The organism is Olivibacter sp. EAT-5 (assembly GCF_044784325.1).
GTDB classification, from domain to species: Bacteria; Bacteroidota; Bacteroidia; order Sphingobacteriales; family Sphingobacteriaceae; genus Olivibacter; species Olivibacter oleidegradans.
In genome coordinates this window covers 4,440,026-4,497,696 of the sequence record NZ_CP173028.1, presented here as the reverse complement: position 1 = coordinate 4,497,696, position 57,671 = coordinate 4,440,026, and the positions used below count along the sequence as shown (strand labels likewise).

Annotated in this window: 53 protein-coding genes and 1 other RNA gene (2 of these 54 running past the window's edge); 30 read left to right on the top strand and 24 right to left on the bottom strand. The window is 40.3% G+C overall.

Annotated elements, in window-relative coordinates; translation table 11 throughout:
• Both kdsA and recQ read right to left on the bottom strand, forming a co-directional pair.
• On the bottom strand, nucleotides 1–337 hold the 5' portion of the coding sequence (gene kdsA, locus ACH11B_RS18670; RefSeq protein WP_377609079.1) for a 3-deoxy-8-phosphooctulonate synthase. It extends 479 nt beyond the left edge of the window; the window shows 337 of its 816 coding nt (coding positions 1–337); it begins with the start codon at nucleotides 335–337; the stop codon falls past the left edge of the window.
• Nucleotides 338–479: 142 nt separating this feature from the next.
• On the bottom strand, nucleotides 480–2,669 hold the full coding sequence (gene recQ / locus ACH11B_RS18665; RefSeq protein WP_130857785.1) for a DNA helicase RecQ: 2,190 nt from the start codon (nucleotides 2,667–2,669) through the stop codon (nucleotides 480–482).
• A 96-nt stretch (nucleotides 2,670–2,765) separates the two neighbouring features.
• Here recQ and ACH11B_RS18660 point away from each other — a divergent pair, with 96 nt between their 5' ends.
• The gene (locus ACH11B_RS18660) at nucleotides 2,766–3,731 is read left to right on the top strand and encodes an SIS domain-containing protein (RefSeq protein ID WP_013666623.1); all 966 of its coding nucleotides are present in this window, start codon (nucleotides 2,766–2,768) and stop codon (nucleotides 3,729–3,731) included.
• Nucleotides 3,732–3,912: 181 nt separating this feature from the next.
• Here ACH11B_RS18660 and ACH11B_RS18655 read toward each other — a convergent pair whose 3' ends face one another.
• The 5 genes from ACH11B_RS18655 to ACH11B_RS18635 all read right to left on the bottom strand — a co-directional run bounded on the left by ACH11B_RS18655 (nucleotide 3,913) and on the right by ACH11B_RS18635 (nucleotide 10,820).
• Entirely contained in the window at nucleotides 3,913–5,100 is a 1,188-nt protein-coding gene (locus ACH11B_RS18655; RefSeq protein ID WP_130857786.1) for a lipopolysaccharide assembly protein LapB, read from the bottom strand.
• A gap of 97 nt (nucleotides 5,101–5,197) precedes the next feature.
• Nucleotides 5,198–6,319, bottom strand: a complete 1,122-nt coding sequence (locus ACH11B_RS18650; RefSeq protein WP_165447047.1) for a lipopolysaccharide assembly protein LapB — start codon at nucleotides 6,317–6,319, stop codon at nucleotides 5,198–5,200.
• Between the two features lie 170 nt (nucleotides 6,320–6,489).
• Entirely contained in the window at nucleotides 6,490–9,078 is a 2,589-nt protein-coding gene (gene gyrA / locus ACH11B_RS18645; RefSeq protein WP_377609082.1) for a DNA gyrase subunit A, read from the bottom strand.
• Nucleotides 9,079–9,255: 177 nt separating this feature from the next.
• On the bottom strand, nucleotides 9,256–10,161 hold the full coding sequence (gene hemF, locus ACH11B_RS18640) for an oxygen-dependent coproporphyrinogen oxidase (protein ID WP_149105697.1): 906 nt from the start codon (nucleotides 10,159–10,161) through the stop codon (nucleotides 9,256–9,258).
• A 17-nt stretch (nucleotides 10,162–10,178) separates the two neighbouring features.
• Entirely contained in the window at nucleotides 10,179–10,820 is a 642-nt protein-coding gene (locus ACH11B_RS18635; protein WP_130857790.1) for a DUF6266 family protein, read from the bottom strand.
• A gap of 897 nt (nucleotides 10,821–11,717) precedes the next feature.
• Between ACH11B_RS18635 and ACH11B_RS18630 the strand changes: the two genes are divergently transcribed.
• From ACH11B_RS18630 to ACH11B_RS18605, 6 genes are all read left to right on the top strand, one after another.
• Nucleotides 11,718–12,398 (top strand): response regulator transcription factor, encoded by a 681-nt coding sequence (locus ACH11B_RS18630; protein WP_013666616.1) that lies wholly within the window; start codon nucleotides 11,718–11,720, stop codon nucleotides 12,396–12,398.
• Between the two features lie 8 nt (nucleotides 12,399–12,406).
• The gene (locus tag ACH11B_RS18625; RefSeq protein ID WP_377609084.1) at nucleotides 12,407–13,774 is read left to right on the top strand and encodes an ATP-binding protein; all 1,368 of its coding nucleotides are present in this window, start codon (nucleotides 12,407–12,409) and stop codon (nucleotides 13,772–13,774) included.
• Between the two features lie 272 nt (nucleotides 13,775–14,046).
• Nucleotides 14,047–15,297 carry a TolC family protein gene (locus tag ACH11B_RS18620; protein WP_130857792.1) on the top strand — a complete coding sequence of 417 codons (1,251 nt, stop codon included), beginning with the start codon at nucleotides 14,047–14,049 and terminating at the stop codon, nucleotides 15,295–15,297.
• A gap of 58 nt (nucleotides 15,298–15,355) precedes the next feature.
• The gene (locus ACH11B_RS18615) at nucleotides 15,356–16,363 is read left to right on the top strand and encodes an efflux RND transporter periplasmic adaptor subunit (RefSeq protein WP_377609086.1); all 1,008 of its coding nucleotides are present in this window, start codon (nucleotides 15,356–15,358) and stop codon (nucleotides 16,361–16,363) included.
• 46 nt (nucleotides 16,364–16,409) lie between these two features.
• Nucleotides 16,410–16,715 (top strand): DUF190 domain-containing protein, encoded by a 306-nt coding sequence (locus ACH11B_RS18610; RefSeq protein WP_377609088.1) that lies wholly within the window; start codon nucleotides 16,410–16,412, stop codon nucleotides 16,713–16,715.
• 79 nt (nucleotides 16,716–16,794) lie between these two features.
• Entirely contained in the window at nucleotides 16,795–19,953 is a 3,159-nt protein-coding gene (locus tag ACH11B_RS18605; protein ID WP_377609090.1) for an efflux RND transporter permease subunit, read from the top strand.
• A 149-nt stretch (nucleotides 19,954–20,102) separates the two neighbouring features.
• On the opposite strand, the gene ACH11B_RS18600 is transcribed toward ACH11B_RS18605, so the two are convergent.
• Entirely contained in the window at nucleotides 20,103–21,335 is a 1,233-nt protein-coding gene (locus tag ACH11B_RS18600) for an MFS transporter (RefSeq protein ID WP_013666611.1), read from the bottom strand.
• Nucleotides 21,336–21,566: 231 nt separating this feature from the next.
• Here ACH11B_RS18600 and ACH11B_RS18595 point away from each other — a divergent pair, with 231 nt between their 5' ends.
• The 7 genes from ACH11B_RS18595 to ACH11B_RS18565 all read left to right on the top strand — a co-directional run bounded on the left by ACH11B_RS18595 (nucleotide 21,567) and on the right by ACH11B_RS18565 (nucleotide 26,381).
• Nucleotides 21,567–22,055, top strand: a complete 489-nt coding sequence (locus tag ACH11B_RS18595) for a DUF4442 domain-containing protein (RefSeq protein WP_377609092.1) — start codon at nucleotides 21,567–21,569, stop codon at nucleotides 22,053–22,055.
• Nucleotides 22,056–22,129: 74 nt separating this feature from the next.
• Nucleotides 22,130–22,759: a helix-turn-helix domain-containing protein gene (locus ACH11B_RS18590; protein WP_130857797.1), complete on the top strand. Its 630-nt coding sequence runs from the start codon at nucleotides 22,130–22,132 to the stop codon at nucleotides 22,757–22,759.
• A 48-nt stretch (nucleotides 22,760–22,807) separates the two neighbouring features.
• Nucleotides 22,808–23,248, top strand: a complete 441-nt coding sequence (locus ACH11B_RS18585) for a hypothetical protein (RefSeq protein WP_130857798.1) — start codon at nucleotides 22,808–22,810, stop codon at nucleotides 23,246–23,248.
• Between the two features lie 68 nt (nucleotides 23,249–23,316).
• A complete protein-coding gene (locus tag ACH11B_RS18580; protein WP_013666607.1) occupies nucleotides 23,317–23,964 on the top strand; it encodes an SCO family protein in 648 nt (215 codons plus the stop codon).
• The gene (locus tag ACH11B_RS18575; RefSeq protein ID WP_149105693.1) at nucleotides 23,954–24,388 is read left to right on the top strand and encodes a cytochrome c; all 435 of its coding nucleotides are present in this window, start codon (nucleotides 23,954–23,956) and stop codon (nucleotides 24,386–24,388) included. The genes ACH11B_RS18580 and ACH11B_RS18575 overlap by 11 nt, the downstream gene beginning before the upstream one ends.
• A gap of 127 nt (nucleotides 24,389–24,515) precedes the next feature.
• Nucleotides 24,516–24,897: RNase P RNA component class A (rnpB, locus tag ACH11B_RS18570), an RNA gene on the top strand.
• A gap of 47 nt (nucleotides 24,898–24,944) precedes the next feature.
• Entirely contained in the window at nucleotides 24,945–26,381 is a 1,437-nt protein-coding gene (locus tag ACH11B_RS18565) for a sigma-54 dependent transcriptional regulator (protein WP_013666605.1), read from the top strand.
• A 129-nt stretch (nucleotides 26,382–26,510) separates the two neighbouring features.
• Here the strand turns inward: ACH11B_RS18565 and ACH11B_RS18560 are convergent, their stop codons facing one another.
• Entirely contained in the window at nucleotides 26,511–27,077 is a 567-nt protein-coding gene (locus tag ACH11B_RS18560; RefSeq protein ID WP_013666604.1) for a YqgE/AlgH family protein, read from the bottom strand.
• 309 nt (nucleotides 27,078–27,386) lie between these two features.
• Between ACH11B_RS18560 and pdxH the strand changes: the two genes are divergently transcribed.
• The 7 genes from pdxH to ACH11B_RS18525 all read left to right on the top strand — a co-directional run bounded on the left by pdxH (nucleotide 27,387) and on the right by ACH11B_RS18525 (nucleotide 34,841).
• Complete coding sequence (gene pdxH, locus ACH11B_RS18555; protein ID WP_149105692.1) at nucleotides 27,387–28,040, top strand: pyridoxamine 5'-phosphate oxidase; 654 nt, start codon at nucleotides 27,387–27,389, stop codon at nucleotides 28,038–28,040.
• A 7-nt stretch (nucleotides 28,041–28,047) separates the two neighbouring features.
• The gene (locus tag ACH11B_RS18550; protein WP_377609095.1) at nucleotides 28,048–28,542 is read left to right on the top strand and encodes an NADH-quinone oxidoreductase subunit C; all 495 of its coding nucleotides are present in this window, start codon (nucleotides 28,048–28,050) and stop codon (nucleotides 28,540–28,542) included.
• Nucleotides 28,543–28,627: 85 nt separating this feature from the next.
• The gene (locus tag ACH11B_RS18545) at nucleotides 28,628–29,776 is read left to right on the top strand and encodes an NADH-quinone oxidoreductase subunit D (RefSeq protein WP_013666601.1); all 1,149 of its coding nucleotides are present in this window, start codon (nucleotides 28,628–28,630) and stop codon (nucleotides 29,774–29,776) included.
• Between the two features lie 223 nt (nucleotides 29,777–29,999).
• Entirely contained in the window at nucleotides 30,000–30,848 is an 849-nt protein-coding gene (locus tag ACH11B_RS18540) for an HD domain-containing protein (protein ID WP_242627366.1), read from the top strand.
• Nucleotides 30,849–31,172: 324 nt separating this feature from the next.
• Complete coding sequence (gene sucC, locus ACH11B_RS18535; protein WP_013666599.1) at nucleotides 31,173–32,363, top strand: ADP-forming succinate--CoA ligase subunit beta; 1,191 nt, start codon at nucleotides 31,173–31,175, stop codon at nucleotides 32,361–32,363.
• Between the two features lie 93 nt (nucleotides 32,364–32,456).
• Nucleotides 32,457–33,902: an asparagine--tRNA ligase gene (gene asnS, locus ACH11B_RS18530; RefSeq protein ID WP_130857803.1), complete on the top strand. Its 1,446-nt coding sequence runs from the start codon at nucleotides 32,457–32,459 to the stop codon at nucleotides 33,900–33,902.
• Between the two features lie 318 nt (nucleotides 33,903–34,220).
• A complete protein-coding gene (locus ACH11B_RS18525; RefSeq protein ID WP_041388377.1) occupies nucleotides 34,221–34,841 on the top strand; it encodes an L-threonylcarbamoyladenylate synthase in 621 nt (206 codons plus the stop codon).
• 33 nt (nucleotides 34,842–34,874) lie between these two features.
• Here the strand turns inward: ACH11B_RS18525 and ACH11B_RS18520 are convergent, their stop codons facing one another.
• The 3 genes from ACH11B_RS18520 to ACH11B_RS18510 form a co-directional block, all read right to left on the bottom strand.
• Nucleotides 34,875–35,882 carry an alpha/beta fold hydrolase gene (locus ACH11B_RS18520; RefSeq protein ID WP_130857804.1) on the bottom strand — a complete coding sequence of 336 codons (1,008 nt, stop codon included), beginning with the start codon at nucleotides 35,880–35,882 and terminating at the stop codon, nucleotides 34,875–34,877.
• Nucleotides 35,879–36,514: a DUF1684 domain-containing protein gene (locus tag ACH11B_RS18515; protein WP_130857805.1), complete on the bottom strand. Its 636-nt coding sequence runs from the start codon at nucleotides 36,512–36,514 to the stop codon at nucleotides 35,879–35,881. The genes ACH11B_RS18520 and ACH11B_RS18515 overlap by 4 nt, the downstream gene beginning before the upstream one ends.
• 236 nt (nucleotides 36,515–36,750) lie before the next feature.
• The gene (locus ACH11B_RS18510) at nucleotides 36,751–37,578 is read right to left on the bottom strand and encodes an energy transducer TonB (protein ID WP_130857806.1); all 828 of its coding nucleotides are present in this window, start codon (nucleotides 37,576–37,578) and stop codon (nucleotides 36,751–36,753) included.
• A 246-nt stretch (nucleotides 37,579–37,824) separates the two neighbouring features.
• Between ACH11B_RS18510 and ACH11B_RS18505 the strand changes: the two genes are divergently transcribed.
• A complete protein-coding gene (locus ACH11B_RS18505; RefSeq protein ID WP_013666593.1) occupies nucleotides 37,825–39,138 on the top strand; it encodes a GDSL-type esterase/lipase family protein in 1,314 nt (437 codons plus the stop codon).
• Here ACH11B_RS18505 and ACH11B_RS18500 read toward each other — a convergent pair.
• The 3 genes from ACH11B_RS18500 to ACH11B_RS18490 are packed head-to-tail and all read right to left on the bottom strand — an operon-like array spanning nucleotide 39,119 to nucleotide 42,753.
• Complete coding sequence (locus ACH11B_RS18500) at nucleotides 39,119–40,792, bottom strand: MBOAT family O-acyltransferase (RefSeq protein WP_377609097.1); 1,674 nt, start codon at nucleotides 40,790–40,792, stop codon at nucleotides 39,119–39,121. The genes ACH11B_RS18505 and ACH11B_RS18500 overlap by 20 nt on opposite strands.
• Entirely contained in the window at nucleotides 40,779–42,245 is a 1,467-nt protein-coding gene (locus tag ACH11B_RS18495; protein ID WP_130857807.1) for a hypothetical protein, read from the bottom strand. The genes ACH11B_RS18500 and ACH11B_RS18495 overlap by 14 nt, the downstream gene beginning before the upstream one ends.
• A 16-nt stretch (nucleotides 42,246–42,261) precedes the next feature.
• Nucleotides 42,262–42,753: a glucosaminidase domain-containing protein gene (locus tag ACH11B_RS18490; protein ID WP_013666590.1), complete on the bottom strand. Its 492-nt coding sequence runs from the start codon at nucleotides 42,751–42,753 to the stop codon at nucleotides 42,262–42,264.
• Nucleotides 42,754–43,119: 366 nt separating this feature from the next.
• Here ACH11B_RS18490 and ACH11B_RS18485 point away from each other — a divergent pair, with 366 nt between their 5' ends.
• From ACH11B_RS18485 to ACH11B_RS18470, 4 genes are all read left to right on the top strand, one after another.
• Nucleotides 43,120–43,395 carry a SelT/SelW/SelH family protein gene (locus tag ACH11B_RS18485; RefSeq protein ID WP_013666589.1) on the top strand — a complete coding sequence of 92 codons (276 nt, stop codon included), beginning with the start codon at nucleotides 43,120–43,122 and terminating at the stop codon, nucleotides 43,393–43,395.
• Nucleotides 43,396–43,628: 233 nt separating this feature from the next.
• Nucleotides 43,629–44,453 carry an SMP-30/gluconolactonase/LRE family protein gene (locus ACH11B_RS18480; RefSeq protein WP_130857808.1) on the top strand — a complete coding sequence of 275 codons (825 nt, stop codon included), beginning with the start codon at nucleotides 43,629–43,631 and terminating at the stop codon, nucleotides 44,451–44,453.
• 88 nt (nucleotides 44,454–44,541) lie between these two features.
• Nucleotides 44,542–45,381 (top strand): S1 RNA-binding domain-containing protein, encoded by an 840-nt coding sequence (locus ACH11B_RS18475; protein ID WP_013666587.1) that lies wholly within the window; start codon nucleotides 44,542–44,544, stop codon nucleotides 45,379–45,381.
• The gene (locus ACH11B_RS18470; protein WP_130857809.1) at nucleotides 45,381–46,508 is read left to right on the top strand and encodes a peptidoglycan bridge formation glycyltransferase FemA/FemB family protein; all 1,128 of its coding nucleotides are present in this window, start codon (nucleotides 45,381–45,383) and stop codon (nucleotides 46,506–46,508) included. The genes ACH11B_RS18475 and ACH11B_RS18470 overlap by 1 nt, the downstream gene beginning before the upstream one ends.
• A gap of 8 nt (nucleotides 46,509–46,516) precedes the next feature.
• Here ACH11B_RS18470 and ACH11B_RS18465 read toward each other — a convergent pair whose 3' ends face one another.
• A complete protein-coding gene (locus tag ACH11B_RS18465; protein WP_130857810.1) occupies nucleotides 46,517–47,434 on the bottom strand; it encodes an AraC family transcriptional regulator in 918 nt (305 codons plus the stop codon).
• A 287-nt stretch (nucleotides 47,435–47,721) separates the two neighbouring features.
• On the opposite strand from ACH11B_RS18465, the gene ACH11B_RS18460 reads away from it, so the two are divergent.
• Nucleotides 47,722–48,000, top strand: coding sequence for a hypothetical protein (locus ACH11B_RS18460; RefSeq protein ID WP_013666584.1), 279 nt, complete (start codon nucleotides 47,722–47,724; stop codon nucleotides 47,998–48,000).
• A 9-nt stretch (nucleotides 48,001–48,009) separates the two neighbouring features.
• On the opposite strand, the gene ACH11B_RS18455 is transcribed toward ACH11B_RS18460, so the two are convergent.
• Complete coding sequence (locus ACH11B_RS18455; protein WP_149105686.1) at nucleotides 48,010–48,906, bottom strand: diacylglycerol kinase family protein; 897 nt, start codon at nucleotides 48,904–48,906, stop codon at nucleotides 48,010–48,012.
• A gap of 83 nt (nucleotides 48,907–48,989) precedes the next feature.
• Between ACH11B_RS18455 and surE the strand changes: the two genes are divergently transcribed.
• On the top strand, nucleotides 48,990–49,742 hold the full coding sequence (gene surE / locus ACH11B_RS18450) for a 5'/3'-nucleotidase SurE (protein ID WP_013666582.1): 753 nt from the start codon (nucleotides 48,990–48,992) through the stop codon (nucleotides 49,740–49,742).
• 263 nt (nucleotides 49,743–50,005) lie between these two features.
• Here the strand turns inward: surE and ACH11B_RS18445 are convergent, their stop codons facing one another.
• Nucleotides 50,006–50,752 (bottom strand): EcsC family protein, encoded by a 747-nt coding sequence (locus ACH11B_RS18445; protein ID WP_377609100.1) that lies wholly within the window; start codon nucleotides 50,750–50,752, stop codon nucleotides 50,006–50,008.
• 143 nt (nucleotides 50,753–50,895) lie between these two features.
• Between ACH11B_RS18445 and ACH11B_RS18440 the strand changes: the two genes are divergently transcribed.
• Nucleotides 50,896–51,159, top strand: coding sequence for a hypothetical protein (locus tag ACH11B_RS18440; RefSeq protein ID WP_013666579.1), 264 nt, complete (start codon nucleotides 50,896–50,898; stop codon nucleotides 51,157–51,159).
• Nucleotides 51,160–51,251: 92 nt separating this feature from the next.
• Here the strand turns inward: ACH11B_RS18440 and ACH11B_RS18435 are convergent, their stop codons facing one another.
• The 6 genes from ACH11B_RS18435 to ACH11B_RS18410 all read right to left on the bottom strand — a co-directional run bounded on the left by ACH11B_RS18435 (nucleotide 51,252) and on the right by ACH11B_RS18410 (nucleotide 56,600).
• Nucleotides 51,252–51,848, bottom strand: a complete 597-nt coding sequence (locus ACH11B_RS18435) for an AraC family transcriptional regulator (RefSeq protein ID WP_341273594.1) — start codon at nucleotides 51,846–51,848, stop codon at nucleotides 51,252–51,254.
• A gap of 69 nt (nucleotides 51,849–51,917) precedes the next feature.
• Nucleotides 51,918–53,198, bottom strand: a complete 1,281-nt coding sequence (bioA, locus tag ACH11B_RS18430) for an adenosylmethionine--8-amino-7-oxononanoate transaminase (protein WP_130857813.1) — start codon at nucleotides 53,196–53,198, stop codon at nucleotides 51,918–51,920.
• A 3-nt stretch (nucleotides 53,199–53,201) separates the two neighbouring features.
• Nucleotides 53,202–54,197: a biotin synthase BioB gene (gene bioB, locus ACH11B_RS18425; RefSeq protein ID WP_130857814.1), complete on the bottom strand. Its 996-nt coding sequence runs from the start codon at nucleotides 54,195–54,197 to the stop codon at nucleotides 53,202–53,204.
• Nucleotides 54,181–54,861: a dethiobiotin synthase gene (gene bioD, locus ACH11B_RS18420; protein ID WP_377609103.1), complete on the bottom strand. Its 681-nt coding sequence runs from the start codon at nucleotides 54,859–54,861 to the stop codon at nucleotides 54,181–54,183. The genes bioB and bioD overlap by 17 nt, the downstream gene beginning before the upstream one ends.
• A gap of 22 nt (nucleotides 54,862–54,883) precedes the next feature.
• Nucleotides 54,884–56,005 (bottom strand): aminotransferase class I/II-fold pyridoxal phosphate-dependent enzyme, encoded by a 1,122-nt coding sequence (locus ACH11B_RS18415; RefSeq protein ID WP_377609105.1) that lies wholly within the window; start codon nucleotides 56,003–56,005, stop codon nucleotides 54,884–54,886.
• Nucleotides 55,977–56,600: a hypothetical protein gene (locus ACH11B_RS18410; RefSeq protein WP_130857817.1), complete on the bottom strand. Its 624-nt coding sequence runs from the start codon at nucleotides 56,598–56,600 to the stop codon at nucleotides 55,977–55,979. The genes ACH11B_RS18415 and ACH11B_RS18410 overlap by 29 nt, the downstream gene beginning before the upstream one ends.
• A gap of 104 nt (nucleotides 56,601–56,704) precedes the next feature.
• Here ACH11B_RS18410 and ACH11B_RS18405 point away from each other — a divergent pair, with 104 nt between their 5' ends.
• Nucleotides 56,705–57,671, top strand: partial view of a PLP-dependent aminotransferase family protein gene (locus ACH11B_RS18405; RefSeq protein WP_404273981.1) — the 5' portion only. Its footprint extends 482 nt past the window's final position; only the first 967 of its 1,449 coding nucleotides appear in the window; it begins with the start codon at nucleotides 56,705–56,707; the stop codon falls past the right edge of the window.

The window sequence follows — 57,671 nt, the reverse complement described above, 5'->3', positions numbered from 1 at the left end:
GAATTTGCAAGACATCCACATACTCGGCGGCCATCGCGGCCTCATGTGTTTCATGAATATCAGTAACAACCGGAACGCCAAACGTATCCCGTACCTTTTTTAGGATTTTTAATGCCTTTTCATCACCTATTCCTGTGAAAGAATCAGATTTGGAACGGTTTGCCTTTCTATAGGAACCTTTGAAAATATAAGGAATTTTCAGTTTGTCAGTAATGCCTACAATTTTGTCTGCTATCGACAAAGCCATGTCTTCTCCTTCGATGGCGCATGGGCCTGCCATTAGAAAAAAATTGCCGGAATCCGTATGCTTGATCCCAGCTATTGTGTTTATTGTCATTTCTTTCGTTTTAAGTTTTAAGTTGTCAGTTGCACAAGACGCAAGCTAGCTGTAGGCTATAAGCTGTAAGCTCGCACGAGGCTAATCCTTACTCGCTAACTATATCAATCTACTATTCAACCACTCGACTTTTAACTATCGGCTAATTCCCCAACTCAGACATAAATTTAATTCGCATGAGTTGTATTTCCTCAAAAGTATAGTCTTCGGTTCCCAAATCCTTTAGTGCCACGTCAATAGAGTCGACTTCAGCTGTACGGAAATAGTCGAAAACCTCATCTTGACGGTCAAGATCAATCATTTCATCGATAAAGTAGTTTAAATTCAATTTGGTACCCGAATTAACAATGGATTCCACCTCCTTTAATACATCTTCGTATGACAGCCCTTTAGCAGAAGCAATATCATCCAAACCGATCTTTCTATCAATATTTTGAATAATTGAAACCTTTAAAGCCGACTTATTAGCCGTTCCTTTAATAACCAGGTCTACCGGACGATCAATATCATTCTCCTCAACATAGCTTTTGATTAGCGAAACAAACTGACTCCCGAATTTAGCAGCCTTTCCCGCCCCTACTCCATGGATCTGTTTCAATTCGTCTAAAGTTATCGGATAATGCGTACACATTTCTTCCAGCGATGGATCTTGAAAAATAACGAATGGAGGAAGTCCCTTACTTTTTGCAATTTTCTTTCGCAGGTCCTTAAGCATCTGCAAGAGCTGTGTATCCAAAGCACCTCCACTCTGTGCCGGTGTCTCATCCCCTTCTTCGTCTGCTTTCTCCATTGGATTATTCAAGTAAAACTTAACACTATAGGGGTTTTCAATATAGTCTGCCCCCGTTTTGGTTAACTTTAGCAATCCATAATTGTCAATATCCTTGTATAAATAGTTATTCAATACCGCCTGCCTAAGCAAAGACTTCCAATAGATCACCCCTTGCTCTTTTCCGGTACCAAAAAAAGGATGAATATCATGTTTGTAAGAAGACACAGGCTGGTTATTTTGACCGATCATCACATTCGTAATATGAAAGTCATCAAATTTTTCTCCCTGTTCTTTGATAAAGGATAAAGTCTTATGCAACGATTCTTCAGCATCAAATTGCGTACGATGGCTATTACAATTATCGCACATGTTATTGCAGCCGGCCTCATTGAAGTTCTCGCCAAAGTAATGTAATATCTGCTTTCTCCTACACACAGAGGATTCGGAGTAATCGATCACCTCCTTCAATATTTGGGTACCGATTTCCCTTTCAGAAACCGGTTTATCCTTCATGAATTTAGTTAATTTTTCGATATCCTTTTCCGAATAAAAGGCAATACAAACGCCTTCCCCTCCGTCGCGTCCGGCACGGCCTGTCTCTTGGTAATAACCTTCCATGCTTTTTGGAATATCATGGTGAATAACATAACGGACATCCGGCTTGTCAATTCCCATACCAAAAGCAATGGTTGCTACAATAACTTCGACATCCTCCATCAGGAATTTATCTTGTGTCTCAGCTCTTGTCTTTGCATCCAAACCCGCGTGATAAGGAAGAGCGGAAATACCATTAATATTAAGCACTTCGGCGATCTCTTCCACCTTTTTGCGACTTAAACAATAGATGATACCGGATTTGGAAGGGTTATTTTTTATAAATTTTACAATTTCCTTAACGACATTTTTCTTAGGTCGTACCTCGTAATATAAATTAGGCCGATTGAATGAGGACTTGAATAAGGTCGCATCATTCATTTGCAAATTTTTCCGTATATCAGATTGTACCTTTGGGGTGGCTGTAGCCGTCAAAGCAATAATCGGGATATTCTCCCCTATCCCGTTGATTACCTGCCTTATCTTGCGATACTCAGGTCTGAAATCATGTCCCCACTCCGAAATACAGTGTGCCTCGTCGACAGCAACAAACGAAACGGTAATTAATTTCAGGAATTCAATATTGTCTGTTTTTGCGAGGGATTCAGGTGCTACGTATAGAAGTTTTGTCTTCCCATCCAGTACATCCTGTTTAACCCTTGTAATTTCACTTTTATTGAGCGATGAATTTAGAAAATGAGCAATGCTATCTGCACCTCCAAATGCCCTTAATTGATCTACTTGATTCTTCATCAGTGCAATCAATGGGGATATAACAACAGCGGTTCCCTCACTCATTAACGCCGGTAACTGATAACATATTGATTTTCCGCCACCGGTTGGCATTATTACAAACGTGTCCTTCTTTTGCAGAATATTGGTTATTATCGCCTCTTGATCTCCCTTGAAAGTATCAAAACCAAAAAAATTCTGCAAATTGTCAAATAATGTTTTTTCTATCTCCATTGTCCTTCCGAAAAATTAAAGAAAGGCTTATGTCTATTAATGTTTAAAATAACATAAATTTGCCTTAATTCTTACTAAAATTAATAAAAAATATCCGTGAAAACCAAATCCGACATTGAAAATATTGCCATTTCCGCACTTACATTAGAAGCCGAAGCGATCAGTAAACTGACAAAAAATATCAACGAAGATTTTATCAACACTGTACATGCCATACTCGATATAAAGGGCCGCGTAATTATTACAGGAATAGGTAAAAGTGCTATCATCGCACAGAAAATTGTTGCCACCATGAACTCTACAGGAACACCGGCAATTTTCATGCATGCGGCAGACGCCATTCACGGAGATTTAGGGATGCTACAACAAGAAGATATTGTAATAGCCATCTCTAAGAGCGGAAATACTCCGGAAATTAAAGTGCTTGTACCACTGCTTAAAAATTCCAACGCAAAGATAATCGCAATGGTTGGAAATACAAAATCATATTTGGCTGAACAAGCCGATTTTATACTGGACACGACCGTGTCCAGAGAGGCTTGTCCCTTGAACCTGGCACCAACTACCAGCACAACGGCCCAGCTGGCTATGGGCGATGCGCTCGCTATTTGTCTTCTGGAATGTCGATCTTTCACAAATGACGACTTTGCTAAGTATCATCCGGGGGGTGCGCTAGGGAAACGCTTATATCTCAAAGTAACCGATTTAGCGCGCCAGAATGCAAAGCCCGAGGTGAAAAGTGATACGCCTATTAAAGCTGTCCTGGTGGAAATAACCAAAAATCGATTAGGTGCTGTTGCCGTCGTGAACGATAAAAAAATAAGTGGGATTATCACCGATGGCGATATCCGTAGAATGCTCGAGTCGAATCAGGATATCGGGAAATTAAAGGCCGAAGATATCATGGGCAATAACCCCAAGGTGATTCAATACGATGAGCTGGCCGTTCATGCACTCAATATGATGCGAAACAATCATATCACCCAATTACTGGTAGTCCGCAATAATCAATATGATGGTATTGTCCATTTACATGATCTTTTGAATGAGGGGATTATTTAGTTTGTAGATGAGTGATGAATTACGCGATGTTAGACATCGGACGTAAAACATAAGATAGGAAGTCCTGATACCTGATACTTACCTGCCCGCCGGTAGGCAGGTGTCCTGATACTTGATACTTTAATCACAAAAAAAGCTGTTCCTGATGGGGAACAGCTTTTTTTGTGATTAATGCAGCTTCTTAAAGCGCATTTAATTTATCCGTAATTTCCTTCGTTTTAGCCTCATCACCTTTTAACTGGTAATAAAAACGCATATTTTCCCAATAACCTTTCGTTTTTGGATCTAGCGTAGTAGCCTTTTCCAAATAAGGTACCGCTGTATCAGCTAAAGTATAGGCTTCTTGTAATTTGGCTTTGTATTCCGCCTCTTTATTTGTTGGAATGCTGCTGGCTGCGTTGTATATATCACGTGCCTTATTTAAAATAATAGCTGCCGCTGCACCATAGTTACGCGCGTCATCCGGTTTCGCTTCAATACCTTTCTTATACGCTTCCAATGCTTTATCAGGCTGTTTTGTGGATTCGTATGCATAACCTAAGAAGAAAGGAAGCTCCCCATTGGACGGATCCGCAGCCATTTGAGATTCAATATCCTTAATTACTTTCTCGCTATTGCCGGTAGTGATATTCAACACAATTTTCTGATTGATAATCTTTGCACTATCCGGAAACTTCGTAGCTGCCTCATCGATGTATTTAACCGCCGATGCTGTATCGCCTTTCTTTAGGTATGCATCTGATAAATTGAGGTAAGCATCCGAGCTTTTTGGAATTAACGTCTTAAATTTACTGATCGCATCATCGTATTGTTGATTATTTTGAGCAGCAATACCGGCATATAAAGTTAAAATAGAATCCCCCGGCATATATTTCAATCCATTGTTAAAGGCTGTGTAAGCAGAAGCAAAATCATTTGTTTCAAATGCTTTTACACCGTTACCTATTTCGTAATTGGCCAATAAGCTTCCAGCTCTGTCCATATTTCCCTTCAATTCCTTATCATCACTTCCTTCGTTTAAACTCTTTGCTTTTAAGAAAGCATCACCCGCTGCCTTATAAGAGGCCTCCCCTTCTGCCGCCTTTCCTGACTTTTGATTGATCATGGCATACTCTGAGTTGATCAAAGCCAAGTAAGTCCATGTTTCCGGCAAATCCTTCGTCTTTTCATGCGTGGCGGCTTTATCAATAGCTTCCTTAGCTTCACCCAGTTCTTTCATTGCCAATTCCGGCACATTCTCCACAGCACCACCGGTAAGGGTAGCAAATGAACTGTATTTACTTTTTGCTTTATTAAGCTCTCCTTTCTGCGCAAAGGCAACGGTTGAGCCCAATAAAAGTGTAGCTAATAAAATTGATTTAATTTTCATTTTTCTATAATTTGTGTTCTTAGTGATTATTATTTGTTAAGCTTCAAAGCCTCTTCCCAGGTCAGCTTATTTTAGGCGCTTCATTAGGCAATAAGCTTTAGTTCATATTCATTTGATTCAACTGACTGTTCACCCGTTCGAGCTGAACACTGTTTCCTGATTTATCAAATAGCACAGCTAAAGACTTTAAAGCATTAACAGCATTCGGGTCTATTTCGTTTGCTTTTAATAAATATTGTTGCGCTTCATACTGCTTTTCCAAATCGGAGGGGTCTTTTACAAAATCTCTTAAATACAGCAAACCGAGCTCATAATTGCTATTATAATCATCGGGGTCAAGCTCTAAAGTCCGCTTATAATAACTTTCGGCCTTCTCGCGGTCGCCCGTAATTTCATAAGCATACCCGATCAGATAGTTCAGATTAACGCTTTCGGGCTCCATAGCAATCGCCTCATCGGCTAATACTACAATGGCATCATAAGCACCGTTACCGGCATAAAGATTCAATAAAGCAAAAAGAATATCCTTATTGGTAGGAAAATATTCCCGTCCTTTCAGTAATACATTTTGTGCGGCATTATTATCGCCTTTATTTAGATGTATTTTAGCCAAAGTCAGAATATAGCTAGGTTTAGCAGATGACTTATTCTCAATAAAATCACTGTATAACTTAACAGCGTCATCCGGCCGATCCAAACGCTCACTTAATAAAGCCAAATTATGTCTTGTATTCGGCGTACTGTTATAGGCATTGACCTTTTCAAAAAGATCATAAGCCTCTTCGTAATTATTATTCGTCAGCGCACGGTTGGCTCGGATCAAATAAGCCGCCGCCAACCGTTTTTTCAAATAATTGATCTGTGCCTCATTTTCGTAATTCAGCTGTTCATCATTCAACCTGCTTAGCATGAACTCGGCTTCTTCAATGGGGTCTTTCACATACTTCTGTGTTCGGTTTGAATCAGCTACCGCCAAGCTGCTGTAAACAAGGCCCCTTAGCAAGGTGTTATTATAAGAAGCAGAATCTCTACGTTCTTTATAAGCAAGATCAGCAAACTTTCTGGCCTCTAACAAATCCTTAATATCGCCCGATTTCGTATACCGGGCAAAATTATTGTTCCCCTCTTTAAGGTTAGACTGAGCCCAGCTCAGTTGCGTACAGAAGAGAACAAGTAGCACAGTACTAGTGATGATATGTTTATATAGATCACTTTTCATTAATATGTTCTTTTTTAAGGCTCGCATCGCTTGTCAATCAGGATGTTTGCCGCTACTCAAATTTAAGGTTTACATTTGCCTTGGTTATCCTTTCTCACTTATCCGTCACTAAACACTTCAATTTCAGGCAATATGTTATTCCATATTACCTGAAACCTCGCTAAACAGGCCTATTCGTTTGTCTCGTCTTGGCCTTTATCGCTTGTAGAATTATCGACTTCTCCCTCGTTTTCTGTCGACGCATCATTCCCTACACTAGTTTCTGTGACATCAAGACCTTCTACTTCATCGTGGTCAACTTTTGTAATGGATGCAATCTGATCATTCTCTTTCAAATTAATCAAGCGAACACCTTGCGTAGCTCTTCCCATCACGCGAAGCTGACTAACTGCAATACGAATTACAATTCCAGACCGATTAATAATCATTAAGTCGTCATTATCGGTCACATCCTTGATCGCCACCAGCAGCCCTGTCTTTTCAGTTACATTAAGGGTCTTAACCCCCTTACCGCCTCTATTTGTTACGCGATAATCGTCAATATCCGTCCGCTTTCCGTAACCCTTTTCAGAAACAACCAATATCGTCGCATCATTTGTATTAACACTAATCATGCCAACAACTTCATCATCCAGCCCCGCAAGCGTTACGCCACGCACGCCCGTAGCTGTTCTTCCCATTGGACGCACCGTCGACTCATTAAAGCGAATAGCTCGGCCTGATTTTAACGCCATTACGATTTCACTGTTACCGTTTGTCAAACATGCCTCCAAAAGTTGATCACCCTCATTAATATTGATAGCGTTAATACCATTTGCTCTTGGCCGCGAGTACGCTTCTAATGATGTCTTTTTAATAGTGCCGCCTTTTGTACACATAATGATGAAATTATTCTCCAGATAATCCTGATCTTTCAAATTTTTCACCTTGATATAGGCTTTAATTTTCTCTTCTTTCGGGATATTGATGATATTCTGTATCGCTCTTCCTCTAGACGTACGGGTACCTTCCGGGATTTCGAATGCCCGCAACCAGAAACAACGACCTGCCTCAGTAAAAAAGAGCATGTAGTTATGGGCAGAAGCAGTAATGATATGCTCCGTAAAATCCTCTTCCTTCGTTGTAGACCCCAAAGAGCCCTTTCCTCCCCTCGCCTGCAAGCGGTATTCCGTTAATGGTGTACGCTTCACGTACCCCTCATGTGATATGGTGATCACGATTTCCTCATCATCGATAAAATCTTCCATCCGCATATCTTCTGCGGAGTGTACAATCTGCGAACGACGTTCGTCACCAAATTTCTCTTTGACTTCCAGCAATTCGTCCTTGATGATTTTCATTCTCAGTCCTTCATCCGCCAGTACGGATTTCAAATACTCAATGGTTTTCATCAATTCAGCATATTCCTCTTTGATTTTGTCACGTTCCAGTCCGGTTAACCTTCTGAGCGTCATATCAAGGATTGCTCGCGCTTGGATATCAGATAAACCGAATTTTTCCATTAAACCAACGCGTGCATCTTCCGGTGTTTCGGAAGAACGTATCAATTGGATAACTTCGTCCAAATGGTCAAGAGCAATCAATAAACCCTCTAATATATGTGCCCGTTTCTCGGCTTCAGCCAGCTCGAATTTGGTACGCCGTATAATCACTTCATGACGATGCTCCACGAAATGATGAATCATATCTTTAAGATTCAACAACATCGGTCGCCCGTGCACCAGTGCTATATTGTTTACACTAAAGGAAGTCTGTAAGGCAGTATATTTGAAAAGATTATTTAATACAATAGAGGCATTTGCATCTCTTTTTATATCATACACGATGCGCATACCATCTCTATCCGATTCATCCCGGATAGCAGATATTCCTTCAATTTTTTTCTCGTTAACAAGATCTGCGGTCCGTTTAATCATTTCCGCTTTGTTAACCTGGTAAGGAATTTCGGTTACGATAATGGTTTCTTTATCGTTCTTGGAAACCTCTATCTCCGCCTTAGCGCGCATGACAACTCGTCCTCTCCCCGTTTCGAAGGCATCTTGTACTCCTGCATAGCCGTATATAACGCCTCCCGTAGGAAAATCAGGCGCTTTAATATGCTGCATAAGCTCGGCAACGGTAATGTCACGATTGTCAATGTAAGCGACTGTCCCATCAATTACCTCGCTCAGATTGTGAGGTGCCATATTGGTTGCCATACCAACGGCAATACCTGATGCACCATTCACCAATAGATTCGGAATTTTGGTCGGCAGAACCGTTGGTTCCTGAAGCGAATCGTCAAAGTTTAATTGGTAATCAATGGTATCTTTATTTATATCAGCCAGCATTTCCTCGGCAATCCGCTTTAACTTGGCTTCCGTATAACGCATCGCTGCGGGGCTATCTCCGTCAATGGATCCAAAGTTTCCCTGGCCGTCTACCAGTGGATAACGGAGACTCCACTCCTGGGCCATCCGTACCATTGTATCATAAACAGACGAGTCGCCATGTGGGTGATACTTACCCAATACATCCCCTACAATACGAGCTGATTTTTTATAAGGTTTTCCACTGGTAACCCCTAAGTCCAACATCCCATATAAAACCCTTCTATGGACGGGCTTCAAGCCGTCCCGAACATCTGGTAGGGCTCTTGAAACAATAACCGACATCGAGTAATCGATGTAGGCAGATTTCATTTCCTCTTCTATACTAATAGGTATGATCCGGTCGTTAGCCGGCACCAAATTATCGTCATTTTCTGTTTCGTCAGCCATACTTGTTTAGTCCGTTAAAAAAAAGTTTCGCTTTAGTGCTTGCGAAAATAATAAAAATCTTTGAGAATTGACCACCGTGACACGGGGGTGTCAATAACGAAGATTGCCGTTTTTCCGTTTATTCCGTCTCGCCTTGTATTGGTAAGTGGCATTCCTTTCTTTCCTATTGCCATGCTACTAATGGCTTCCTACCCAGTCAATATCCTTTTTTAAAAGCCGTAGTGTTTTCTCCTCTTCGGAACCTGTCTTTGGCTGGAAATTGTAAACCCAATTTGCCTGAGGCGGTAAACTCATAAGAATAGATTCAATCCGTCCATTGGTCTCCAAACCAAACTTGGTACCGGAATCATACACTAAGTTAAACTCAACATACCTGCTTCTCCGGATAAACTGCCAATCTTTTTCGTTTGGGGTAAAGGCTTTGTTTTGATTTCGTTTGATCAGTTCCGCATAAATAGGTACGAAACCTTCGCCGAGTCTTTTGGAAAATTCGAAGAGTTGGTCATAGCTTAGCTTGCTATTATCGGGTTGCAAACGATCATAGAAAATGCCGCCAATACCACGTGTTTCATTGCGGTGCTTTATAAAGAAATAATCATCTGCCCATTTTTTGAACCGAGCATAAAAATCCGTTTGAAATTGATCACAGATATCTTTTAATCGTTTATGAAAAAACGCAGCATCTTCGGAAATCACATAATGCGGTGTTAGGTCTATCCCCCCTCCAAACCACCTTGTTTGCTCATTTAGTTCGAAGTAACGGATATTCATATGGATAATAGGAACCCAAGGATTTTTGGGATGAATGACAATAGAAACACCCGTTGCAAAAAAATCGTCTTCCTGCACATCAAAAGCAGCCTTTATTTTCTCCGGCAACTTACCGTGCACCGCGGAGAAATTCACTCCTCCCCGTTCGATTACGTTTCCATCCTGTATGATGCGGGTGCGTCCGCCACCCCCACCCTCTCGTGTCCAACGTTCTTCTTCAAAAAACGCTTTCCCATCCGCTTCCTCTAAGCCCTTACAGATAGTATCTTGAATCTGTTGGTAGGAAGCGACAATTTCTTCTTTACTAAACATGCGGCAAAGATAAGGATTTAGCTTTCTATTACGCCACAATAAACGCTATTGGATATGGCATCGTTCATCACATTTATAAATGCGATATACGAATGAATTCTTACCGCATTCGGATAATTTGATTCAGATAAGTCAAACTCCAACAAGTCTTCTCCTGAATCGCCATAAACAAGACCATAGCTGGCATTCATATATTCCCGATCTTCTGTGAAGGCAAATAAAAGTGTACGTACTTTAGTAGGCGCAGCCACCGCATCCCACTTAAAATGAAGCGTACCTTCGACGTAGGCAACGGATGGATTGGTTGGGGTAATTAATAGACCCTTTGAAACAAGAAGTTTCTCATAATCGATCTTGAGATCAGGATAGCTACCTGTTATTGCGTACTTTTTATTATAACTCATCGCGGCATTAAATGCAGACATATTCCTTGCTTTCGCTTCAAGTTGAAAACCTAAATCAATAAAATTTTTGCTATCCTGAAGGAATTTCTGCATGATACGCATGCGCTCACGATTCGCTAATTCCTTTTCTGAGGGAGGCGATGTACGCTTTTTGGGCAAACCTCGCATTACGGGTATCCCTCTCCATTCGTAACCAATAACACTGCCTACTTTACCAAAAAAAGAACCGTTTATGCCATTTTTTATAATCGCCATAATCATTTGATTTATAGTTGTTCCTACGAATATACCTGTTTTTACCCAGTGTTTATCATAAAAAAATAAATAGCTATTATTTCATAGGTATATTTTAAGGAATTTTCCCTATAAAGTCCCTATTATGTCCCTATTATTTTCTTATTATGTTATAGTTAATATGGATTCAAAATTTACCCCTTAAGATCCCCTTGTGGAGTCGTTAAAGAATGATTTCACTATACATTGATATTACGTTTATCATTTCCAGTCAAAGTTTATCACCGATATGTAGCAAATGACTGAAAATCAAGATATAACTAATTCAAGAAACAAAAGACGATCGGCACGACTTGTAATTCATTATGAATCAGTTTACCTTTGTGTCATCATAATTTAGGTTTATAATTGGTTAGTAAAAGTCCCTCAATCTCCCCGATTGAGGGCTTTTTTGTTAATAAGCAGTAAGTCATAGACCCTGAGCTTTTAGCTCCCACGACATTATTATTTACTCTCTGTTTATTTCGGAGGTATTCTGAACTCTCTTTGTTCGGTTATCAAATTGGCTAATTGTCAAGCTATAAGCCATAGGCAATAAGCCTTAAGCTGTCAGCAATCAGCTTTCGGATATCAGCTTTGGTTAGTGCCAACGCAAAACTACTGTTATTAATATGGCCGTACACTATAAGCAGCGGGCATTAGGTCGCGCCAGCCCATCATCACATCGGTTCGTCATCACATTGGCTAATTGATAACTCCCCTACTCAACTACTCCTCTACTCGCCCATTTAACCAATCTCACAGACACAACCCAAAATTCATCATTCAACACGAATAAAACCTACTCAACGATTCAGCAACTCAACTATTCACAAATCCAAATTTTAGTTAAGTTTGTAACGAATAAACCCCGGGATAATGCATATTCTTATCATTGAAGACGAATCGCGTATTGCTCAATTACTTCAACGCGGGTTGGAGGAACTGGGATACAAAACTACCGTGGCCTATGATGGTATACTGGGTAAAAAGCTGGTATGGCAACAGGCTTATGACCTGATTATTATGGACATTATCCTTCCTAAAATCAACGGCATAGATCTATGCCGCGAGATTAAAGAAAGCTACCCGGATTTGCCTATTATTATGCTCACAGCCTTAGGAACAACAGACGATAAATTGGAAGGTTTTGATGCAGGGGCTGACGATTACCTGGTTAAGCCGTTTGATTTTAGAGAATTGGAGGCCAGAATCAGGGTTTTGCTTAAAAGGGGCTCCGCTAGCAATTCAGCAAGTACTGCTATATTAAAGGCGGGCGAACTGGAAATGAATTTACATACGCGGATCGTAAAACGGGGCAACGTTGAGATCAATCTCACGCCGAAAGAGTTCAAACTGTTAGAGTATATGATCCGCAACAAAGGAAGAGTTCTCCCGCGCGTTGAAATAGCAGAAAAAGTATGGGATACCACTTTTGACACGGGGACTAATTTTATTGATGTATACATCAACTATTTGCGTAACAAAATTGACAAAGCTTTTGAAGAAAAATATATACATACCAAACCGGGAATGGGGTTTATTTTCAAGACTGAATAAGCATCGAGATGAAAATCAGGAATAAATTAACCCTCTTATATTCGCTTCTGTCGGCCGGCGTCCTTTTAGTCTTCGCTTTGTTCTTTTACCTTTCCTTTGCAAATGATCAAAAAGACGAGTTTTACAATCAGATCAAACAGCACGCCATTACAAAAGTTTATTTTCTGTTCGATCTGAATATCAAACCGGAAGTGCTGCAAACGATATATGCTAATAATACCCGAAGGGTAATTAACGAAGAGGTGGCTATTTATGATGAATCGTATCGACTCATCTATCACGATGCCGAGAACAAAGACATTGTAAAAGAAACACCCCAATTGCTCGACTCAATTGTTAAAAATAGCGAAATCAGGTACAAATACAATAACTACTATGTTACGGCTTTTACACTTAAACACAGCAATAAAACCTATATCATTACAGCGGCCGCAATCGATCGTTATGGCGAAGAAAAGCTGAACACGATACTGGAATATTTAGCTATTGCCTTCTGCCTCTCCCTGTTGTTGATCGTCGTTGCCGGTCGCTTTTCAGCAGAACAAGCGTTAAAACCCGTTTCAGATATGGTGGAGAATGTGGAGGAAATTACAGCCAGCAATTTAGATTCCAGAATCAACGTTGGCAGCGGCAAAGATGAATTGGCAGAATTAGCGATCACTTTTAACGAAATGCTTAATCGATTGGAGAAATCCTTCAACGCCCAGAAAGAGTTTGTATCCAATATTGCTCATGAAGTGAGAACGCCCTTATCAACGATCATCACAGAACTGGAACTATCCTCCAACAAACCAAGAAGCATTGAACAATATCAACAGACTATTCGACTAACTCTTAAAGATGCACAAACACTAGCTAAGCTGACAACAAGCTTACTGGATCTTGCAAAAGCAAGTTACGATCCCACCCAAATATCCTTCAAAGCCCTTCGGATCGACGAGATTCTATTGGACGCAAAGCATCAATTGGAAAAACAGGCTCCTTCCTATCATATTACAATTGATTTCACGGAGATTCCGGACGGCGAAGACGAAATCACCATTAGTGGAAACAACTATCTTCTACAGGTCGCTTTTACGAATGTCATGGAAAATGCATGTAAATTTTCGGAAGATCAAAGTTGCGAGGTGAAGATCTCCTACCAAAATAATCATGCAATCATTGATTTTATTGATCACGGCACCGGTATTTCCGACGAAGACCTGCATAAAATTTTTATCCCTTTTTATAGAGGGCAGAATAAAAATCACTCCAGCGGTCATGGTATTGGCATGGCGCTCTCTCAACGGATTATTAATCTTCACCATGGAGAAATAAGTGTATTTTCAATCTTAGGTAGCGGCACTCGGTTCGAGGTTAGGTTACCGCATGTTTAATAGGCTATAGGCTTTAAGCAGTACGCTTGAGGCATGAGCCAGTGCCACTACAACTTTTTAGCCATCGGAAATCAAAATCAGCTTTCGACTTTATAGTAAGCATTAAGCTATACGCAGTATGCTTTAAGCCCGCACGGGACTTTTCCTATTCAACTACTCAACTATTTGACTGCTTAACCCCTTCTAATATTTTTCTAATAAAAATATAAAAGCTTTCTAACCGCTCGTCAGACACACGTTTTCCAACTTTGCATGGAAATAATATCATGATTATGCAAAGATTTTTTTGGATGATTGGAGTTTTGTGCTTTTATGGTTTAGGTGCGGCCAATGCGCAAAGCATTAGCTTAAGGGAGGCACTTTATATTGCGAAAACGCAAAACCCAAATTTAAAAACCGAGCTTTATCAAATTAAGGCAGCGCAGGCAGACAGCACCACTGCCGCATTACGGCCTAATCCATCCTTTCACAATGAAACCATTCAGCTCACGCAAGGCAAAAACTTTGCACCCCGTACCTCGTGGTCTGATCCGTTGAATCGTCAATCGCTTTTTACACTTACCAAACCCTTTCAGTTGGCAGGTCAGCGCCAAAAAAAAATTGATTTAGCAAAAGAGCAAATTGATTTATCGAATAAGAATTATCAGGAAACAGAACGAGGGGTATTTGCGGAGGTTGCTTCCAAATGGATGGAAGTTTACACCGCTCATAAGCAATTAGATATTCTGAAAATAGCCAAAAGTAATATCGATTCGCTCAGTGATATTAACAAGGTGCGACTTAAAAACCAGGTGATAACGCAAACCGATTTTATGCGTACGCAACTCTTGGCAAAAGAATATGAACTAAAGGTTAAAAGCGCTGAACAGGACCTGAGCAACCGACTGATGGAACTCAGTTATTTAATCGGATCGCAAGTTAATGATATCGATATTTCAGATCAATTTGCTTTAAAGGGCGATCTAGGCTTGGACTCACTACTGCAAGAGGCACTTGCTAATCGATCCGACATAAGAGCCGCGCAGTCATTGATTAATGTGTCTAATAAGAACATTTCCCTGCAACGAAGCCTCGCGGTACCCGTTCCTGAATTTGGATTTATGTGGAACCCACAAAACACGATTAATTATGCAGGCTTTACCGTAACCTTTGACCTTCCCTTGTTTTCCCGAAATCAGGGTGAAATCAAAAAGGCATATATCCTTAAGGATCAGTCAGAACAACAATATGCAGCGATAAAAAGTAAAGCGCAAACAGAATTGATGACAGCCTATGCCAGTTATCAAACACAACGACAAAACACGCATAAATTTACGGATGGACTGCTTAAACAAGCAGAGCATATATTAGCCAACGTTAAATATGCCTATCTCCGAGGAGGTACCACGCTGATCGACTTTTTAGAAGCACAACGTAGCTGGCTCGAAACACAACAACAATATTATGATGCCTTGCAACTCTACAGGCAAAGTTACATTCAATTACTGTATGCAAGTGGCTTAATCGGTCAGTTGGCTGGCTGATTTGATCATTCAACGAAAAAACAAGCCGAAATAAAATAAACAAACGAATTATTTAGCGATGAAACCGATTTTATATGTAATAGTATCCACCTTCTTGTGGACAGCATGCGCTTCGCATGAAGACAGTAAACAGGAACGTATTGAAGCACCCATTTTAAGTAATAATGGGCAAACGATCAGCTTTAAGGATAGTACAATGAGGCACTTCTTTCAAACAGAGCCGGTTTATGATGGTTCTGTAACCGCCTCTTATACTGCTCCGGGAAAAATTGCCGCCACCGTCGTAGCTTCTGTAGCCGGTGCATCCCAAAATGTGGTACTTTTTGACAATCCCGACTTAGCCGCCAGTTATACGGCGTTAGCACAACACCAAACCAATATTCATCAGATTCAGCAAATTAATCTGAAACAGAAAGAAATCGAATTGGACCGAGCTTCAGATTTATTGAACCACGGGGCAGCAACGGGCCGTGATGTATTGGAAGCGCAGACAGCACTTTCCCTCGAAAAAAGCAACCTTGCTAATGAAAAAGCATCACTCATTCAGTATGAAGCAAACTTGAAACAAGGCGGTTTTGATCCGACTGCGCTTCGAAAAGCACCGGCCGGTAAAGCATACGTGATATGCGATATCCCGGAAAATCAAATTAGCAATATTCATGAGGGAGCCGCTTGCGAGGTGTTGTTTTCTGCCTATCCGGATAAAACTTTCAAAGGACAGGTAGAAGACATTGCAGATGTGGTTGATAACGCCACGCGAATGGTTAAGCTGCGCATAAGCTTGCTTGATAATAGTAGCTTACTGAAAGCTGGCATGTTTGCACAGGTGCTGTTCGATCTGAAGAATGTTGGAAACCATATGACCGTCAGCAAAGAATCCTTAGTAACAGTAGATGGCAAAGATTATGTTTTTATCGCTACAGGTAATGGTGTATTCAAAAGGCAAACTATAACTACAGGACAACAGATAGGCGAACGCCTGGTCGTCTTGCAAGGCTTAGAAAAAAATGACCAGGTAGTAACAAAAGGAGCGATCCAACTTAAGGGGCTTTCCTTCGGATATTAATGGTTATTCCTGACAACCGTAACAATGAATAACTAATAACAAAAGCATGGTACAGGCACAGATTTTCATTAACAAAAACGAATTTTTAGGAGGTCAACCTCTTTATGAATTCATTATGCAATTTCTAATCAAACATCAGGTAAAAAGCGCTACTGCTTTTAACGGAAGTTTGGGTTATCTACAGGGCAGTCACCTAAGTAGGCCTAACGATCTTTTCAGTTTTGACGAGGTGCCCTTGCTCATCACTTTTATTGACAGAGAAGAAAAGATTAAAGAAGTACTTAAGTCATTGCGCACCGTTACTCAATCGGGCTATGTGATCATTCATGATGTGAAAGAATGGTCAGAATAATAGTTTATGATCTAGCTATCAACACCATGAAAGTAATTGAGCAATCAGGTTGCAACTAAAGGCCAACAAAGACAGAAAAATGATCAGGAATTTATTAATATTCTCATTAAAAAACCGTTGGACCGTAGTCGCCATCGGTATCATACTCATGGCAGTAGGATACTACTGCTTTACGCAACTTAAAATAGAAGCGTACCCAGATATTGCTGATACCAACGTAATTGTGGTTGCCCCATTCCCGGGAAGAGCGGCGGAGGAGGTAGAACAGCAAGTAACCGTTCCAATTGAACGCGCTTTGCAAAACACTCCCAATGTGCTGGATCGGAGAAGTAGAACTATCTTCGGATTGAGTGTAGTACAGCTCACCTTTAAAGATGGTACGGACGACTACTTCGCCCGTCAACAGGTGATGGAACGCTTGGGTTCTATTGAGTTACCTGATGGCGTCACCCCCGAGCTGGCACCACTCTCCACTGCCGTTGGTGAGATCATGCGCTACGTTGTAGAAGCGCCGCCGAGTTTTACGCCAACGCAACTACGCGACTTACAGGATTGGGTTATTAAACCGGCTTTATTACAAACGCCAGGCATTGCTGATGTCACCACTTTCGGTGGTCCGATGAAACAGTTCCATATTTTTGCTTCTCCTGAAAAACTGCGTAAATACGATCTAAGTATAGCAGACATTGAAACAGCCGTTGATAATAATAATCAAAACACCGGCGGAAATATTATAAACCGTGGTGGCCAAGGTTTTGCCGTACGAGGCCTAGGGGCTATCAAATCGGAGAATGACATCTTAAACATCGTATTGAAATCAGTAAATGGTATGCCCATTTTTGTACGGGATGTCGCCAATGTTGAGGTTGGTCCTCCTCCCCCCAATGGTGTTTTAGGTTATACCGTCACAACAGACAGTTTAGATGTAAACAATGGCGTAGAAGGTGTTGTGCTTTTACGTCGCTATGAAAATCCAAGTGATGCTTTGGCGCTTTTGAAGCAAAAAATGGCGGAGGTACAGGCGCATGATCTACCCGAGGGCGTCCGTATTAGGCCGCTCTATGACCGAAGTTTTCTCATCAATCACTCGCTGGAGACGGTAGCACATACACTTTTTGAAGGGATAAGCATTGTAATCATCCTCCTCATCTTTTTTCTTGGGAGTGTGCGTAGCGCGTTGGTAGTAGCCTTAACAATTCCTTTTTCTCTTTTGTTCGCCTTCATTCTGATGCGCCTAACCGGTATTCCTGCGAACTTACTTTCGCTCGGAGCGATTGATTTTGGAATTATTGTGGATGGAGCTTGCGTCATGGTGGAGCATCTCATTCGAAAGTATCGAACCGCCACAGCAGAAGAAAAGAAGGAAGGAATCATTAAAATCACCCTTTCTTCGGCACAGGAAGTAGGTAGGGAAATTTTCTTTTCGGTTACCATTATTATTTTGGCTTACATGCCCATCCTATTAATGACAAGGGTTGAAGGAAAGCTGTTTTCACCAATGGCCCTAACCTTGGCGTTTGCAGTAATAGGCTCCATGTTGGCAGCGCTCACAATTATCCCAGTGTTGATTTCCTTTGTCTACCACAAAGCGCTGAACAACAAAGAGAAACCATTGAAAGAACATCGTAACAAACTATTGGAGTTTCTGGAGAAGTTATATGGCAAAACCTTGCAAAAGTTTATTTCGCAATATAAGCGCACCGTAATCGTAGGCTTTTTCCTGGTTGCTATTTGTATTCTAGCTGGTGCTAAATTAGGCTCAGAATTTCTACCTTCGTTAGACGAAGGCTCCATCTTTTTAAGAGGTAATTTTCCATCCGGTATTAATATTCAGGAAAATGCGAAATATGCACCACTCATTAGAAAGGTAATTTCCAGGTATCCGCAAGTTGCTTTTGTTATTACGCAAACAGGGCGCAACGACGACGGAACCGATCCGTTCCCCGCTAATAGAAATGAAATTCTGGTCGGGCTCAAAGACTATAAGCTTTGGAGTGATACCATAGCGAAGTCGACCTTGGTTAACAACATCAAGGCTGATCTATCCAAAGCTTTGCCAAGCGTTAGTTTTTCCAGCGGCCAACCCATTATTGATCAGGTAATGGAAATTGTTACCGGCTCGGCGGCTGATCTCGCGGTATCCATCGTTGGAAACGATCTGCATCTTATGCGGCAAAAGGCGGATAGTATCGCAAATATTGCAAGAAATATGCAAGGCAGCGAATCCGTTAATATCGAACAAGAGGGACCGCAGGAGCAAATTGCTGTTAATATAAACCGCGAGAATGCTGCAAGGTTTGGCATTAATATTTCCGATATCCAAAACATGATCGAGGCCGCAATCGGCGGCAAAACCATTTCTGAAATATACGATGGTACGAAACGCTATGACATTGTTGTTCGCTATTTACCCCAGTATAGAGATAACATTGATGGGTTAAAAAATCTATTGGTCACTTCAGCAACCGGTAACCTGGTCCCGATGAGCCAGCTTGCTGAAATCGGTTTTATCGAAGGGCAAACCAATATTTATCATTATGGAAGCAAACGCATGATCACCGTTAGAACGAATATTGAAGGAAGAGACCAGGTGAGTTTTGTAAAAGAACTACAGAAAAAAATTGGTGCACAAGTGCATATTCCAAAAGGATACGACCTTATTTATGGAGGACAATACGAGAATCTGGAAAGAGCCGGTAAACAGTTGTTGTTTACCATTCCGTTGACCATTGGACTCGTATTTGCCTTTCTATATCTGCTTTACAGAAACTTCAAGGATACCTTGCTCACGATGAGTTGTATTCTGTTTGCCTTAGGCGGTGGCATTGTAGCGCTATTGCTGAGGGGTTACTACTTTAATGTCTCGGCAGGTGTAGGCTTTGTCAGTATCTTCGGAATCTCTGTAATGGCAGGCGTATTGATCGTGTCGGCACTCAATAGAAACTTTAGTAACCTCTCTACTTATGCGTTGCCTATTGAAGAACAAAAGGCCGTCATATTGACTACTTCAAAGGGACAGCTGCGGGCGGTATTGACCATTCTGGTGGTCGCAATCATTGGCTTGTTTCCGGCAGCCACTTCCAGCGGCATTGGATCGGACGTTCAACGTCCATTGGCAACTGTCATCATTGGTGGCTTAACCAGTACCCTTGTATTTGCTCCACTCTTGATTCCTCCCTTATTTTGGTGGACAAGCCGTAGGAAGTTTGGTTCAAAGTACAAGTTGGAAAATAATTGAATAGTTAAGTGGTTGAGTCGTTGAGTTGTTGAATAATAGCAGTTGCAATGAGAGTGGGCACTGGCCTAAGTCTAACACACCCTAAACCTTACACCTTAAAACCTGTCGATAGGCTGATACCTGATAGCTGACAGCCTATCGGCTATAAGCTATTCTTCTAAATAATTCAAATCCTTATCGAAGCTCTCTTTCAATTGGCTTAGTGCGAACATGGCAATGGCGCTCAATAAAACAACCATAATGGTTGCCGCAATGATAATATCGAAGCGATGGACAAACCATTCAAATAAAAAAGTGCTTGGAACGAGTGCGCCACGGACAAAGTTAGGTGCCGTGGTAGCAACCGTTGCTCTTAAATTAGTGCCAAACTGTTCGGAGGCTATCGTAACAAAAGTAGCCCAATATCCGACCGAGAAACCCATAAAAAAGGCTAACCAAACGAATTTTTGAGCGGTAATACCACTGCTCATTAAATACCACAGCGAACTGATGATGATCAACAGTTGGAAGAAAAATACCGCCTTCTTTCTCGACTTTGTCAGCTGGGCATATAACCCGGCGAAGATGTCACCGAGCGAAATACCAATGTAAGCGTACATAATTCCCTTACCCGCACTAAGTGTTTCCGTAGCACCCAAGGCAACGCCAAATTCGGGCGCCTGCGTAATCAGTATACCTACTACAAACCAAATAGGTAACCCGATAAGCATGCAATAAAGATACCGCAAGAAGCGCTCTCTATTCTCAAAAAGCATGAAGAATTTTCCCTTTAAAACATTTTTTTGTGCGGTATCGGTAAACATTCCTGATTCGAAAGTTCCAACACGCATCAGCAATAGCAATAGCCCCATACCACCACCAACCAAATAAGCATTTCGCCAGTTGAAATGTTCAGCAACATAAAAGGCTGCTATGGCTCCTAATACACCGATACCGGCTATAAGCATCGTCCCATATCCCCTTTTGTCCCTTGGCATACTCTCACTAACTAAGGTGACTCCGGCTCCCAGCTCACCTGCCAAGCCAATGCCTGCGATAAAACGAATCCAGGCGTAGCTATGTATATCGTTCACAAAGCTATTGGCCATATTGGCCAGTGAATAAAGCAAAATTGACCCGAACAATACCCTTACTCTGCCAAATTTATCACCGATAATTCCCCACAGTAATCCTCCCAGCAATAATCCGATCATTTGCATATTAAGAACGTATTCACCGTCTGTACGCATATTTTCCAATGGCACCCCTATATCCTTAAAACTTTGTACTCTAACGATTGAAAAAATAACTAGATCGTAGATGTCTACAAAATAACCCAGGGAAGCTACCAAAACCAACAACCAAACTTTAGTGGTTTGTTGTTTATTATGCTGTTCTATCATCAAGAATGGTCTATTGAAAATACGGGGCTAAAATATAAATTTTATTGAATTAAAATTTGCTTAGACTTTTATTTACCCCCGATTTCACTTTGCCGGAGACAGAACGAAAACCCTCATTTTATACAACTCCTCCTAGATAGTTTATTTAAAATTATGGCTAATGTAAAATTCTTTTTATCTTAGCCTCAAGCTACTTCCGCTAGCGATGTCAAACACGCATTTAGCTAATACATGAAGGTCTCAGAGCGTACATTAAAATGGGTAATGCGTTTATATCCCCCCCTCCTTTTTCAACGAATTTGGGTTCAGAGATTTCATAGAGATTTTAAAGGTGTTGATGTAAAGATTCTATATAGCATACTGAACAAAAATTATAATTCCTCTATATTTGGGGGAACGATTTATGCGGCCGCCGATCCTTTTTTTGCGTTGTTGTTCGATCAGATTTTTCGACGTAAAGGGTACAAAACACGGGTATGGCTAAAGAGTGCTTCTATTGATTACATAAAACCCGGTCGCGGAACGCTTTATTTCCAAATCCGGCTAACTGATGATGCAATCGAAGAGGCGCAGCAAACACTGGATATGACCGGTAAATTTATACAGAAATTTATGCTGGATATCGTCGATAAAAATGGGGAGCTTTGTGCAAAGGTGATGAATGAAGTTTATGTGAGAAATCTAAAATATAATGAGGAACAACCTACGGTTGCATACTAATGCCTATGTTTTAGCATCTGAAAATCCTATATGAGCATTGAAATTCCGTTTTTTAATCAATTTACATTACTAAAATGAGGCTAAAGGCAACAATACTACAAGGTGAAGGTGAACAACTCGATTTTAAGAATAAAATCAGCAATGAAAACAAAATCGCAAAGACATTGGTTGCTTTTGCTAATAATAAAGGTGGAAAATTGCTTATCGGCGTTGCTGATGACGGCCATATAATCGGTGTAAAAAACGAAGACGAAGAGCGATTTATCTTAGAGCGCGCAGCTTATCGATATTGTAAACCGGCGGTCGAAATCAAATTTGATGAAACATTTGTTGACGACAAGCTGGTTCTTATCGCCGAAATACCTGAAAGCGACGTAAAACCACATTACGCCTTGGGAGATGATGGCAAATGGTGGGTTTACATACGTGTAAAAGATAAAAGTATACTAGCAGGAAAAGTAGTAGTGGATGTATTGAAAAGACATGGAGAATCAGAAGGGGTACTGATTACGTATACCGATAAAGAAAAACAGTTACTCACTTTTCTGAATGAAAAACAAAAGGTTGCACTGATAGATATTTGTAAACATCTAAAATTATCGCGAAGAAAAACGCAACGACTGTTAGTGAACATGATATTGGCAGGCATTGTCAAGGTTGATACCACAAAAGAAGCGGAATTCTATATGCCCACAGCTATTTAATAGGAAACTTAATTCACGGATTTGTCAGAACTAAACAACATATAACAAATGAAATTATATATATTCCTTTCACTAACATTAGGTGTTGTCACGTCGTCATGCAATAACGCCGGCAACAAAAATTTACAGTTACAAGAAGAAGTGATCGCTGTTCATGATTCAATTATGCCAAAAATGGGCGCATTAGTGCGCGACAATTTAAAAGTAGGCATTCTACTCACAAAAATGGATAGTCTAAAACAGGTAAATCCAGCACTTGATACTGCACAAGAGAAAGATAAATTGCTTAAGTTACAATCAAAACTGACCGAAGCAAACGAAGAAATGACCGATTGGATGCATAATTTTGAGCCCGCTCAGGAGGACAAAAAAGCCGAAGAGATGGCATCCTATTTACAAAACGAACTGGCAAAAATAAAGGCGCTTAAAGAGAAGTTTGCAACGGCCGAAAGTGAAAGCCGTGAGATTCTTTCCAAGTACAAACCTTAACAACAAGTAGGCAATAAACCTACCATGAAGCGGTAGGCTATCCATTGCCTAAAAATAATCATAACAGTATGAACAAGTATTTAATTTTTGTCCTTAGTTTACTCGTATGGGGGTGTGGTCAAAAAGGACAGCAACGTTTACCTATTCTTGGTGAACGGGAACCGGTGACGAAAGAAGTAGATGGAAAAACTGTAACGGATACGCTATATCAAACCATTCCTACATTTTCTTTTATTAATCAAGACAGTACGATCGTAACAGATAAAGATTTTGACAACAGCATATATGTAGCTGATTTCTTTTTCACCTCATGCCCCAGCATTTGTCCGGTGATGAGCAAAAACTTATTAAAGGTACTGAATAAGTATCAAGGAAATGAGGAAGTAAAAATTCTCTCACATAGTATTGACACAAAATATGATACGCCTTGGGTTTTAAAAAGATATGCCAATAAACTCGGTGTAAAAGGAAATCAATGGCAATTTGTGCATGGTACTCAGCGAGACATTTATGGCATTGCCGATAAGTATATGGTTTATGCAAAGGAAGACGCGCAAGCTCCGGGAGGCTTTGAACACCAGGGATGGCTTATTTTGGTTGACAAAGAAAAGCGAATACGTGGAGCTTATGACGGAACGGACGATAATCAAGTGGCCCAATTGATGCAGGACATGGATATATTACTAGGCGAGTATAAAGGTGGGCATGAGAAATAGCTTTTTATGGGCGGGCTTCTTGGTGGCCTTGATCGCTTCCGTCATGAATGCTTGTCAGGGGGAGCAAGAAATAAAAAAGGCGCAATTTTTCACGAATGGGAAATCCCTATTTGCCACAAAATGTGCAAATTGTCACGGATCAGAAGGTGAAGGTCTCGGCAATCTATATCCGCCCCTAACAGATACCACCTTCTTACATACGATGCGAAAGGAATTACCTTGTATCGTGAAATACGGTTTACACGAAGAACTAACCATTGAGAATCGGAAATTTGACACAGAAATGCCGGCCAACCCTACTTTAACAGATCAGGAAATCGCTTATATACTAACCTATGTTGGAAATTCTTTTGGCAATGACTTGGGATTTGTAAGCACGGAAGAAGTGGCTGTTCATTTAAAAAATTGCGCTGCGACAAATTAGGCATCACACCGGAGGAAGTACGAAAGAAATAGGCTGGATAGGTTCAAGATCGTAAATACAGCATGATTTTGTACTAAATACTGGTCAATCGATTTCTTATTTTGAGATTTTTATAGTAGGTTTGCATGATGCAAGCCGTTCTATCGCCGCACTTTGTGAGGAGGAAAGTCCGGGCAATATAGAGCATCTCGCTTCCTAACGGGAAGGTCCCGGTTAAACCCGGGAACGGAAAGTGCCACAGAAAATAAACCGTCTCGATTGCTATCGAGATAAGGGTGAAAACGTGAGGTAAGAGCTCACGGCCTTGTATGGCGACATACATTGCGGTAAACCCCGGGAATTGAAAGACCAAATAGGTTCTGAACGTAGGGTTGCTCGCTCTCTTCGCCTTTTAGGCGGATTCAGAATGGGTAGGTCGTTAGACCTTACAAGTGATTGTAAGGCTAGATAAATGATAGAAGCTCAACTTCGGTTGAGGACAGAACCCGGCTTATAGGCTTGCTTTTTTTTAGAACTTAAACAGCATAAAATTGCGATTTTGACGCAATAGACACTTATGGCTAAAATATTAATCATTGATGATGAACGGGCGATTAGAAGCACGTTGCGGGAGATTTTAGAATACGAAGATTATCAGGTCACCGATGTTGATAATGGCCTCGATGGTCTCGAAATCATCAAAAGAGACAACATCAACCTGGTATTATGTGATATCAAAATGGGGAGAATGGACGGAATGGAAGTGCTTACAGAAGCACAATCTATTAAACCGGACCTTCCGTTTATTATGATATCGGGGCATGGTACGGTTGAAACAGCCGTTGAAGCGAGCAAAAAAGGGGCTTATGACTTTATATCGAAACCACCCGATTTAAACAGGCTGCTTATCACAGTAAGGAATGCACTGGAACGTGGAACGCTGGTCACCGAAACAAAAGTATTAAAACGCAGGGTAAGTAAAACCAGGGAGATACTTGGTGAATCAGAGGCTATTACGAAGATAAAAGAAACGATCGATCGTGTGGCACCAACAGATGCCCGAGTTCTGATTACCGGTGCCAATGGAAGCGGTAAAGAACTGGTGGCTAGATGGCTTCATGAAAAATCAAATCGAGCCAACTCTCCCCTGATTGAAGTGAATTGTGCGGCAATCCCCTCGGAATTAATCGAAAGTGAGTTATTCGGACATGAAAAAGGATCGTTTACATCTGCTGTTAAGCAACGGATCGGTAAATTTGAGCAAGCGGATCGAGGTACATTATTTTTGGATGAGATTGGTGATATGAGTTTATCTGCTCAGGCAAAAGTATTGCGAGCCTTGCAGGAAAATAAAATAACACGGGTGGGTGGCGATAAGGAAATCGAAGTAAATGTCCGTGTAATAGCGGCAACAAATAAAGATCTATTAAGGGAAATCGAATCAGGTAATTTCCGTATGGACCTTTACCACCGCCTAAGTGTCATCCTAATACACGTCCCTCCTCTTTCAGAGAGACGATCGGATATCCCCATCATTGCGGAACAGTTTTGTGAAGAAATCTGTACAGATTATGGCATGCCTATTAAAAAGATAACGAGCAGTGCTATTGATGCGTTAAAATCGCTTCCTTGGACCGGGAATATTCGTGAATTGAGAAATATGGTAGAGCGACTTATCATTTTAAGCGATAAATCGATTACCGACAAAGACGTGTATGCTTATGCCAATCCCGGCGGGCCTGTTTTGGAAAGCGCGGAAGTAACCACCAGCATAGGTAACGGTGCAACTATTTCGTCGCCGGAACCAAACCATCACGGAAGTATTAATGGATTAAATCATTTTGATCAATTCTCTTCTTTTCAAGAATATAAGGACTATGCGGAAAGAGAATATATCAAATACAAACTAGAAAATAATGCCTGGAATGTATCGAAAACAGCCGATGATATTGAAATTCAGCGCAGCCATCTCTATAGCAAAATCGAAAAATATGGCTTGAAGCGGGAGAATTGATTAGAGACGTAGGTAGCAGGACGTAGGTATAAAGTATCAAGACACCTGCCAACCGGCAGGCAGGTAAGTATCAGATTTCCTTTCCTGTGTCTCATGTCTTATGTCTTACTATCCTATGTCTTATAAAAACTAATTCCACATGGGGTTCTGAGGGAAACCTGCTACATGGGCATACCTTGGTCCTAAACTAATAACAGCCTCTTTCCATAAATTTTCTTCATCATTAACAAACACAATGTCGGGATCAAAGCTATTCCCTATCATCCACGTGTTTTCCTTCAGCTCTTTATTTAACTGACCACCTGACCAACCGGAGTATCCAATAAAAAACTTTATCTCGTCCAATCCTATGGCACGATCGTTTATCAGTAGCTTCAACGCCTCAAAATTTCCACCCCAAAATAAATTTTCTTTTATTTCGATGCCACTGTTTAAACGATCATAACATTTGTGAATGAATTGTATACTATCTTGCCCCACAGGCCCACCTACGAACAGTTGATATTCAGCGTTTGGCATATCGGACATTACATCCTTCAATAAAAGCGAGCTGGGTTGGTTTAATACCAAACCTACCGATCCGTCTTCGTCACTATGTTCACACAATAAAACAACAGAGCGCTGAAAATTTGGATCTAGCATGAAAGGTTCGGAAAGTAATAAACTACCTTGTTGCGGATTGAAATTGCTAAGCATGAGAAATAAATTTCTATTCGTAAAATCAATATAATCCTATCAAATATAGGGCCGAAATTTAGCTTTGAGGTATTAGATGTTAGCTGTTAGATTTTAGGTGTTAGCTTTTAGGTATTAGGTGTCTATTGGTGTCCGATGTCTTACGAGTTGCCTGCCAGTAGGCAGGTGTCTCTTATCCCCTGGTTTGATACATATCTTATATTGGCATTCCATTTTCCCTCATCTAATTCTCATATAAAAGAAAGTTTATGTATGTTTAGGTGAATAAATGGCTACGTTTTTTTTAAGTTTGTAAAAGAACTATAAGCTATGGATAAGGAATTACATATTGAAGATATTAGAACGGATTATAGACTGGCATCCTTAACTGAAGATAGCATTGACAAAGACCCCATTCGCCAATTTGAGCAATGGTTTGAACAGGCTATCAACGCCCAAGTAATAGAGGTCAATGCTATGACACTAGCAACAGTAGATGCTGATGGTTCACCTAGCGCTCGTATCGTATTGCTGAAAGATATTGAAGATGGTGCCTTCGTTTTCTACACCAACTATAATAGTCAAAAAGCCAAAGAGATCGCCACTCATCCGATGGTCTCCCTTGTGTTTTTTTGGCCGGATCTACAAAGACAGGTGCGTATCAAGGGAACCGTAGAAAAAGTGGATAAAGCCAGTTCGGAAGCTTATTTCCATAGTAGACCGGTCGGCAGTCAATTGGGAGCCTGGGCTTCGCCTCAAAGCGATGTTATTCCGAGCAGAGTATTCCTGGAAGAAAATCTTAAAGAGGTTTCCGAAAAATATAAAAACCAGGTTGTACCAAAACCTCCACACTGGGGCGGCTATAAGGTAACACCTTCTACAATAGAATTCTGGCAAGGTAGAACAAACCGGTTACACGACCGAATTCTATACAGCAAAAATACCTCGAGTGCGGGATGGGCGATTAATCGTTTAGCACCTTGATAAACAAATGGATCTTACGAAAATAAAAAACATACTCACGTCCCGCTTCGGCAATGAATGTATTGTGGACGAAGAATTGCAAGGATTACAACCTGCTTTGGTGATTCATCGGGACTTTCTGCGGGCTGTCTGTAAAGAACTCAAAGAGAACCAGGACACTTGGTTCGACTTTCTATCCTGCATTTCAGGAGTCGACTATGGCGTTAATGAGGGCTTCGGTGTTGTATATCATCTTGCGTCAATTCCTTATAAAACGCAGTTAACGCTAAAGGTAAAATTGGATAACCTTCGTGAAAGATCGACATTGCCTTCGATTGACAGCGTTAGCACAATTTGGCGTACAGCTGATTGGCACGAAAGAGAAGCATATGACTTGGTAGGTATTTTCTTTAATGACCATCCCGATTTAAGACGTATTCTACTGCCTGACGATTGGGGTGGGTATCCGCTACGGAAAGATTACCAAGACGCGGAAAGCTACCATGGCATTCCAATAAATTGAATCAAAAAATTTAACCTTCTTTCGAAACAACAAATTAGTGAATAATACGGATACACAAGCTGCTTTAAACGCTTACGAAAAAAGAATGTCTGAATTAGGCCCGGAGGAAATGATTATTAACATCGGCCCCCAACACCCGTCTACACATGGCGTTCTACGTTTGGAAGTTATTTCAGATGGTGAAATTGTTAAGGAGGTTGTTCCCCACATGGGTTACCTTCATCGTTGCTTTGAAAAACATGCCGAGTCGATGAATTATGGAAAAACCATTCCTTTTACCGATCGCATGGACTACTTAGCTTCTATGAATAATAGTCATGCTTTTGTAATGGGCGTCGAAAGGATGCTTGGTTTAGACAAGGAGATTCCTAAACGAATTGAATATATCCGTGTTTTGGTCTGCGAATTAAACAGGATTGCATCGCACCTGATTGCAATTGGCACCTATGGCATTGACATTGGCGCCTTCACTCCTTTTATGTGGTGTTTTAGAGACCGCGAGCATATTATGAATATGCTGGAATGGGCATCAGGATCAAGGATGCTCTACAATTATATTTGGATCGGCGGGTTGTTTTACGACTTACCTGTCGGTTTTGAAGAAAGATGCAAAGAATTTGTTCACTATTTTAAACCAAAATTAGTTGAACTGGATGAGCTTTTAACAAACAATCAGATCTTTATCTCACGCACCGCTAATATTGGCGCTTTGCCGCTGGAAGTAGCAATCAATTATGGTTGCTCAGGACCAATGCTCCGTGCTTCAGGCTTAAAATGGGATCTTAGGAGAGTAGACGAGTATTCGGTATATCCGGAGATCGATTTTGATATTCCCATTGGAAAAGGTGAAATGGGCAAGAAAGGCGACTGCTGGGATCGATATAAAGTGAGGGTTGATGAAATCGTTGAGTCGGTTAAGATTATTGAACAATGTCTGGAAAGATTACAGAAAGATTTAAAAAGAACACCTGATTTTGATCCCCGTGGCTTAGTCCCTAAAAAAGTATCTCCAAAAGCGCAAGACTATTATGTAAGGGCTGAAAATCCCAAGGGAGAGCTCGGCTTCTATTTTATAACCGATGGCAAGTTGGACATTCCGAGACGTGTAAAAGCCAGGGGGCCTAGTTTTAATAACTTATCTGTTCTACCGGAGCTATCAAAAAACATTCTCATCGCCGACCTTATTGCCATATTAGGATCTATTGACATCGTTTTGGGCGAAGTTGATCGATAGCAGTTGGAAACAAGAATCAGGGCAAAGGTATGAGGTATCAGGATTTATATCCTATGTCTAACTTCTATGTCCTATGTCAAGTATCAAGTATCAAGACTTTCTATCCTATGTCTTACTTCCTATGTCCTATGTCTTATATCCTATATCCTAAATTAACGACTTGATTATACTAAAAATATTAGTATATTTGTCAATCATAAATAGTTTTTTTAGCATCGAAAAAATGGAAGTGATTGACAAAATCTATGGGAATATCAAGGTATCGCCGCTTAAAGAGGAATTATTGAAAACAGACGTTTTGCAACGGTTGAACTTCATTCATCAAAGTGGTGCCATCTTCCTTATAAATCCCCAAGCACACCATAAACGGTTGGAACATTCCATTGGTGTTATGTATCTGATTCAATTATTGGGAGGATCGGAATTGGAGCAAGTGGCAGGTTTGTTACATGATTTATCTCATACGGCCTTTTCCCATGTGGGCGATTATGTTATGGAAGATGATACGGAAAGTTACCATGAACGTTTATTCGAAACTGTTTTAACACAATCGGATATCCCTCAAATTCTGAAGAAACATGGCTATCAAGTGGAAGACCTATTAGATACTAAATTTGATATTTTAGAACAGCCCCTTCCCTATCTATGTGCTGATCGCATAGACTATACACTACGAGATGCCCATCAGTATGGCATGATAAAACGTCAGGAAGCCATCCACTTTATCAAACATTTACAAGTAAGAGATAATAAGATTATTGTTATCGGTGATGAACAAGCACTATGGATCAACAGCTTGTCAAAAAAGGTCAATGAAGAAATTTACAATTATCCTTTATACGTTTATACGAATCAGCAACTCGCAAACCTTATAAAAAAATATTTACAAGATGGCCGTTTAATCCTAAGCGATTTACTCCAAAACGACACTTTTTTATTGAATAAGATTAGAAGCCATTATGACGGAGTAGAAGCTATTAAGGCAATAAAAACAGCAATAGGCTACAAAAACTTTCTAAAGAAACCGGAGTCCGTTAAAATTAAAAAACGTTATATTGATGCTTTTTTGTAAGAAAAGTAAAAAGTCAAAATTAAAAAGTCAAAAGCCTGCCGTAAGCTTTAAGCAGTAGGCTTTAAGCTTGACGATTCAACTACTCCATCACTCAATCTACACTTCAAGTTCCTTGCAACCGGCAACGCAAAAAAATTATTCATCGCTCATCATCACATTGGCTCATCCGCTAATTGTCACATTGGCTAATTTAAAATCTTCCTTACTCAACAACTCCACCACTCAACTACTCCTCTACTCCACAATTAAACTTCCATTTTAGCCCGTTATTCCATTGTTATATACAATATAAAATACTATTTTTACAGCAAAATTCTTTAAATAATGAACATTCACGAATATCAAGGTAAAGCTATACTGAAGAGTTTCGGAGTTCGCATTCAGGAAGGTATCGTTGCCGATAACCCTGAACAAGCGGTAGAAGCTGCGAAAAAGTTAAAACAAGATTATAATTCTGATTGGGTTGTGGTAAAAGCACAGATCCACGCAGGAGGCCGCGGAAAGGGCGGCGGTGTTAAACTTGCAAAGAATATTGATGAGGTTAGAGAAAAAGCTAAAGAAATCATCGGTATGCAACTAGTAACTCCTCAAACTGGTCCTGCCGGAAAAAAGGTAAATAAAGTACTTATCGCACAAGATGTTTACTATCCGGGAGCTAGCGAAACCAAGGAATTCTATATGAGTGTTTTGTTGGATAGATCACGCGGACGCAACATTATCATGTATTCTACTGAAGGTGGTATGGATATTGAGGAAGTAGCTGAAAAGACACCTCATCTTATTCAAAAAGAAGAAATAGACCCTTCCATTGGACTTCAAGGATTTCAAGCAAGAAAAATTGCTTTCAATCTGGGACTAAGCGGTGCGGCTTTTAAAGATATGACTAAATTTGTAGCAGCTCTTTACAAAGCTTACGAAGCGACAGACTCTTCTCAATTCGAAATCAACCCGGTTTTAAAAACTTCCGATGACAAAATATTAGCAGTTGATGCTAAAGTCAATTTGGATGAAAATGCATTATACCGTCACGCTGATTATGCTGAATTGCGTGATTTATCAGAAGAAGATCCGACAGAAGTAGAAGCCGGACGCTCCAATTTGAATTACGTTAAACTTGATGGAAATGTCGGTTGTATGGTAAACGGTGCCGGTTTGGCAATGGCTACCATGGATATTATTAAAATTGCCGGTGGAGAACCTGCGAACTTTTTAGATGTTGGTGGTACTGCCAACGCTGAAACAGTCAAAGCCGGATTCAATATTATTTTAAAAGATCCTAATGTAAAGGCTATTCTCATCAATATTTTCGGAGGCATCGTTCGTTGCGATCGTGTAGCTCAGGGCGTCATTGATGCTTATCAGGAAATTGGCAATATTCCTGTGCCTATTATTGTTCGTTTACAGGGCACGAATGCAGAAGAAGCTAAAAAACTTATTGACGAATCAGGACTTGAGGTATTCTCAGCAATTCAGCTGAAGGAAGCGGCTGATTTAGTAACTAAAGTACTTTCTTAGTGCTTGGTTACTGACAACGTATTTCATATGATAAACCTCCGGAAGCGATTTCGGAGGTTTATTGTTAAAGTACCTATTATTTGAATTAGAAACATGATACACACAAGGATAAAAGAACTTTTAAACAGCACAGATTTTGGAAAAACGGTTATTGTAAAGGGATGGATTAAAACCTTTAGAAACAATCAATTTTTGGCTATTAACGATGGTTCTTGTTTAGGTAATATTCAGGTTGTTATAGATTATGAAAACACGGACGAGCGTACATTAAAGCGTCTTACGACAGGGGCGGCCGTCTCAGTAGAAGGTGTTTTGATCGAATCGCTTGGAAAAGGACAACGCGTAGAAGTGAAAGCAAGCCAAATAAGCATCCTAGGTGATAGCGATCCCGAAAAGTTTCCGCTACAGCCTAAAAAACACAGTTTAGAGTTTCTTCGGGAAATCGCTCATCTCCGTTTCAGAACCAATACCTTTAATGCTGTTTTTAAGGTCAGAAATGCCCTGTCCTTTGCTGTTCATCGTTTTTTTAACGAGCGAGGTTTTGTCTATATTCATACCCCTATTATTACCGGATCAGATGCTGAAGGGGCCGGTGAGATGTTCAAAGTTACTACCTTAGATCTTGATAATCCACCACGTAACGACGATGGATCAATCAATTTCAAAGAAGATTTCTTCGGAAAGTCGACCAATCTTACCGTCTCCGGACAATTGGAAGGTGAACTAGCTGCCTTGGCTTTCGGAAACATTTACACCTTTGGTCCTACTTTTCGGGCAGAAAATTCAAACACAACAAGACACCTTGCTGAATTTTGGATGATAGAACCGGAGATGGCCTTTTATGAGCTTAAAGACAACATGGATTTGGCAGAAGAATTACTAAAGCATGTAATTCGTTATGCTTTAGACACTTGCAGCGAAGAGTTGGATTTTTTGAAAAATCGTCTGCAGGAAGAAGAAAAATCAAAACCACAGACGGAGCGTTCCGAGCTCGATTTACTTGCTAAATTGAACTTCTGTTTAGATAATGATTTTGAGCGACTTACATATACAGAGGCAATTGATATATTGAGACGCTCCAAACCCAATCAGAAAAAACAATTTAAGTATTTAATAGAAGAATGGGGAGCTGACCTTCAATCAGAGCACGAGAGGTATTTAGTGGAAAAGCATTTCAAGAAACCGGTTATTCTCACTGATTATCCGGCAGACATCAAAGCTTTCTATATGCGAATGAACGAGCCGGACGAACAAGGAAGGAAGACCGTAAGAGCTATGGACATTCTATTCCCTGGAATTGGAGAAATTGTTGGCGGTTCACAACGGGAGGAAAGATACGATCTGCTGGTAAACAGAATGAAAGAAATGCATATCCCAATAGAGGATATGAATTGGTTTTTGGATACCCGCCGATTCGGATCTGTACCTCATTCCGGTTTTGGTTTAGGCTTTGAAAGGCTGGTGCTGTTTGTAACAGGCATGACCAATATACGGGATGTAATTCCTTTCCCAAGAACACCAAATAACGCAGAATTTTAGACAGTTAGTTATTTACACGTTATAAGTTACTGCGAAATCCAACTTATAACGTGTATTTTAATTTTCCTGGGCCCCGACATTAAAACTTTTTTCTTCAACGGAGGTTATATATTCATGTTGAGTAGTTAAGTAGTTGAATGGTTGAGTCGTTGATTAGCCAATGTGACAATGGCATAGACTGTGTAGGCTTAAAGCTTATGCTTATAGCTTAAAGCTTACTGCCTATAGCTTATGGCTGAAAGTGACGGTAGTAGTAGCAGTAGCACCTACTGGCAGGTACGCTTTCGACTTTTTAATTTTGAATTTTTACTTTTTAACATGCTTATAAGAATATATCCCGAAAACCCGAACGAACGTGCGATAGAGCAAGTTGTTGCCGTGCTTAAAAAAGGTGGGATTATTATTTATCCTACAGATACCGTCTATGGTATTGGATGCGATATAACGAATCAAAAGGCGATTGAAACGCTCTGTCGGATTAGAGGAATCAAGCCGGAAAAAGCAAATCTATCTTTCATCTGTTATGATTTAACGGATATCGCTCAATACACCAAGCCCATCGATACAGCGACCTTTCGATTGCTTAAGAAATCCTTACCCGGTCCTTTTACCTATATCTTCAATGCAAGTAATCAAGTTCCTAAATTGATGAGTTCAAACAAGAAAACCGTCGGTATACGGGTACCCGACAATAACATCGCCAGGGAAATTGTAAGGCAATTGGGAAATCCAATCGTTTCGGCTTCTATTCATGATGAGGATGAAATTTTAGAATATTCAACTGATCCTGAACTTATCCATGAAAAATTCCAAAATTTAGTAGATTTGGTCATTGATGGCGGTTATGGCGGCAACGAAGCTTCAACTGTGGTTGATTGTACTTCGGGCGAGTTTGATGTCATCCGGCAGGGAAAGGGCGATTTAAGCGTCTATTTATAGTATAAGTACCTGCTTTCTTCTTCCGCTTTACTATTACTTTGCAAGAAATTCTATTAAAGGATCAATAAACCGATCGTAAGCTTCTATATGCGGTAAATGTCCTATCCCCTCTAGTTCAACTAAAGTTGCGTTTTTAATAACTTTTGAGGTTTTTTTGCCAAGTTCGGGATAGTTGCCGAGATTTTGTTGGGCCTCCTTCGGTGCTTTTGCTTTTCCAAGAGCTGTGCGATCTCTTTGTCCGATAATCAGAAGAGTAGATGCTTTTATATTTGCAAATTCATAACATACCGGTTGGGTAAAAATCATATCGTACAGTAAGGCAGAATTCCAAGCTAAACGTGGATAATCGATGTTGTTTGTAACGCCTGCAAGCATGTCAACCCAAGGGTCGTATTCCTTCTTCCATTTGTTATCATAATAAAATTGTAATTGATAAGCTTTTATGCGCTCATAATTTTGCTTTAATTCGTCGTGGTACCATTCTTCTATACTTATATATGGAACAACCGTTTTCCAGTCTTCTAAACCAATTGGATTCTCCAATATCAGCTTGTCAACCAAATCGGGATACATAAGTGTAAACCTAGTAGCCAACATTCCTCCCATGGAATGACCCAATAAAAAGATTTTAGAGATGCCAAGACTATCTAAAAGAGCCTTGGTGTTTTTTGCAAGTAGTTGGAAACTGTATTGTATCCGTTGAGGCTTGGATGACTTTCCAAAGCCTGTTTGATCCGGAATCACTACACGATATCCATTATCGGCCAACGTCTTTGCTGTTTGTTCCCAATACGCACCGTTAAAGTTCTTTCCGTGTAGCAGTACTACAACTTTGCCATTAGCCTGTGCAGGTTTTACATCCATATACTCCATACGCAGTTGCTCCCCCTGATTAACAAGCGAAATGTAGTGCTCAGCAAAGGGGTAAGTAATCCCTTCTAAATTTAGCCCTACGTCCACTTGTCTATGCTGGGCATGGACAGAGCTAGTGCCTATCAATAAAAAAAGAAGGGTAATACGATAGAAATTATTTACAGTCATTTTAGAGTTTCTTTTTTCTTATGCGTTCCCACAAACCTTTTTTCACCGGCTTTTATCGGAATTAAAAGCGCATTTTCTGACGGTGGAATCGGACAATTATACCCTTCACTATAAGCACAATAAGGGTTATAAGCTAAATTAAAATCGATCGTTAGCTGATTGCCCTTAATGTCACTTCGCTTTAAATCCAGATACCTTCCGCCTCCGTATGTCTCCTCATCATTTGTAGGATCGGTAAATGGGAGAAAAAGGTAATCGGCATACTTCGGATTATCCATTAAAGCCACACTTTTAAACAACGTGAGTTTTACTGGCGTACCATTGATTTTAAAATGAGCTTCAGCAAAACGTAAATACTTTTTCTCCTTACCGCTATAGGTGGGTATAATAAACGGTTGGTCATCATAGATAAAAGTAAGCACCGCAGTCACTTTGTATAAACTGTCCGGTCCAAAAAAACGGAGATCCTTCAAATCCTTCTCCTTCAAAGGGGCATGTTCATCTGTCAGAAAAGCTTGTTTATAAACTTCTCTTTGCGCCAAGGTCTGTTCAGTGTAGTTCTGCGCTAAAGCATTCGTTACAAAGAAAGATAAAACCACTGCAAAAAAATAGGTAGCAAAGCCTTTATTCATTTTTCAATTTATGTATCACAAACCTAGTCAAAATCTTTTTATTAACCAGCGATTATGTTGGCATTAGCCATAGGGCTTTAGGCTATAAGCGGTAAGCCGTAAGCTTTAGGCTATAAGCAGTAAGCTTTAAGCTTGTGCTACTGCGACTGCTAATGCAACTAGCTCACTTTGCCGGTTATTACATCGGCAAATTAGCTCATCGGCTAATTTAAAATATTCCCTACCCAACTACTCTACTACTCCCGTATCTGCAAAGCGATAGGTAATTGATATCGAACACGCACAGGTCGTCCATTTTGAATCCCAGGTTTCCATTTAGGTGCTTGTTCCAATAGTCTAACCGCTTCCGGTCCAGTGCCAAATCCTAAGTCCTTCAATACCTGTATATCAGTAAGGGAACCATCCTTCTCTACAATAAAACTTAAAAATAATTTTCCATTAATACCGTGAGATTTAGCCTCTTCAGGAAATTTGTAATTTCTAGCCACGTATTCCATAAATGCTTTTATCCCACCCGGAAATGTAGGGCTTACTTCTACATTTACAAAAACTGCTTGCGTCTCCCCTCCTTCTGTGATGGCGGTCATTTCATCTATAGCTCCTACTTTTGTATCGATAGTTATTGCTGCAGTTGGATCGCCAGTAATCGTTGTCGGTCCGGGATTGGCGCTTTTTAACATTTCCATAGTGGGAGGTTCTTCCGCCGCTTGCGTATGTGGTACCACTTTAGGTGCCGTCATTTTTACCTGGTCTGTCCGCGAACGCCGTTGGGATTCTCTCGGCAACAGAGGTACAACTTCCACCTTTTTTTCGAGCGGTACCTCCTGTAAAACCAATTCGTCATTATCTGAAATCAATTGAAAGGTGGCGTCCTTTTTAAAATGAGCAATTCCGACAACAACGCCTACTGTTATTAAGAAAGATAAGATGCCAAATAGCAGCGCTTTCGACAGATCGTGATGTGCCTTCTTACGAATTACGTAAGCACCATATAACTTATTTCTGCCTTCAAAAACAAGATCTAACCAAGAACCTGTCAGGATACTTAATTTAGGGTTTAACATAGCTTGAGCGATTAAATTCGACAATTTACATTTATCTATAAGATCACTGTAATGACAGTTTTCCATAAGTAGTTTTAAGCAGACAAACACTTATACCTGAAAATCAATAGATTATATTTACTATTTTTTTATACCTTTGTCAAAATTTTTAATAAAACTCTTTTTGCATTTGCTTAAGGCGCATACCAAAAGAACGAAAGATAACGTTTAAGGTATAGTGAAAAGACAAGACAAGAAGTAGCATAAATGAACTATATATTATTTTTATATCTTCTATCGATTTCGGCAGGAGCAATTGAGACTGCAAATCAGCCAAGAGCGAACAAGATATCAACCACCACCATTCATAATTTAGTTTTAAAAAGGTTACCAACCCAACGATATAATGAATCCTTTAATTTCATCAACCCTGCAAAGGATACCATTACAAATGTCGAAGGTTTATCTTCGTTTTATCAGAAACTCCTAGCCTTGAGGGCTGGCCAAAGACATCGTGTCAATATTGTACAAATCGGCGATTCCCATATACAGCCGGATATTATTTCTCGAGAAGTACGGGCGGGGCTACAGGATTTTTTTGGTGATGCCGGACGAGGTTTGGTTTTTCCTTATCAAGTCGCTCGGACCAACGGTCCACTGGATATTACCAGTTCAACTTCTACCCGGTGGTTACCAAGTAAAATAAGTCATCAACGTACACCGGCGGCTAGTGGCATCTCCGGATTTGGCTTAAGAAAAATCCATAGTCAGGGCTTGATTAGGTTGTCACTAAAACCTGACTTACAGGCAAAACAACAATCTTTTGACTATATTAAACTCTTCGTGAGTCAAGGATCATGGAATATTCGTGCCATAGGTAACGATGCGAATACCTACACCATTGATCAATCGACGCCAGACGGCTTAGAAACCAAGGAAATCTTACTGAAGGACTTTGCTACGGGCTTTAATATAAGCCCCTTAGCATCGACTCCCAGCTTCTTCGGTGCTTCACTGGAGAAGCGAAATAATCCGGGTGTGCTATTTCATACCATCGGTGTAAATGGCGCACGCTACGAGCAATACAATAAGGAACCTTTATTTTGGAAGCAGCTTCCTGCGCTAAATGCCGATCTATATATCTTATCCATGGGAACGAATGAGGCTTTTTACAATGGAATGACGGAAGAAATTTACATTAATCAAGTTGCTGAAACCGTAGCCAAAATACAAACGATCGACCCACGCGCGTCCATACTTATTACAACAACGGCTGAATCATTCAAGAATGGCCGTAGTAATCCCATGATTGAACGACTCAATTTGGCCTTAAAATTTTATTGTAACAAAATGGGCATTCCCCTTTGGGATTTGTTTGACATTACCGGGGGGGCAGGTTCTTCCCTTGCTTGGTTGAAAAATAATTTATTGCAAGCTGATAAAATTCATTATCAGCAAAAAGCATATAGCATGCAAGGAGCTCTTCTGTTCGATGCAATGGCCAAAGGTTATAATGAGTACCTTTCGACCGCATCGGAACCTTCTCTGTCTAAATTAGCGACTAAAACTGCAGATAGATAGGCATAACCGGTTCTGCGGATTTGAAGAGGCCATACAATATTAAAAAGCAAAAGAAAACGATCAGGTAGGTTACCAATGAGATAGGGCCGAATCCCTCCACAACCTCATCTGCAAAATTATCAGGGATAAAGTGAATACTTAAGGCCAGCAACATCATCGCCAAAACGGTTTTATAGTTAGCGTAAAAGCCTTGCCAGACGTCGAAACTAACTTCATTAGCGATTTTTGAAATCATAACTACTGATGTGTCATAATCAGGAGTCTTAAAGAATATCCAGCAAAAGCATACCAAATGAAAGGTAACAAGTACTGCCAGCGTTTGATAGAGCCAAGTATTCTTTAGCCCGTCCATCCATTTTCCCGTTATCAGCATCCAAATCTTATGTAAAGCCAAAGCTAAGCCATGTAAGGCTCCCCAAATTAAGAAGTTAAAGCTTGCTCCATGCCAGAATCCGCCCAACAACATCGTGGTTAATAAGTTCATATTGGCTGCTACACCAGACATTTTCCATTTTATTAAGCCAGGAATCAGTAATACGATTGAAATACCTGCACATAAAATGCCGGCGTACTGATTGTTTAGGCCTAATAGATGTTTGCTACCAAAAAATACAGCAACGAAAAACAACAGACAGAATAAATAGGTGCTAAAAGTGCTTTTCCTGTTGCCACCCAAAGGAATATACAAATAATCGCGTAACCAGGACGAGAGTGAAATATGCCATCGTCTCCAGAACTCTGTTATATCGCTACTTTGGTAAGGAGACAGAAAATTAGGTGGAATACTGAAGCCAAGCCACTTAGCAATTCCAATTGCAATATCGCTATAGCCGCTGAAATCACAATAAATAACGATAGCATATCCATAAACGGCAAAGAGATTCTCCAGTCCGGTATAACGGGACGGGTCATCAAAGACATAGTCGACAAAATTCAGGGTAATATAATCCGAAATGATTAACTTTTTTATTAAGCCCGAAATGATCAAATAAAAACCTTTAGCAAAATCTTCATCCCGTAAAAAATAAGGCTTATTTATTTGTGGCACAAAATCGTGCGCCCTTACGATCGGGCCCATCATTAACTTTGGAAAAAAAGACAAAAACAACAGATATTCACTGAATTTCTTTGCAGGCTTAAAATCCCTTCGATATACATCGATGTTATAACTGAGGTTCTCAAAAGTATAGAAAGAGATTCCAATAGGCAATAAAATATTCAATGCACTAAAGTCAGTATGAAAGAATTGGTTGCTAATGGATAAGAAAAAATTCGTATACTTAAAGTAAAACAACAATCCTAAATTGAAAAAAATGCAGCAGACAAGCAAGGAAAGCCGATACCGGCGACTTCGGCGTTTATAAATCGCATGTGAAAGCCAATAATTGACAATTGCAGAAATGACAACTAAGCTAACGAAATAGCCACTTGCTTTATAAAAGAAGTAAAGCGAGAAGCCACAAAAAATATAACGGCGAATGGCATAATGATTTCTAAAAATGTAATATAGTATAATAAATAGCGCAAAGAAAAAAACAAAGAAACCATTGTTAAAGAGCAAGGGATTTTTCGGATCATACAGAAACGATTTTGCAAGCGCAGAAAAATCAATTTCAATGGGCGCTAATTTCCAATCCATATTAATCAGTTCCATTTAAATTTGTGTTTTCAGATTTCTTCACTTGCTTATTAATTGCCTCAAATAGATGCTTCGCCAACAATTTAGCGCCCAACGCATTGGGATGCACGTAATCTTTATTCGCTAAACTGGGATTTTGCGTAGCCCAATTTACCATCGAATTTTTGCCTCCCATTGCTGCATATAGACTAAAGAAAGCACAATCCGTTTGTTTCGCCAGTGCGGCCTGTTCCTTGATAAGTGCTTCAATACCTACCGCTGACTGATAGCCCTCGGGATACCTAAAAGCACGGTCGCCAGTTCCTACGATAAGCACATCGGCCTTAGAAAAACATGCCTTCATTTTTTTAACAACTGGAATCGCTGCTCGCTTGTACCAAGTAAAATTGGTGTCATCCGGCTTATATAAGACGTTTACACCGTACTGAAAAATAATTAAATCATAAGGGTTTTGCTCGTTGATTTCCTTGAGCAAATCTGCATTAATCTTCCCTAATTCCAAACCTGAAATGCCTCTAAATGAAAAGTTGTCTACGATAACACCTTGATCTGATTCGAAGCTCAAGCCAAATAGTGGGAGTTTCCGGTCAGCAGAGGAAACAACAATGGATTTATCTTTATTATGGGCTACGAGTGTACGGTTAAATAGTGATGTCCGTTCCAGCATCATCGTTTTTTTATTAACAACCACCGATGCGCTGTCTGTTGCCGGTCCGTGTAACAGATACTTACCTAGCACTATTGAGGTATCTTTACTGGTATTATCTTTGATTTTAACCCAATCGTTTCCAGATGAAAAAAACACATGGCCGGAAATAAATAAATCTTGCTTTTTAGTATTTTTAAAGTTGAAATCCCTCCAGTTAGCGGAAGACGACGCGATAGCCGTGCGTCTAAATTGGGCAACCTGCGATGCTATAGGAACAAAACCGACACCACTTCCCCCATAAGCCTGTTGCAGTAAACTTCTCAACGTTTGGGATAACAAGTCGCCTTCAATCATACTGTCACCTAAATAAGCGATTCTCACCTTCGTCTTTTTGCCATTTTTCAAGGCAATGAGTTTTTTTATAAATCGTGATAAGGCAACACTTTCGGAGTCTATGTTAAAGGAAATAATGTCAGATTGATTCAAGTTTAGGGGAAGTGCTTCGGCAGACACAATTACCTTTTCCTTGGAGCTATCACTTGCGGTCATAAATGCTTCATCTATTGAAGCATTTGAATGCATTGTAAGGGAGTCATTCTTTTTCTCGTCGTTGTTTTGCTTCACCTTCTTGCTTCCTGACGTGTATCTATTTTGGTGAAGCGCATCATTCTCTCGTGGCTTTACAATTACATCGGAAATTAAATTAATACGATCAAAGGGTTCCCACTTTTTACGATAGGCAATATTGATATATGAAAATACTAGATAAAGAAGTAGGCTAAAGAAAATAAACTGAAATACACGTTTATTAGCATTCATAAAGACATCTAATATATCATAAGTTATATCTTGAGATGGTCTTTAGAATACGTGTTTTCCATGTTTGAGGATGGGTGGAATATCCTGATTTACTTATAGCATCGACCCACTTGGAGGCATCGTCCGTACCTTTTAATCGGGAATAAAAATACTTACCGGAAATCAGTTTACAAAAATGTATAAATGACCCCATTGCCGAACTATATTGTCTGTATCGACTTTTGATACCGTGCGTTTGCTTTAGTTTATTAGAGCCTACGATACCAAAATGATTATGCAATAATTTAGAATTCCTACTTTGCCCGTTTCCGGACTCCAGGATAGCAATACCTAAAATTACCGACGAAGGTATCCCGTAAGCTTTTGAAAGCGAATCTGCTATCGATTTATGATTGTTTATATATTTTGTTTGCGCAAAACTTATATTTACACAACCTAAGTACAAAAGTGCCAGAAATAAAACTTTAGATCCGACTGAACGTATTGTTCGAATGTTTTTTCCTATCATATTTCTATTTTAAGAATACACAATCGTTCTTTACATTTACAATGCGACTAAGTTAGTTCAGCATTTTCCCCCGCTAGTAAGAACATTCCACTCTAATTCAGCTACCTTTCTCAGAGATTGTGCGAAAATAAGTGTTTAATTTTTCTTTTGAAACACAAATCAACTAACTCACTGATTATAAGACATAAAAAAAAAACAAACCAGTTGTAGTTATTAAACACTAACATATCATTAACTCTATTTTTTTGATTTTATTATATTCGTTCGAAAAAATCTCATCAAGACGAGTGGATTAGGGGTCAGTCGTATCATCCTTATGTTTAATAGATACCCCATATAGAAGATTAATTGAAAATAAAAAAATATATGAAACCTAGGATAATCATCGAATATTGCCCTAAATGTGGGTGGCTTTTGCGTGCGGCTTATATGGCTCAGGAAATTCTTACCACCTTCACCGAAGACCTCGAGGGTGTACTTCTAAAACCGAGTGATGTCAGTGGACGCTATACAATACGAATTGACGATCAGGAAATTTTCGACCGCAAGCGGGCAGGTGGTTTCCCTGAGGTGAAATCGCTGAAACAAGTCATTCGGGATCATGTTAATCCGGGTAAAGATCTAGGGCATTCAGATCGTTGAGAATGTTGAGTGGTTAAATTGTTGATTAGCCAATGAGCCGATTAGCCAATGTGACAATGAGCCGATTAGCCAATGTGACAATGTGACAATGGCGTGGACCCTGCGAGCTTAAAGCATACCGCGTATAGCTTAAGGCTTACTATAAAACCGAAAGCTGGTTGCTGAAAACTGACCATTGCACACCGATTTAAATTTTACTAAGTTTGTTAAACGATTACCAACAATAAATTGTGATGATAAAGACCTTATTTAGCTTCGTATACTTTCTTTCAGTCAGTTCTTACTTACTAGCTCAACCTGCTTTAAAGAAACTATGGCAAACAGATCATCTGGACGTTCCTGAATCTGTTTTGATTGCAGAAGAAAGTAACACCCTGTATGCAAGCTTAATAGGCCCCGGCAATCACACAGCAACAGACGGCAATGGGTCCATCGCAAAATTAGATCGTAACGGAAAAATTATAAATGCGCAATGGATTACCGGCCTCAATTCACCTAAAGGATTAGGCGAATTTAAAGACAAACTTTATGTGGCAGATTTAAAAGAACTGGTAATTATCGACATACCCGACAATAAAGTGTTAAAAAAAATTGAAATCCCCCAAGTTGGTATGCTAAACGATATTACAATCGATCCACACGGAATCGTCTATGTATCCGATTCAAAGGGTGGAAAAATTTACTGCTATAAGAATGGCAAAGTTGAAGTTTTTCTGGACGGTCTCGTAAACCCCAATGGCCTCTTTGCGGCAGACAACGGTTTATATTTTTTAGATAGCGGTTCGCTTTTCTATTTAAATAAAAACAAACAAGCCGATAAAATTGCAGAGGGAATGGAAAAATCTACTGACGGCTTGCAAAAAGACGGCGACAACTTTTTGGTGAGCGCATGGATTGGTGTCCTCTACTATGTCACGAAAGATGGAAAAGTAACTACACTTCTTGATACTAAAGCCGAAAAAATGAATACAGCAGACTTCGCTTTTGATCGCGCGTCGCGCCAGCTGTATCTTCCTACTTTCTTTAAGAATCACATTATCGCCTACCAGGTTCAATAAATTGACGGGGCCGGTGAAGGTAGCACGTAAAGCTTCGGCCTAAAGCTAAATTTAGTACCTTTGCGATCTAAAGGCTAAAGAATTGGACATGATCAAGGTTGGAAAACTAAATACGCTTAAAATTGTAGGCTCTGACAATTTACAATATACACTTTCGGATGACGAATCGAACATCGTCTCCTTACCCCACACAAACACCTTATCACCGATTTCCAAAGATGCGGAGGAAATTACGGTATTTGTATATACCAATAAACAAGGGGCATTAACCGCAACTACCAAGAAACCTTATGCAGAAGTAGGCGATTATGCCTTATTAAAGGTCGTCGCCGAAGCTCCAAATGGTGTATTTATGGATCTGGGCATTGAAAAGGACCTCTTCGTCCCAAAAAAAGAACAAAGATGGCCTATGGTTAAGGGAAAAAGTTATCTTATTCACATTTATCTAGATCCATTGAACAACCACATGGTGGGTTCTTCAAGATTGAACAAATACATTGATAGAGATGAACTTAGTGTCGAAGTTGGAGATGAGGTGGAGTTGATTATCTCAGAAGAAACAGATTTGGGATATAATGCAATTATAAATAATCGGCATATAGGGCTCTTATATGCGAATGAAGTGTTTGAAAATCTCCGTATCGGAAATAAACGAAAGGGCTGGATTAAAAAAATATACCCCGATGGAAAAATAGACTTATCCTTACAACCTTTGGGGTATGAACATATTCTTAATAGCAGAGAGATGATTATCGATTTGCTGAAAAAACGAAATGGACGTATACCGCTAGGAGACAAAAGTTCGCCGGAAGAAGTATATAAGATTCTTAAGATAAGTAAAAAAACCTTCAAAAAAGCTATTGGTGCTCTTTATAAAGAACGGCTGATCGAGATCAGTGATGAGGAAATAAAAGAAACAAAACAATAATGGTATTCGGACTGGAGAAAAAAGAAATCAAGCACGTTTATAAAACCTCAATCATTCAGCAGACAGCATTTTGGTCAGAAGTAAAACAACAACAAGGGATCGCTAGTTTAGCTATTAACTTCAAAGTGAATAAACCATCTATTTTCAATGGTTCACCCACCGGAAAATCAGCCTATATAGAAACAGACGTCCTTATTTTACTTCAACATATCGATAATGAGCATACAATTGCTTATATTCCCTATGGGCCTGAAATTGAGCCTCACGAAGAAAACCAAGGAAAATTTCTGGAAGAATTTTCTGAATCATTACGTTCTTATTTGCCGAAGAATTGCATTACGATACGTTACGATCTTGCCTGGCAATCGCAATGGGCAACAGACCCGGAACATTTCGATAAGTATGGTAATTGGAATGGTCCTCCGGAAAAGAGATATCAAGAATTTAGGTTAAACATTAGTACACAACACTGGAATCTCAAAAAGTCTAATTCAGACATTTTGCCATCAAATACAATATTTCTTGACCTCAGAAAAGAACCGAAGGCGCTGCTGGCGGCCATGAAGCCAAAAACCCGTTACAATATTAATCTGTCTGGTAGAAAGGGTGTGCATATTCGAGAAGTAGGTTTAGATAAACTTGATGTATGGTATGCTTTATATCGGGAAACTGCAATCAGAAATAATATTCATCTGAACAGTATTGAATATTTTCGTTCTGTGTTGAAGGCTAGGGCCGAAAATAGTGCATCCCCTGCCGAAGTGCAACTTTTGGTAGCAGAAGTAGATGGGATACCCCTAGCGGCCATGTTTTTAGTTCTTAGTAACAAGCGCGGAACTTATCTGTATGGTGCGTCATCGTCTATCAAACGGAACTATATGGCCACCTATGCACTACAATGGAGGGCTATGCAAATTGCCAAAAGCAGGGGTTGTGAAGAATATGACTTTTTCGGTGTATCACCACGACCCGATCCCGCGCATCCGATGTATGGCCTCTTCAAGTTCAAATCGGGTTTTGGAGGTAACCTACATCACCGAATGGGGTGCTGGGATTATCCACTGGATCAAGATAGGTATATACTGTTTAAAGCATCCGAAATGAAGAGCCAGGGATACCACCTTTAAGCTGTACCTTATAATTGGCTCGGTAGGTAACCAAAATATCGCTTAAACGCTTTTGTAAAGTTATAAGGATCGGCGTATCCTAAGGTGTAAGCAACTTCTGCAATGGTGCTATGGGTGTCTAATAGGATTTGCCTTGCATATTCCATTCTGCATTGCATTAAATAATCAAAAACGGTACATCCGAAAAGCTGCTTGAATCCCTTTTTTAGTTTGAAATCGTTCAAGCCTATTTCCCGAGCTATTTGTTTTAATGTCAGCGGATCAAATATATGTTGCTGAACGAATAGCTTGGCTGCATGCAGGCGTTCTATATCAGCAGGCTTTATAAACAAAAAAGGCTGTTCAGGCATTGACTCGGCTTGCTGTGCCTGTAAAAAAAATAGCTCCGTCACTTTGGATTCCAAGTACAGTCTACGCATTTGACCGACATAAGGACATGCTAGAATCTCGTTAATGACCGTGTGTTGTTGATGGGTTATTGGCATGGGCCCACGGGAGATATCCGCTTCCCTCCCTGCGTGCACCTCGTTCCAAAAACGCTCAAGGCATGGCAAGTCCGTTGCTATCAAACGCTCGAAATAAGGTTCTTGCATACAAATCCCAAATGTTTCCACCCGATTTCCGCGTAACGAATAATCCCCCTCAAAGTTAGGCATATAACCCAATATATGCCGATTCGGCTCGACGTGATATTCCTGTCCGGAAGATATGGGTTTGGCAGAAGAGATTCCTTGCAGCGAAAAATACATATTAAGGCTAGGTTCCTCTTGGCAGTCGCTGATAGTAAGCTCCAATTCTTTCAATCCCTTCAGCGAAAAAATCTCAATGCCCGCTGACTTAAATAGAATATTTTCCGACAATTCATCCGCGCTTATGAGGTAATTGTCTTTTAGTGAAAAGGAGGATGGTGCTACTATTTCTTCCATAAAAAACGCGTCTCGAAAGACTTGAAAAGGGTAATACCATTACCACAAGATACCATCAAACTTAGAAAATTTAAATTTGAAATCCAACCTATTTAGCAAGGAAAACGTTATTGCTACCCTGACTAATAAATCCGTTTTGAAGGGATAAAAATCCGTTTAGGAAGGGTTGTCCAGGATTATTTCAAGCAATTTTGAAATTAAATGAAATAGGTGGGATTCAATTGTTAAAATCGGGTCTCGACCTTATAACAGAAAAGCTAAGGCATTCCATTTAACAACATTTTATAATGAAAGCATTTACACTAGGAAAATTTAAACCCGTCATTAATCTTCCTTCATCGGCAACGCCTCACAACTTAATTTCTGTATTTAGAACGGATGTAACCAATAAAAAAGATGCTGACCATATTATTAAGCTTCTTAAAAAGCAATACCCTGATGGCAGATTTAATTTTGATCTCGAAGACAGCGATAAGGTGTTCCGGATTGAATATAAACGTGATATTATTGTTGACGTCATAAGAATGTTCAGAATAAAACGATTCACCTGCGAAACGCTCATCTAAATAGCGGGATTAGCTCAGAAAATCCAATATTTGCGGACGGGCCTCCACGAGGAGGTCTGTTTTGTCTTTTAATTGAACATATTCATCATCTACGTGTATCCACGTTCCATCCCATTGTATTTGAATATCTCGCCCCCTTATAATTTTCCAGGGCCCTTTTTTTGTCTTTCCCAATGCCACATTTTTTACATATTCGATAAAAACGTCTCGTTGGCCCTCCTCCAGTAAGACGACTTCAAACAGGCCGTCGGTCATATCCGCCTCAGGTGCCAGCTTCAAATTGGGGCCTATTGAACAAATGTTGAGCACTTCTATAAGTAAGTATTTCCCTGTTATTTTTTTTCCGTCAATAGTGATATGAGCTTGTCTTGCTTCGTAACTTAAACTAATCGTCAACAGCGTATGTAATGCCAGACTAATTTCATCTTCTTTGCTTTCCAGATTATCAGTTTTTATCTTTTCCATTTCTCGCATGAGTTTAGGTAGCAAACCAACACCGAAGCTTTCCAAAAAGAAATTTTGCTCAACGCCTAAATCAACCGCGCCCACATCTACTTTTTTGATATTCTTTTTTGCCAGACGGTTTAGTAATTTTTTTATGTTATCCGGACTACCTAATGTTAAGGCGACATTATTAGCTGTACCCATTGGCAAAAGACTTAATAATAGCTTCTTATCCAACCATGTTCGTTTAAGTAAAACACTAGCCACTTTCCGCACCGTTCCATCACCCCCCACGATTAGGATGATATCAATAGCCTTATCGATTTTCTGCCATTTTTTTTGTCGTATCGAGCTATAAATCGCATTATATCCCGCTTCTTTTATTGCATTTACCAATTCATTTTTTTGGTGGTCTTTATCACCCGCTTTAGGGTTATGCAAAATCAATATGGTTTCCTTCATATAGTATTAGTGCATCAATGGCACATTTTAAAAACATTAAAGAGCCTTAGATGTTTGCTAATTAAGAATAAGAGGAATTAGCTATGAGAATATTGGTAACGAACGACGATGGGATATACAGTCCGGGCATTGCGGCCCTAGCGAAAATTGCAGCCAACTTTGGAGAAGTAACCGTAGTAGCCCCTGATGTGGAACAATCCTCCATGGGACATGCAGTAACTCACTCAAGACCCTTATCTTACAAAAAATCACCTGTTGAATTCCCTGGGATTAACGCCTATCGCGTCAATGGAACACCGGCAGACTGTGTTGCACTTGGAACACATTTATATCACCACATTGATGTTGTTTTATCAGGCATTAATATGGGGACCAATTTGGGAAATGCGATGTGGCATTCAGGGACCCTTGCAGCGGCTAAGCAAGCTGTCTTATTAGGCATTAAAGGAATTGCCTTAAGTACACCGGTAGGCAAATCAGAACCTGATTTTGATTTATTAGCTCCTCATGTACACCAAGTGCTTGAGCAGTTGTTACAACGTACAACCTTAAGCCTTTATAATGTTAACTTTCCGAGTAATCCCCAAGGGATCGCCTGGACAAAACAATCAGTGCGGCTTTACGACGGAACGATTATACCCGGGACGGATCCTTTGGGAAGAAAACACTACTGGTTTACCGTTACCCCCTTAGAACCTGCGGAAAAAGGAACGGATCGCTGGGCTGTCGAAAATAATTATACCTCTGTCACTCCGCTGAGGCTCGACTTAACAGACGAAATAAAGTTGCGGCAACTCGAAGAGACTTGTCCATGGCAAGTATCGGCTTCTTCCTGAATATTTCTTAATATTCACTTAACATAAAATTTACAGCATTACTGTATTTTTGATACATGATCATTTTTTGGATTGCTGCACCGATTTACATATTAGCACTTATTGTATCAGTAAGTATGGGCATAAAACGAGGTGCTCTTTTTATTGGGTTTCTCTTATTAATTACGCTCCTATTGTATCTCATGTTTTTCCATTCGACAGAGTCGGCGTTAGGGGTTGTAATAATTGGTGTCATTACTTATTTAATGAGTAGTAAGCGCTAGTTAAGTCCCCGCTTCCAGTCGATCTATTTGCTTAAAGTAACTCAGTCGATAACTGTTCATAGCCACTGTCATCAGTTGCTCGGTTAATTTATTGTTAGCAACAGCTCCTACAACAGCCCCTATAATAGGAATTAGCTGTGCTAATTTTGCCAAATCAAGATAATCTCTATATTCCTGCTGAAAATCCCGCCAGTCGAAATGATCCACATCGGATGGAAGTGTTTGTATAAATGTTGTCCAATTCTCCATTCTTGATAAGATCTCTTTTCGTTTCTGCTGGCTGCAGAAAGTAATTTTGAAAACATATAAGATAAATAAGCGCTCCTTGTAGTCTTTTACATTGAATCCGTAAATAGATGCGATCTCAAACAACAGCTTTATTTTGATTGCCAGAAAAGCGGGAAAATCTGCAAGTCCCATTAAAATCCCCCCTGCTCCCGTCACGGCACCTTCGATGGTCGCCGCATTTTTATAATGTCTACCTACCCGTTTTACATATGCTTCCTGCAACTGCAATGACCTTCCCTTTTTTATGGTAGAGCTTGTATACTGTGAGCCGAACAATACCGCTTTCACCATTTTCTCGATTGTTACCGTGATAACTTGATGGATCTTTTCGGGAATGAGCGCATTCATTTTTGTCTGAATCCCTTTTGTCAGTTTGCTGCTAACCGAAGGGGCTTTTAACATACGCTGCTTCCAATCCTGCATTTCCCGATAGGCTTTTTCTTCATAGCTGTTTAACATTGCATCGCGTGTTTAATCAAACATTTTATCTTTTCAAAGGTTAATATAAAAAAACCTTATGAATCCTACACTTAGGAACAGCAATATAGAGATTCGTGAAGGTTATTGAAGATGAATATACATATTTTCAAAAAAAACCGATTATGGAACAGTTACTTAGCATAGATTTACTCAGAAGGCTGAAGCTCAACGGGTATACCGCATTGATACCAAAAGCTAAGAGGAATAACACCCAGGTTTTTGCTATTTCAAACTATCCTGTTGAAGAACTAAAAAGTAATGCAAAAGAAGCTCCTTTGCATGAAGATAACGTATTGGCAATTGAAGATTTGCTACTGCACGAAGATGAATTAACACTTGAGGGAATTGTTGTATTACCGGATGAAGACTTATCCTCCGCTTTATAAAAGGAATCAGGATAGCATACTTAATTTGCATCAAACAAGCGGACGGTTTGAGTAATCAAAACTTAAGCCCCTTCACTTTCATATGCCGAACCCTATACCTGATCTAAAGGTTTTCTTTTCCGGTCCTTAATTTGCTTAAAATGAGAGGGTGTTAACCCGGTGATTTTTTTAAACTGCGTAGATAGATGTTGAACGCTACTATAACCCAGTTTATACGCGATCTCACTCAATGTCAGCTCATTATATACAAGTAGTTCTTTAGCTCTTTCAATACGTTGCAAAATAATAAATTGCTCAATCGTAAGCCCTTCTGTCTGCGAGAATAAAGTACTAAGATAGTTATAGTCAATCGTTAGCTGTTGCTGGAGAAAAACGGAGAAGTTCACTTTCATGTTAATTTCGTCAACGTTGTGTATCCGTTCGATCAACAAGGTCTTCACCTTTTCAACCAATTTTTGCCTCTTATCATCAAGAAGTTCGAATCCAACCGCAGTCAATTCCTCTCTCAACATGTGATACCGTTCTTTAGGTAGGGCCTCCTTTAATGCGATCTCGCCTAAACTTACCGATACGGGTTGAATGCCCATCGTGTCCAAAATTTGTCTGACCACCATCACACAGCGATTGCATACCATATTTTTAACGAATAATCTCATGTCAGCGATATCCATTGTTATTAGCGATTTCACACAAAGTTCGGTAAAGAAAATGAAGAAGACATTATATAATTTCTTAAATTTTTTACAAGTTCCACGCCTCTACCCTACCTCTTCCAGCGCCAAGCGAATCGTAGCATAAATATAATCAAGTTCTTCATCCTTTATGCAATATGGGGGTAATAGATAAATCACATTGCCCAATGGTCGCATTAAGATCCCTTTTTGCAAAAAGTAATCGTAGAGTTGATCTCTTAAGGGGTTAAAATAGTTCGTTACATCGTCCGAACGCCATTCAATAGCCAGAATTGTTCCTAAAAAGCGGGTTGTCTGTACGTTGCGATGCCCTCTAATGGATCGCGCAAAATCGATATGGCGTGTTGTTATCCTTTGTATACAAAGCCGGGTTTCCTCTTTAAGCAGCAGGTCTAAACTTGCCAATGCAGCAACACATGCTAGTGGGTTCGCTGTATAAGAATGACCATGGAACAACGTTTTCGTTCGATCATTTGATAAAAAAGCGTGATAAATCGGTTCCGTGCACGATGTGACACCTAAGGGAAGTGTACCGCCGGTTAAGCCTTTCGATAAACACATGATATCCGGTTGTGTGTGCAAATAATCAGCAGCAAAGAGCTTTCCGGTTCGTCCGAAGCCCGTAAATACTTCATCTTGTATAAGTAAAATACCGAGTTCTTTGCAGAAACACAACAGCTCACTCAAGTGACTAGCTTCATACATTTTCATGCCTGCCGATCCTTGCACAAGCGGTTCATAAATAAAACAAGCAACCTCCTGCCGAATAGCATACAATTTTTCTTTAATTGTTTTTAGACTGAGTTCGTTTGGTACTTCCAGGAAGATAACTTCAAAGAGATAATTTTCAAAGGGTTTTGTCCAATTACTTCTTGCACTCACCGACATGGTGCCAAAGGTATCACCGTGGTAAGCGTCTTTCAGCGCAATAATTTTCTTTTTACATTGTCCAGTGTTATGCCAATACTGCAAGCACATTTTTAATGCTATTTCAACCGCAGTAGACCCATTATCGGAATAAAATATCTTACGCTGGTTGTCCGGTAAAATGCTCAATAAGCGCTCGGCTAGCGCGATAGCAGGCGAATGCGTAAAACCGGCGAATATCACATGCTCCAACTTGTGCAATTGCTTATAAAGTTGCTCCGCAATATAAGGATGCGCATGTCCATGTAAATTAACCCACCAAGAAGATATCGCATCGATATAGGAACGCCCATCTTCTGCATAAAGGTAGACGCCCTTTCCTTCAACAATAGCGATGGGAGGCCCATCTATCGGCAGCTGTGAATAGGGATGCCAAACAGCCGCTACATCACGCTGTGAGAGTGTTGTCTCGTGATTCATAAGTTAACCTAAATCTAATTTTTGATTTTCTTTTAAGGAGAATGGATGAAGCCCCAGCAACTCAAACATTGCTCTATCCTCCGTCAGCTTCGGGTTCGGTGTTACTAACAATTCCTCGCTTTCACTTGTAAAAATAGAATTAGCACCTGCCAGAAAGCACCAGGCTTGTTCGATTGTAGACATTTCGGATCGACCTGCACTGAGCCGTACCATCGCTTTTGGCATTAAAATACGAGCTGTTCCAATCATTCGTACCATTTCCCATATCTGCACCTTTGGCAAATCTGCCAATGGCGTACCACTGACGCGAGCTAAGGCATTAATCGGCACCGATTCTGGATGGCTCGGCATAGTGGCCAGTTTGTGAAGCATGGCGATCCGATCCTCTGCTGATTCTCCTAGACCAATAATTCCACCACAACAGACCGATATGCCAGCTCGCCTGACATACTCCAAGGTATTCAATCGGTCGTTAAAATTACGCGTGCTTATGATCTCCTGATAATAATTTTCTGAAGAATCGAGGTTGTGATTATAAGCCGACAAGCCAGCTTCCCGCAAGCGTTTTGCTTGATCAGCCGTTAGCATCCCCAAGGTACAGCAGACTTCCAGCCCTAAGGCGTACACACCTTTAACCATTTCCAATACGTTATCAAAATCACGGTTATTCCGTACTTCACGCCATGCCGCCGCCATACAGAAGCGTGTTGATCCAGACTCTTTTGCCCTTTTAGCACAAGCTATCACTTCGCCTACGTCCATTAATGGTTTAACCTTAATATTGGTGTGGTACCTGGCGGCCTGTCCGCAATATGCACAATCTTCCGGGCACCCTCCTGTTTTTATTGATAGTAAGGTGCAAACCTGAACTGTAGACGGATCATGCCACTGGCGATGAATGTGTGCCGCCTCGTAAGTTAAAGTCAACAAACTCATATGGTAGATACGGCGTACTTCTTCGATCGACCAATCGTTGCGAATTTTATTTTGCTGATTCATTTTTTTTTATTTTACTATTTATCGATAAGTGTAAGCTACTGTAGCGGATCACTTCGTTATTTATTAAACTCAATTCAGGAACATGGATGATAGGAATCTCCTCGGAAACGTGACTCTCTATCGCCTCTTGGGAAGCTTTATTCATATTGCCATTAAATACCAGCGCCCCTATACGAACTTCTTTTCTACGTAAAATTTCATAGGAAAGAAGACTGTGGTTAATGCAGCCCAAGTAGTCTCTTATCACCAATATGGCTGTTGCACCAAGTTGCTTTATTAAATCAATCATAAAGAAATCACCTGATAAAGGCACGAGCAAGCCACCTGCCCCTTCAATAATCAACCGATTGGCAGTAAAAGGTGGTTGAAAATCATCTGGGTGAATAGCAATGTTCTCCGCAGCAGCCGCCTCATGTGGCGAAGCCGCCAATTGCAGCCGAAATCGCTCTTGATGAATGTGTGTCGATTCCGCATTTACCAAATGCTTGACTCGTTCACTGTCTGTATTGTCTAAGTCTCCGCACTGAATTGGCTTCCAATAGTCGGCTTTCCAATAAGATGCCAATACCGCTGAGACAATCGTTTTTCCCACCCCGGTGCCGATTCCCGTGATGAAGATATTTTTTTCATTCATTTTCTTAAAATAGGTTATTGTGTATACCATACTTTAACCGCATTAAATGCCGTTATTCATTTTTAATTAGCTGTTTCAGACGGAAGACAAGGCGTATGATATCCTCATCTTTATTATAACTGTGGAGGCAAACCCGTAAGCATTCGCGGCCTGGTTTCACGGTAGGGCTTTTTATTGCAGAAACATCGAAACCATGATGCTGCAGTATTTCGCTCCATTGCTCTACTTCCTGGTTACTTTTACCATAGATAATTTGTATTGGACTGAGAAAAGGGCCTCGCACTTCCCTTCCCAATGCTTGGTTAAAAAGCAAGCATTTTGCTTGAAGTAAAGCTTGATCGCATTCTGCCCTCGCCAAACGCTGATAAGCTAGTCGCACGGCTAATAATTGCCAATAGGATGCGGCCGTACTATAAATGAAGGGACGGCAGTAATTAATAAGATAGTCCTGCAATATCTTGCTTCCCAAAATAGCAGCTCCCTGTACTCCCAGTGCTTTCCCGAACGTAACGACGCGTGCAAAAACACGTTTTTCCAATCCCAGCAATTGTATCAATCCGCCTCCAAATACACCAATTGCATGCGCTTCGTCAACGATCAGCAACGCATTGTACCGATCACATACGTCAATTAAATCGCTAAGAGGTGCAAAGTCGCCGTTCATGGAGTAAAGGCTCTCCACTAACACAAAACACTTTCCACTGCGATATTTTTCCAACTTCCTGCGTAGATCGCTTATCTGGTTGTGCTTGAAATGAAGGGTGGTTGCCAAACTGAGACGACAACCATCAACAGCAGATGCATGTACACATTCATCTCTAACAATGAAGTCGCCTCGTTTAGCGAGCGCTGATATAAGTCCTAGATTAGCCAAGTAGCCTGTGTTTAAGAGAAGAGCCGATTCTGCTTGATGAAACCGGGCAATCTGGCCCTCTACCTCTTCTGCCAGCAAACTATTACCGGAGATTAGGCGTGAGCCGGTGGATCCTATAATAAATGATCCATCGCATTGTAAGCAGTCGACAAACGCTCTATTAGCCAGCGATCTCGACCAGCCAAAATAATCATTGGAGCAAAAGTCAATCAAACCATTGGGAACCCTTAGTTGCCGGAGACAACCTTCGTCCTTCCTTTTTGATAAAGCTTTAAGCATGTACAGATCCATCGCTTTCATACAAATCTTGCTTTATCCGGTTGATCCAATCTGAAAAAATACGCCGCTCCTTTATGATGAGGTAAGATGCATGTTGTCGCCATTCTCCATCGTATTCGGTAAGCTGGTTGACCATTTCTTCTAAATGCCCCTTTTCTTCCTGTATAATCGCCTTGACATTAACTTTGCTTCCATGACGCAGGAGCACTTCCTGATAGAGTGGGTACAACTCATCCGCCCGTAACTCAATGATGTAAGTCACCATTAGGTAGGCATAAAAGCGTAAACGATCAGGAGAAACGGCTAAGACGTCCTTAAAGTATCGATATACGTCTAAATTTAGCCTATCAAGATATTGTTTGCTCACTATGGGCGCCAACAGTTCATGTGTCTGATAAGTATTGCAATAAGTCCCTAACTTACGACTCTGCCTTTTTAGATGATAAGCGTGCCTATGCTCTTCGGCTGCATGTTTGAGTAGGGTTAAATTGAGTAACGCGTTGTCCTTAATTGCTGATATTTTGCAGGCGCCACTGTTTTCCATTAGCGATAACGTGTTTAGAAATTTGGCATGAGCGCAATCGTCTGCTACGATATCGTATAATAAATCTTTCATTGCTATTGAATTTTAGCCAAAAGTAGTATCTTGCCGGACGATACATATAGTCCAGTTTTAACTTCATGAGTAGTCCGGTTAAAATTCCTTTTAAAAGTCTTATTGTGTTGAGCAAGCAAGGCAATACACCCATATACCTACAGATTGCACGGCAACTTATCAATGCTATTCAACGCGGCGTTTTAATTACCGACACACAACTACCTGGAAGTCGGGCGCTTAGCGAAGATCTTGGTGTGCATAGAAAAACGGTTATTGCAGCTTATGACGAACTGTATACGCAAGGTTGGACGCAGAGCATTCCGAATAAAGGCACCTTTATTCGAAACCGTCTTAACAACGACTTGCCTGATCCTATAAAATATGACAGTGATTATTTAGCCAGCTATCCAAAAAAAACCGGCTTCTCGTTTAAACAGCGCATCCTGTTGGATCGACCGATCGCATTATCGACTTGCCACTTAGCCTTCAGCGATGGTCTACCTGATACGCGAATAGCTCCTTTAGATCGTTTGGCGAAAATTTACGGAGGTGTACTAAGAAGAAAAACGAGTGTAAGACATTTAGGGTATTCTCATTTGGAAGGCAACGAATATTATCGCGATAGTTTGGCATACTATCTGAACAATTCACGCGGCCTTCCCATAAAAAAAGAGAATATATTGACGACACGCGGTATACACATGGGCATTTATTTGGCATCCAGCGTCCTCATTAATACCGGTGAGCGGGTTGTTGTAGGAAACCTCAGCTATTATATCGCCAATATGATTTTTCAACAGGCTGGTGCAAAACTACATGCTGTGCCGGTAGACAAGGAGGGTATCTCTGTAGAAGCCATCCGAGCGCTTTGTGAAAAAGAAACTATACGGATGGTATATATAACACCACACCATCATTATCCGACTACGGTTACGTTAAGTGCTGAACGACGAATCGAATTGCTCAATTTGGCGAGTAAATATGGCTTTATCATTCTTGAAGACGATTACGATTACGATTTTCATTATACGAGCAGTCCGGTATTACCCCTCGCCAGTGCAGACAGTCAAGGCATGGTTGTATATATCG

What these genes read in the sequence shown, in the direction of transcription:
- ACH11B_RS18485 (WP_013666589.1), top strand. Translation starts at nt 43,120, where the DNA reads ATGAAACCTAGGATAATCATCGAATATTGCCCTAAATGTGGGTGGCTT.
- ACH11B_RS18650 (WP_165447047.1), bottom strand. Translation starts at nt 6,319, where the DNA reads ATGAAAAGTGATCTATATAAACATATCATCACTAGTACTGTGCTACTT.
- asnS (WP_130857803.1), top strand. Translation starts at nt 32,457, where the DNA reads ATGATACACACAAGGATAAAAGAACTTTTAAACAGCACAGATTTTGGA.
- pdxH (WP_149105692.1), top strand. Translation starts at nt 27,387, where the DNA reads ATGGATAAGGAATTACATATTGAAGATATTAGAACGGATTATAGACTG.
- ACH11B_RS18445 (WP_377609100.1), bottom strand. Translation starts at nt 50,752, where the DNA reads ATGTTAAACAGCTATGAAGAAAAAGCCTATCGGGAAATGCAGGATTGG.
- recQ (WP_130857785.1), bottom strand. Translation starts at nt 2,669, where the DNA reads ATGGAGATAGAAAAAACATTATTTGACAATTTGCAGAATTTTTTTGGT.
- ACH11B_RS18620 (WP_130857792.1), top strand. Translation starts at nt 14,047, where the DNA reads ATGCAAAGATTTTTTTGGATGATTGGAGTTTTGTGCTTTTATGGTTTA.
- ACH11B_RS18470 (WP_130857809.1), top strand. Translation starts at nt 45,381, where the DNA reads ATGGTATTCGGACTGGAGAAAAAAGAAATCAAGCACGTTTATAAAACC.
- ACH11B_RS18545 (WP_013666601.1), top strand. Translation starts at nt 28,628, where the DNA reads ATGTCTGAATTAGGCCCGGAGGAAATGATTATTAACATCGGCCCCCAA.
- ACH11B_RS18580 (WP_013666607.1), top strand. Translation starts at nt 23,317, where the DNA reads ATGAACAAGTATTTAATTTTTGTCCTTAGTTTACTCGTATGGGGGTGT.
- surE (WP_013666582.1), top strand. Translation starts at nt 48,990, where the DNA reads ATGAGAATATTGGTAACGAACGACGATGGGATATACAGTCCGGGCATT.
- ACH11B_RS18630 (WP_013666616.1), top strand. Translation starts at nt 11,718, where the DNA reads ATGCATATTCTTATCATTGAAGACGAATCGCGTATTGCTCAATTACTT.
- ACH11B_RS18475 (WP_013666587.1), top strand. Translation starts at nt 44,542, where the DNA reads ATGATCAAGGTTGGAAAACTAAATACGCTTAAAATTGTAGGCTCTGAC.
- ACH11B_RS18610 (WP_377609088.1), top strand. Translation starts at nt 16,410, where the DNA reads ATGGTACAGGCACAGATTTTCATTAACAAAAACGAATTTTTAGGAGGT.
- ACH11B_RS18605 (WP_377609090.1), top strand. Translation starts at nt 16,795, where the DNA reads ATGATCAGGAATTTATTAATATTCTCATTAAAAAACCGTTGGACCGTA.
- ACH11B_RS18410 (WP_130857817.1), bottom strand. Translation starts at nt 56,600, where the DNA reads ATGAAAGATTTATTATACGATATCGTAGCAGACGATTGCGCTCATGCC.
- ACH11B_RS18595 (WP_377609092.1), top strand. Translation starts at nt 21,567, where the DNA reads ATGAAGGTCTCAGAGCGTACATTAAAATGGGTAATGCGTTTATATCCC.
- ACH11B_RS18480 (WP_130857808.1), top strand. Translation starts at nt 43,629, where the DNA reads ATGATAAAGACCTTATTTAGCTTCGTATACTTTCTTTCAGTCAGTTCT.
- ACH11B_RS18590 (WP_130857797.1), top strand. Translation starts at nt 22,130, where the DNA reads ATGAGGCTAAAGGCAACAATACTACAAGGTGAAGGTGAACAACTCGAT.
- bioB (WP_130857814.1), bottom strand. Translation starts at nt 54,197, where the DNA reads ATGAATCAGCAAAATAAAATTCGCAACGATTGGTCGATCGAAGAAGTA.
- ACH11B_RS18600 (WP_013666611.1), bottom strand. Translation starts at nt 21,335, where the DNA reads ATGATAGAACAGCATAATAAACAACAAACCACTAAAGTTTGGTTGTTG.
- sucC (WP_013666599.1), top strand. Translation starts at nt 31,173, where the DNA reads ATGAACATTCACGAATATCAAGGTAAAGCTATACTGAAGAGTTTCGGA.
- gyrA (WP_377609082.1), bottom strand. Translation starts at nt 9,078, where the DNA reads ATGGCTGACGAAACAGAAAATGACGATAATTTGGTGCCGGCTAACGAC.
- ACH11B_RS18495 (WP_130857807.1), bottom strand. Translation starts at nt 42,245, where the DNA reads ATGAATGCTAATAAACGTGTATTTCAGTTTATTTTCTTTAGCCTACTT.
- hemF (WP_149105697.1), bottom strand. Translation starts at nt 10,161, where the DNA reads ATGTTTAGTAAAGAAGAAATTGTCGCTTCCTACCAACAGATTCAAGAT.
- ACH11B_RS18635 (WP_130857790.1), bottom strand. Translation starts at nt 10,820, where the DNA reads ATGGCGATTATAAAAAATGGCATAAACGGTTCTTTTTTTGGTAAAGTA.
- ACH11B_RS18440 (WP_013666579.1), top strand. Translation starts at nt 50,896, where the DNA reads ATGGAACAGTTACTTAGCATAGATTTACTCAGAAGGCTGAAGCTCAAC.
- bioA (WP_130857813.1), bottom strand. Translation starts at nt 53,198, where the DNA reads ATGAATCACGAGACAACACTCTCACAGCGTGATGTAGCGGCTGTTTGG.
- ACH11B_RS18615 (WP_377609086.1), top strand. Translation starts at nt 15,356, where the DNA reads ATGAAACCGATTTTATATGTAATAGTATCCACCTTCTTGTGGACAGCA.
- bioD (WP_377609103.1), bottom strand. Translation starts at nt 54,861, where the DNA reads ATGGTATACACAATAACCTATTTTAAGAAAATGAATGAAAAAAATATC.
- ACH11B_RS18465 (WP_130857810.1), bottom strand. Translation starts at nt 47,434, where the DNA reads ATGGAAGAAATAGTAGCACCATCCTCCTTTTCACTAAAAGACAATTAC.
- ACH11B_RS18505 (WP_013666593.1), top strand. Translation starts at nt 37,825, where the DNA reads ATGAACTATATATTATTTTTATATCTTCTATCGATTTCGGCAGGAGCA.
- ACH11B_RS18415 (WP_377609105.1), bottom strand. Translation starts at nt 56,005, where the DNA reads ATGAAAGCGATGGATCTGTACATGCTTAAAGCTTTATCAAAAAGGAAG.
- ACH11B_RS18510 (WP_130857806.1), bottom strand. Translation starts at nt 37,578, where the DNA reads ATGTTAAACCCTAAATTAAGTATCCTGACAGGTTCTTGGTTAGATCTT.
- ACH11B_RS18625 (WP_377609084.1), top strand. Translation starts at nt 12,407, where the DNA reads ATGAAAATCAGGAATAAATTAACCCTCTTATATTCGCTTCTGTCGGCC.
- ACH11B_RS18490 (WP_013666590.1), bottom strand. Translation starts at nt 42,753, where the DNA reads ATGATAGGAAAAAACATTCGAACAATACGTTCAGTCGGATCTAAAGTT.
- ACH11B_RS18550 (WP_377609095.1), top strand. Translation starts at nt 28,048, where the DNA reads ATGGATCTTACGAAAATAAAAAACATACTCACGTCCCGCTTCGGCAAT.
- ACH11B_RS18565 (WP_013666605.1), top strand. Translation starts at nt 24,945, where the DNA reads ATGGCTAAAATATTAATCATTGATGATGAACGGGCGATTAGAAGCACG.
- ACH11B_RS18575 (WP_149105693.1), top strand. Translation starts at nt 23,954, where the DNA reads ATGAGAAATAGCTTTTTATGGGCGGGCTTCTTGGTGGCCTTGATCGCT.
- ACH11B_RS18520 (WP_130857804.1), bottom strand. Translation starts at nt 35,882, where the DNA reads ATGACTGTAAATAATTTCTATCGTATTACCCTTCTTTTTTTATTGATA.
- ACH11B_RS18655 (WP_130857786.1), bottom strand. Translation starts at nt 5,100, where the DNA reads ATGAAAATTAAATCAATTTTATTAGCTACACTTTTATTGGGCTCAACC.
- ACH11B_RS18460 (WP_013666584.1), top strand. Translation starts at nt 47,722, where the DNA reads ATGAAAGCATTTACACTAGGAAAATTTAAACCCGTCATTAATCTTCCT.
- ACH11B_RS18500 (WP_377609097.1), bottom strand. Translation starts at nt 40,792, where the DNA reads ATGGAACTGATTAATATGGATTGGAAATTAGCGCCCATTGAAATTGAT.
- ACH11B_RS18585 (WP_130857798.1), top strand. Translation starts at nt 22,808, where the DNA reads ATGAAATTATATATATTCCTTTCACTAACATTAGGTGTTGTCACGTCG.
- ACH11B_RS18455 (WP_149105686.1), bottom strand. Translation starts at nt 48,906, where the DNA reads ATGAAGGAAACCATATTGATTTTGCATAACCCTAAAGCGGGTGATAAA.
- ACH11B_RS18515 (WP_130857805.1), bottom strand. Translation starts at nt 36,514, where the DNA reads ATGAATAAAGGCTTTGCTACCTATTTTTTTGCAGTGGTTTTATCTTTC.
- ACH11B_RS18525 (WP_041388377.1), top strand. Translation starts at nt 34,221, where the DNA reads ATGCTTATAAGAATATATCCCGAAAACCCGAACGAACGTGCGATAGAG.
- ACH11B_RS18540 (WP_242627366.1), top strand. Translation starts at nt 30,000, where the DNA reads ATGGAAGTGATTGACAAAATCTATGGGAATATCAAGGTATCGCCGCTT.
- ACH11B_RS18560 (WP_013666604.1), bottom strand. Translation starts at nt 27,077, where the DNA reads ATGCTTAGCAATTTCAATCCGCAACAAGGTAGTTTATTACTTTCCGAA.